This window comes from Sediminihabitans luteus (genome assembly GCF_002797595.1).
Taxonomy (GTDB): Bacteria; Actinomycetota; Actinomycetes; order Actinomycetales; family Cellulomonadaceae; genus Paraoerskovia; species Paraoerskovia lutea.
The window spans coordinates 514223-570720 of the sequence record NZ_PGFE01000002.1 but is presented as its reverse complement, the minus strand read 5'-3'; the positions used below and the strand labels follow the sequence as shown (position 1 = coordinate 570720).

The 56498-nt window shown below is 73.8% G+C and carries 57 protein-coding genes and 1 riboswitch (2 of these 58 running past the window's edge); of the genes, 9 read left to right on the top strand and 48 right to left on the bottom strand.

Going from position 1 to position 56498, the window contains the following annotated elements; translation table 11 throughout:
* The 7 genes from CLV28_RS08620 to clsA form a co-directional block, all read right to left on the bottom strand.
* On the bottom strand, positions 1-280 hold the 5' portion of the coding sequence (locus CLV28_RS08620) for a bifunctional nuclease family protein (protein WP_239073202.1). 203 nt of this gene lie to the left of the window's left edge; the window shows 280 of its 483 coding nt (coding positions 1-280); its start codon is at positions 278-280; the stop codon falls past the left edge of the window.
* Between the two features lie 56 nt (positions 281-336).
* A complete protein-coding gene (gene ftsR / locus CLV28_RS08615; protein WP_239073201.1) occupies positions 337-1092 on the bottom strand; it encodes a transcriptional regulator FtsR in 756 nt (251 codons plus the stop codon).
* Positions 1089-1562, bottom strand: coding sequence for an FHA domain-containing protein (locus tag CLV28_RS08610; protein ID WP_100422867.1), 474 nt, complete (start codon positions 1560-1562; stop codon positions 1089-1091). The genes ftsR and CLV28_RS08610 overlap by 4 nt, the downstream gene beginning before the upstream one ends.
* 136 nt (positions 1563-1698) lie before the next feature.
* Complete coding sequence (locus CLV28_RS08605) at positions 1699-3069, bottom strand: DUF881 domain-containing protein (protein ID WP_100422866.1); 1371 nt, start codon at positions 3067-3069, stop codon at positions 1699-1701.
* A gap of 10 nt (positions 3070-3079) precedes the next feature.
* Positions 3080-3412 (bottom strand): small basic family protein, encoded by a 333-nt coding sequence (locus CLV28_RS08600; protein ID WP_100422865.1) that lies wholly within the window; start codon positions 3410-3412, stop codon positions 3080-3082.
* Complete coding sequence (locus tag CLV28_RS08595; RefSeq protein ID WP_100422864.1) at positions 3409-4332, bottom strand: DUF881 domain-containing protein; 924 nt, start codon at positions 4330-4332, stop codon at positions 3409-3411. The genes CLV28_RS08600 and CLV28_RS08595 overlap by 4 nt, the downstream gene beginning before the upstream one ends.
* Positions 4329-4907 (bottom strand): cardiolipin synthase ClsA, encoded by a 579-nt coding sequence (clsA, locus tag CLV28_RS08590; protein ID WP_100422863.1) that lies wholly within the window; start codon positions 4905-4907, stop codon positions 4329-4331. Before clsA ends, CLV28_RS08595 begins: the two co-directional genes overlap by 4 nt.
* 387 nt (positions 4908-5294) lie before the next feature.
* Here clsA and CLV28_RS08585 point away from each other — a divergent pair, with 387 nt between their 5' ends.
* Positions 5295-7241: a DEAD/DEAH box helicase gene (locus CLV28_RS08585; protein WP_239073200.1), complete on the top strand. Its 1947-nt coding sequence runs from the start codon at positions 5295-5297 to the stop codon at positions 7239-7241.
* 145 nt (positions 7242-7386) lie between these two features.
* On the opposite strand, the gene CLV28_RS08580 is transcribed toward CLV28_RS08585, so the two are convergent.
* The 29 genes from CLV28_RS08580 to CLV28_RS08440 form a co-directional block, all read right to left on the bottom strand.
* Positions 7387-7878: a PH domain-containing protein gene (locus tag CLV28_RS08580; protein ID WP_239073199.1), complete on the bottom strand. Its 492-nt coding sequence runs from the start codon at positions 7876-7878 to the stop codon at positions 7387-7389.
* Complete coding sequence (hisG, locus tag CLV28_RS08575) at positions 7866-8726, bottom strand: ATP phosphoribosyltransferase (RefSeq protein WP_100422861.1); 861 nt, start codon at positions 8724-8726, stop codon at positions 7866-7868. The genes CLV28_RS08580 and hisG overlap by 13 nt, the downstream gene beginning before the upstream one ends.
* 58 nt (positions 8727-8784) lie before the next feature.
* Entirely contained in the window at positions 8785-9048 is a 264-nt protein-coding gene (locus CLV28_RS08570; protein ID WP_100423114.1) for a phosphoribosyl-ATP diphosphatase, read from the bottom strand.
* 62 nt (positions 9049-9110) lie between these two features.
* A complete protein-coding gene (gene ribH, locus CLV28_RS08565; RefSeq protein ID WP_100422860.1) occupies positions 9111-9578 on the bottom strand; it encodes a 6,7-dimethyl-8-ribityllumazine synthase in 468 nt (155 codons plus the stop codon).
* Positions 9575-10891 (bottom strand): 3,4-dihydroxy-2-butanone-4-phosphate synthase, encoded by a 1317-nt coding sequence (ribB, locus tag CLV28_RS08560; RefSeq protein ID WP_100423113.1) that lies wholly within the window; start codon positions 10889-10891, stop codon positions 9575-9577. The genes ribH and ribB overlap by 4 nt, the downstream gene beginning before the upstream one ends.
* Positions 10891-11526: a riboflavin synthase gene (locus CLV28_RS08555; RefSeq protein WP_100422859.1), complete on the bottom strand. Its 636-nt coding sequence runs from the start codon at positions 11524-11526 to the stop codon at positions 10891-10893. Before CLV28_RS08555 ends, ribB begins: the two co-directional genes overlap by 1 nt.
* Entirely contained in the window at positions 11526-12569 is a 1044-nt protein-coding gene (gene ribD, locus CLV28_RS08550; RefSeq protein WP_100423112.1) for a bifunctional diaminohydroxyphosphoribosylaminopyrimidine deaminase/5-amino-6-(5-phosphoribosylamino)uracil reductase RibD, read from the bottom strand. The genes CLV28_RS08555 and ribD overlap by 1 nt, the downstream gene beginning before the upstream one ends.
* A gap of 159 nt (positions 12570-12728) precedes the next feature.
* Positions 12729-12852, bottom strand: a riboswitch (FMN riboswitch).
* 204 nt (positions 12853-13056) lie between these two features.
* Positions 13057-13725, bottom strand: a complete 669-nt coding sequence (gene rpe / locus CLV28_RS08545) for a ribulose-phosphate 3-epimerase (RefSeq protein WP_100422858.1) — start codon at positions 13723-13725, stop codon at positions 13057-13059.
* Between the two features lie 62 nt (positions 13726-13787).
* On the bottom strand, positions 13788-15287 hold the full coding sequence (locus CLV28_RS08540) for an RsmB/NOP family class I SAM-dependent RNA methyltransferase (protein ID WP_239073198.1): 1500 nt from the start codon (positions 15285-15287) through the stop codon (positions 13788-13790).
* A complete protein-coding gene (gene fmt, locus CLV28_RS08535) occupies positions 15284-16225 on the bottom strand; it encodes a methionyl-tRNA formyltransferase (protein WP_100422857.1) in 942 nt (313 codons plus the stop codon). Before fmt ends, CLV28_RS08540 begins: the two co-directional genes overlap by 4 nt.
* A gap of 37 nt (positions 16226-16262) precedes the next feature.
* Positions 16263-16973, bottom strand: a complete 711-nt coding sequence (locus CLV28_RS08530; RefSeq protein ID WP_100422856.1) for an HAD family hydrolase — start codon at positions 16971-16973, stop codon at positions 16263-16265.
* 138 nt (positions 16974-17111) lie between these two features.
* Positions 17112-19400: a primosomal protein N' gene (locus CLV28_RS08525; protein WP_100422855.1), complete on the bottom strand. Its 2289-nt coding sequence runs from the start codon at positions 19398-19400 to the stop codon at positions 17112-17114.
* Positions 19401-19470: 70 nt separating this feature from the next.
* The gene (gene metK / locus CLV28_RS08520; protein ID WP_100422854.1) at positions 19471-20670 is read right to left on the bottom strand and encodes a methionine adenosyltransferase; all 1200 of its coding nucleotides are present in this window, start codon (positions 20668-20670) and stop codon (positions 19471-19473) included.
* 74 nt (positions 20671-20744) lie between these two features.
* Positions 20745-21971 carry a bifunctional phosphopantothenoylcysteine decarboxylase/phosphopantothenate--cysteine ligase CoaBC gene (gene coaBC, locus CLV28_RS08515; protein WP_100422853.1) on the bottom strand — a complete coding sequence of 409 codons (1227 nt, stop codon included), beginning with the start codon at positions 21969-21971 and terminating at the stop codon, positions 20745-20747.
* A gap of 8 nt (positions 21972-21979) precedes the next feature.
* On the bottom strand, positions 21980-22261 hold the full coding sequence (gene rpoZ, locus CLV28_RS08510) for a DNA-directed RNA polymerase subunit omega (protein ID WP_100422852.1): 282 nt from the start codon (positions 22259-22261) through the stop codon (positions 21980-21982).
* A gap of 112 nt (positions 22262-22373) precedes the next feature.
* A complete protein-coding gene (gmk, locus tag CLV28_RS08505; protein ID WP_239073197.1) occupies positions 22374-22985 on the bottom strand; it encodes a guanylate kinase in 612 nt (203 codons plus the stop codon).
* 19 nt (positions 22986-23004) lie between these two features.
* The gene (mihF, locus tag CLV28_RS08500) at positions 23005-23316 is read right to left on the bottom strand and encodes an integration host factor, actinobacterial type (RefSeq protein ID WP_100422850.1); all 312 of its coding nucleotides are present in this window, start codon (positions 23314-23316) and stop codon (positions 23005-23007) included.
* Positions 23317-23518: 202 nt separating this feature from the next.
* Positions 23519-24394, bottom strand: coding sequence for an orotidine-5'-phosphate decarboxylase (gene pyrF, locus CLV28_RS08495; protein WP_100422849.1), 876 nt, complete (start codon positions 24392-24394; stop codon positions 23519-23521).
* Complete coding sequence (gene carB / locus CLV28_RS08490; RefSeq protein ID WP_100422848.1) at positions 24391-27708, bottom strand: carbamoyl-phosphate synthase large subunit; 3318 nt, start codon at positions 27706-27708, stop codon at positions 24391-24393. The genes pyrF and carB overlap by 4 nt, the downstream gene beginning before the upstream one ends.
* Positions 27692-28927, bottom strand: a complete 1236-nt coding sequence (gene carA / locus CLV28_RS08485) for a glutamine-hydrolyzing carbamoyl-phosphate synthase small subunit (protein WP_239073196.1) — start codon at positions 28925-28927, stop codon at positions 27692-27694. Before carA ends, carB begins: the two co-directional genes overlap by 17 nt.
* Entirely contained in the window at positions 28924-29472 is a 549-nt protein-coding gene (locus tag CLV28_RS08480; RefSeq protein ID WP_239073195.1) for a PH-like domain-containing protein, read from the bottom strand. Before CLV28_RS08480 ends, carA begins: the two co-directional genes overlap by 4 nt.
* Complete coding sequence (locus CLV28_RS08475; RefSeq protein ID WP_100422847.1) at positions 29469-30812, bottom strand: dihydroorotase; 1344 nt, start codon at positions 30810-30812, stop codon at positions 29469-29471. Before CLV28_RS08475 ends, CLV28_RS08480 begins: the two co-directional genes overlap by 4 nt.
* Positions 30809-31828 carry an aspartate carbamoyltransferase catalytic subunit gene (locus tag CLV28_RS08470; RefSeq protein WP_100422846.1) on the bottom strand — a complete coding sequence of 340 codons (1020 nt, stop codon included), beginning with the start codon at positions 31826-31828 and terminating at the stop codon, positions 30809-30811. The genes CLV28_RS08475 and CLV28_RS08470 overlap by 4 nt, the downstream gene beginning before the upstream one ends.
* Positions 31825-32472, bottom strand: coding sequence for a bifunctional pyr operon transcriptional regulator/uracil phosphoribosyltransferase PyrR (gene pyrR / locus CLV28_RS08465; protein WP_100422845.1), 648 nt, complete (start codon positions 32470-32472; stop codon positions 31825-31827). The genes CLV28_RS08470 and pyrR overlap by 4 nt, the downstream gene beginning before the upstream one ends.
* 211 nt (positions 32473-32683) lie before the next feature.
* Entirely contained in the window at positions 32684-33100 is a 417-nt protein-coding gene (gene nusB / locus CLV28_RS08460) for a transcription antitermination factor NusB (protein ID WP_100422844.1), read from the bottom strand.
* 1 nt (position 33101) lies between these two features.
* Complete coding sequence (efp, locus tag CLV28_RS08455; RefSeq protein WP_100422843.1) at positions 33102-33665, bottom strand: elongation factor P; 564 nt, start codon at positions 33663-33665, stop codon at positions 33102-33104.
* A 192-nt stretch (positions 33666-33857) separates the two neighbouring features.
* The gene (locus CLV28_RS08450) at positions 33858-34286 is read right to left on the bottom strand and encodes a hypothetical protein (RefSeq protein ID WP_100422842.1); all 429 of its coding nucleotides are present in this window, start codon (positions 34284-34286) and stop codon (positions 33858-33860) included.
* A complete protein-coding gene (locus CLV28_RS08445; protein WP_100422841.1) occupies positions 34283-34882 on the bottom strand; it encodes a SatD family protein in 600 nt (199 codons plus the stop codon). The genes CLV28_RS08450 and CLV28_RS08445 overlap by 4 nt, the downstream gene beginning before the upstream one ends.
* 49 nt (positions 34883-34931) lie before the next feature.
* Positions 34932-35375 (bottom strand): type II 3-dehydroquinate dehydratase, encoded by a 444-nt coding sequence (locus tag CLV28_RS08440; protein WP_100422840.1) that lies wholly within the window; start codon positions 35373-35375, stop codon positions 34932-34934.
* A gap of 80 nt (positions 35376-35455) precedes the next feature.
* Here CLV28_RS08440 and CLV28_RS08435 point away from each other — a divergent pair, with 80 nt between their 5' ends.
* Together CLV28_RS08435 and CLV28_RS08430 are read left to right on the top strand one after the other, a co-directional pair.
* Positions 35456-36898, top strand: coding sequence for an MFS transporter (locus CLV28_RS08435; RefSeq protein ID WP_239073194.1), 1443 nt, complete (start codon positions 35456-35458; stop codon positions 36896-36898).
* Positions 36895-37311: a hypothetical protein gene (locus tag CLV28_RS08430; protein WP_100422838.1), complete on the top strand. Its 417-nt coding sequence runs from the start codon at positions 36895-36897 to the stop codon at positions 37309-37311. The genes CLV28_RS08435 and CLV28_RS08430 overlap by 4 nt, the downstream gene beginning before the upstream one ends.
* Here the strand turns inward: CLV28_RS08430 and CLV28_RS08425 are convergent.
* Positions 37271-38356 (bottom strand): glycosyltransferase family protein, encoded by a 1086-nt coding sequence (locus CLV28_RS08425; protein ID WP_100422837.1) that lies wholly within the window; start codon positions 38354-38356, stop codon positions 37271-37273. The genes CLV28_RS08430 and CLV28_RS08425 overlap by 41 nt on opposite strands.
* Complete coding sequence (locus CLV28_RS08420) at positions 38353-40719, bottom strand: glycosyltransferase family 29 protein (protein ID WP_100422836.1); 2367 nt, start codon at positions 40717-40719, stop codon at positions 38353-38355. Before CLV28_RS08420 ends, CLV28_RS08425 begins: the two co-directional genes overlap by 4 nt.
* Positions 40720-41027: 308 nt before the next feature.
* Between CLV28_RS08420 and CLV28_RS08415 the strand changes: the two genes are divergently transcribed.
* Complete coding sequence (locus CLV28_RS08415; protein WP_100422835.1) at positions 41028-42200, top strand: N(5)-(carboxyethyl)ornithine synthase; 1173 nt, start codon at positions 41028-41030, stop codon at positions 42198-42200.
* Between the two features lie 48 nt (positions 42201-42248).
* Positions 42249-42791 (top strand): hypothetical protein, encoded by a 543-nt coding sequence (locus CLV28_RS08410; RefSeq protein ID WP_100422834.1) that lies wholly within the window; start codon positions 42249-42251, stop codon positions 42789-42791.
* A 60-nt stretch (positions 42792-42851) separates the two neighbouring features.
* Here CLV28_RS08410 and CLV28_RS08405 read toward each other — a convergent pair whose 3' ends face one another.
* On the bottom strand, positions 42852-43673 hold the full coding sequence (locus CLV28_RS08405; RefSeq protein ID WP_100422833.1) for an alpha/beta fold hydrolase: 822 nt from the start codon (positions 43671-43673) through the stop codon (positions 42852-42854).
* A 35-nt stretch (positions 43674-43708) separates the two neighbouring features.
* The gene (locus CLV28_RS08400) at positions 43709-44473 is read right to left on the bottom strand and encodes an alpha/beta fold hydrolase (protein ID WP_100422832.1); all 765 of its coding nucleotides are present in this window, start codon (positions 44471-44473) and stop codon (positions 43709-43711) included.
* 130 nt (positions 44474-44603) lie between these two features.
* Between CLV28_RS08400 and CLV28_RS08395 the strand changes: the two genes are divergently transcribed.
* Positions 44604-46838, top strand: coding sequence for an ATP-binding protein (locus CLV28_RS08395; RefSeq protein ID WP_100422831.1), 2235 nt, complete (start codon positions 44604-44606; stop codon positions 46836-46838).
* A gap of 152 nt (positions 46839-46990) precedes the next feature.
* On the opposite strand, the gene CLV28_RS15505 is transcribed toward CLV28_RS08395, so the two are convergent.
* Entirely contained in the window at positions 46991-47599 is a 609-nt protein-coding gene (locus CLV28_RS15505) for a hypothetical protein (RefSeq protein WP_157802569.1), read from the bottom strand.
* A complete protein-coding gene (locus CLV28_RS16315; RefSeq protein ID WP_100422829.1) occupies positions 47590-47865 on the bottom strand; it encodes a helix-turn-helix transcriptional regulator in 276 nt (91 codons plus the stop codon). Before CLV28_RS16315 ends, CLV28_RS15505 begins: the two co-directional genes overlap by 10 nt.
* 270 nt (positions 47866-48135) lie before the next feature.
* Here CLV28_RS16315 and CLV28_RS08380 point away from each other — a divergent pair, with 270 nt between their 5' ends.
* Together CLV28_RS08380 and CLV28_RS08375 are read left to right on the top strand one after the other, a co-directional pair.
* Complete coding sequence (locus tag CLV28_RS08380) at positions 48136-49293, top strand: alpha/beta fold hydrolase (protein ID WP_239073193.1); 1158 nt, start codon at positions 48136-48138, stop codon at positions 49291-49293.
* Positions 49260-50084 (top strand): glycerophosphodiester phosphodiesterase family protein, encoded by an 825-nt coding sequence (locus CLV28_RS08375; protein ID WP_100422827.1) that lies wholly within the window; start codon positions 49260-49262, stop codon positions 50082-50084. Before CLV28_RS08380 ends, CLV28_RS08375 begins: the two co-directional genes overlap by 34 nt.
* A 1-nt stretch (position 50085) precedes the next feature.
* Here the strand turns inward: CLV28_RS08375 and aroB are convergent, their stop codons facing one another.
* From aroB to aroC, 3 genes are read right to left on the bottom strand one after another with little or no spacing between them, the layout of a single operon-like run.
* The gene (gene aroB, locus CLV28_RS08370) at positions 50086-51243 is read right to left on the bottom strand and encodes a 3-dehydroquinate synthase (protein WP_170062646.1); all 1158 of its coding nucleotides are present in this window, start codon (positions 51241-51243) and stop codon (positions 50086-50088) included.
* Positions 51240-51812 (bottom strand): shikimate kinase, encoded by a 573-nt coding sequence (locus CLV28_RS08365; protein ID WP_100422826.1) that lies wholly within the window; start codon positions 51810-51812, stop codon positions 51240-51242. Before CLV28_RS08365 ends, aroB begins: the two co-directional genes overlap by 4 nt.
* A 1-nt stretch (position 51813) precedes the next feature.
* Positions 51814-53028 (bottom strand): chorismate synthase, encoded by a 1215-nt coding sequence (gene aroC / locus CLV28_RS08360; RefSeq protein WP_100422825.1) that lies wholly within the window; start codon positions 53026-53028, stop codon positions 51814-51816.
* A 145-nt stretch (positions 53029-53173) separates the two neighbouring features.
* Here aroC and CLV28_RS08355 point away from each other — a divergent pair, with 145 nt between their 5' ends.
* Complete coding sequence (locus tag CLV28_RS08355; protein ID WP_239073191.1) at positions 53174-53860, top strand: prepilin peptidase; 687 nt, start codon at positions 53174-53176, stop codon at positions 53858-53860.
* A 4-nt stretch (positions 53861-53864) separates the two neighbouring features.
* Here CLV28_RS08355 and CLV28_RS08350 read toward each other — a convergent pair whose 3' ends face one another.
* The 3 genes from CLV28_RS08350 to mltG (CLV28_RS08340) all read right to left on the bottom strand — a co-directional run.
* The gene (locus tag CLV28_RS08350) at positions 53865-54770 is read right to left on the bottom strand and encodes a shikimate dehydrogenase (protein WP_100422823.1); all 906 of its coding nucleotides are present in this window, start codon (positions 54768-54770) and stop codon (positions 53865-53867) included.
* Positions 54770-55918: an endolytic transglycosylase MltG gene (mltG, locus tag CLV28_RS08345; protein WP_239073190.1), complete on the bottom strand. Its 1149-nt coding sequence runs from the start codon at positions 55916-55918 to the stop codon at positions 54770-54772. The genes CLV28_RS08350 and mltG (CLV28_RS08345) overlap by 1 nt, the downstream gene beginning before the upstream one ends.
* 182 nt (positions 55919-56100) lie before the next feature.
* Positions 56101-56498, bottom strand: partial view of an endolytic transglycosylase MltG gene (gene mltG / locus CLV28_RS08340; protein WP_239073189.1) — the 3' portion only. 763 nt of this gene lie beyond the right edge of the window; only the last 398 of its 1161 coding nucleotides appear in the window; the start codon falls outside the window, past its right edge — the gene reads right to left on this strand; it ends in the stop codon at positions 56101-56103.

Here is a 56498-nt window from a genome sequence, read left to right as displayed (position 1 = left end):
CGGCGTAGAAGATCCCGTCGTCGAGGGCCACGATCTCGGCCTGGCACAGGTCGACCTGTGCCGCCTCGAGCACGTCGCACAGCAGGTCGTGCGTCAGGGGGCGGGGCGGCACCTGGCCGCCCTGCGCGGCGGCGATCGCGGCGGCCTCGCGCGGGCCTATCACGATGGGCACGACGAGCTCGGACACGGCGTCCAGGAGCAGCACGACGATCTCGTGCTCGGTGGGGCGCTGGCGCACACCGAGCACGTCCACGGGAACCATGGGGACGTCGTCGCTCACCGCTCCACGGTACGACGCCGCAGGCGGGCCGTCAGGTGGAAGCGTGACGGTGCAGGTCAGCCTGACGTGGCGTCCGCGACGCCCTGGCGCACCCACACCGTGTGCAGGCGTGCGCACATCTCGCCGATCTCGGCGGCGACCGTCCCGGCGTGCGCGCGGGCCGACGGCGTCTGCTGACGCTGCCACGGTGCGACGACCTGCTCGACGAGGCTCACGTGCCGTTGCGAGGCGGTGCGCAGGGACCGCAGGTGGCGGGGCTCGATGCCGTGCTCGGCGAGGGACGCGGCGATCCGCACGACCTCGAGGCACGCGGCGTCGAGCTGGCCCCCTGCGGACTTGTGCAGCACCCCGGCGTCGACGAGCGCGTCCACGAACGCGGTCTCGACGCCCGCGGTGCCGGCGAGGGACTCGACGGTGAAGCGCAGGGGCAGCGCGTCGACGTCCTCGCCCGGCTCGGCGGGCGCGGCCAGTCGGGGGGCGGGGCCGGCGACCGCGGTCCCGGCGTCGAGCTCGGCGAGGCGCTCCTTGATGACCTTCAGCGGCAGGTAGCTGTCACGCTGCTCGGTCAGGACGAACCGCAGCCGCTCGACGTCGGCCGGGCTGTACTGCCGGTACCCGGACGCGGTGCGCACGGGGTCGATGAGTCCCTGCTCCTCGAGGAACCGGAGCTTGGAGTGGCTCACACCCGGGAAGTCGGCGCGCAGACCGGCCAGGACGTCCGAGATGCGCATGGACGCGCGGCGCGAGATGCCCTGCGGCCACGGCTCGGGAGCGGGCTCGGGCGAGCTCGCGCGGGAGGCGAAGGCGCTCACACCCCTCCTGCCCCGGGTGCGGCCGCGGCACGCTGCCCGGCGTAGAACGTGAGGCGGAACTTGCCGATCTGGACCTCGTCGCCCGTGGTCAGGCTCATCAGGTCGATGCGTGCACGGTTGAGGTAGGTGCCGTTGAGCGAGCCGATGTCGCGCACCACGAAGCGGCCGCCCTCACGCACGAACTCGGCGTGCTTGCGCGAGACGGTCACGTCGTCGAGGAAGATGTCGGCTCGCTCGCTGCGGCCCGCGACGGTCCGTTCGGCGTCGAGCAGGAACCGTGCGCCCGCCCCGGGCCCGTGCCGCACGATGAGCAGCGCCGACGTCTCCGGCAGGGCCGCGACCGCCGCGTTCTCCTCGGCCGTGAGCCCCCCGGGCTGGGGTGCCTCCTCGACCGCCGCAGGGTCCAGGCGTCCGAAGCTGATGGTCGTGTCGCTGCTGGCCTGGGGGTCGAACTCACCCGGGGTCGTCATGTCGCCTCCTCGGCAGGTACCGGCGCGTTCAGCACCGCTGTCTGACGCCGCAAACTACTACACCTTAGGGTCGCGCGCGGCTCCGACGCACCCCCGGCCAGGGTTCGCCGCGAACCGGACCCGGCACGTCCCGCGCTCAGCCCTTCGCCGGCTCGGGCACGGGCGTGGCGAACTGCGCCTCCTGCGGGTCGGCGACGTCGTCGATCGTGAGGTCGTCGAGCTGGCGGATCGTCTCGTCGGCGCCCTTGGTGCGTACCGACGCCATCGCCCCGCCGGGGATCTCGAGCGCGGTCTCCATGGTCGGCGGGTCCCCGATCGCGCTCCACCGGTAGGGGGACGTGATGACCTGACCGTCGACGACCAGCCCGTCGTCGGTGCGCTCGAAGTAGGACGACGCGACCAGCCGGACGCCGTTGACCGCGACCGCCTCGGCGCCCGCGTTGCGCAGCTCCTCGAGGATGTTGAACATCGACGCGGCGGGCAGGGCGTCGCCGGTCTCCATGACGGTGATCTCGATGCCTGGCCCGTGCACCGCGAGGCGGCCCGCGAGGATCCCCTCGGTCACCGCCTGCTGCTGGGCGAGCTCGAGCGCCGCCTCCTTGCCGTCGGCGCCCGACTGCAGCTCGTCACGCGTGGACTCGAGGTCGTCGACCTGGTCCTCGAGCGTGTGCGTGCGCTGGGTGACCTCGTCCAGCAGGCGCACCAGGTCGCTCTGCCGCAACGACGAGAGGTCCTGGTCGCGGTTCGAGCTGACCTGCACGACGAGCGCGAACCCCAGCAGCCCGCACAGCACCGCGGCGAGCATCTGCCCGCGCGAGCGACGCAGGCTCAGCATGGACACGAGCGCGGCCCGGCCCGTGAGCGGTGCGTCCGCACCCGACGAATCGGCGTCAGTGCTCCCAGGGTCAGTGCTCCCGGGCTTCGTGCTCTCGACTTCAGTGCTCCCGGCGTCGGACGGCGTACTGCTGTCGTCGGCCCACTCGTCCGTGCTCTCGTCCGCGTCGGACGGCGCGTGGTCGGGCTGGTCCTGCGCGTCACCCGCGCCGAGGTCGAGGACGTCGTCCTGCCCGTGACGGGGTCGCACGGGCCGGGCGACCCCGACCTCAGGAGTGGGCTGCGGGTCGAGGGTGGGCTCCGCCTCGGGCCCGACCTGCGCGTCCGGCGCTCCCGCGTCGCCGAGCCCGTCGGCGAGACTGTCGCCAGGAGCGCCGACGGACTCGCCCTGGCGCTCGCGGTCGTCGTCGGTCGGGCCCTCGTGCTGCGGCTCCTCCGTCTGCGGATCCTCGTCCCGCACGGCGTCGTCCCGCTCGGCGAAGTCGTGCACGGCGTCGTCCTGGGTCGCGTCGGGCTCGCGGGAGCTCGTGCCGCCGCTGGTCGTGCCACCGGCCGTCTCGCCGTGGCCCACGTCGCGGTGGCCCGTGTCCCCATGGCCCGCGTCGCCGGGGTTCTGGCTGTCGCGGTCCAGGTCGTCGCTGCTCATGCCGCCGCTGGTCTCGTCGGTGCTCATGCCGTGCAGCTCACGCCTTGAACAGGTGCCGGCGGATCGCGGCCGCGTTGGAGAAGATCCGGATGCCGAGCACCACGACGACACCCGTCGACATCTGCGCGCCGACACCGAGCTGGTCGCCGAGGAACACGATGAGCGCGGCCACGACGACGTTCGACGCGAACGACACGAGGAACACCTTCTCGTCGAACAGGCCGTCGAGCTTGGCCCGCAGCGCACCGAAGAGCGCGTCGAGCGCGGCGACGACCGCGATCGGCAGGTAGGGCTGCAGGTAGACGGGGACCTCGGGCTGCAGGACGAACCCCGCCACGACACCCACGATCAGCCCGATGACGGCGATCACCGACCACTCCCCTGTTCTTCGTCGTTGCGTGCGGACGGGGTCGTCGACGACTCCTCCGGTGCGGCCGTCGGCGAGTCTACGGGCACCGCGTGGTAGAGACGAAGCGACGCGTCGGCGGGGACCTCGAGGCTCGACTGCCCCACGACCGAGCTCTGGATGCCGTAGTTCGTCAGGGTCACCAGGTAGCCGCCGGCGACCGACCGGGTGAAGTCCGCCTTGAGGCTGCCCGGGTCGCCGATCGCGACGACCCGGTACGGGCTGGACAGCGGCTGCAGGTCCACGAGGATCGCGTCGCCCGCGGTACGGATCGCGCTCAGCGCCGTCAGCCGTCGCCCGTTGACGGCGACCGCCTCGGCGCCCGAGGCCCACAACGAGTTCACGACGATCTGCAGGTCGTCGTCCTGCACGCGCGAGTCGGACGACATCTGCGCGTCGTCGAACCCCGACGCGTCGCGCAGCGTGACGACCAGGCCCGGGCCGCTGACCGCGACCGACCCGGACAGCACGCCGTCAGCCTCGAGCGAGGCCAGCAGCGCCGGCTCCTCCTCGCTCAGCGCCTGCGCGCCGAGCGCGTCCACCTCGTCGTCGAGCGCGTCGACCCGGGCGGTGAGCGCGTCGGCCTCCGCCTGCCGGCTCGCGATCTCGTCCTCCAGCAGGGTGCGCGCGGCCAGCGCCGACGGCTCCGGCGCGTTCAGGGCGCGCGCGGCGACGGCCGTGCCGAACCCGAGGACGACCGCCAGGAGCGCGACCCACACGCTCGTGACCGCGCGCCGCGGCCCGCGGGTGCCGGCGGCACGCTCGCGCGCGGCCTGCGCGTACCCGGGGTCCAGGGGTCGTTCCATGGTCTCGACCAGGAGCGTCATCGACTCGTCGGGGCGGCGCTCGCGGGCGGGGGCGGACGGCGGGGGGTGGGGTGTCATGGGACGTCCTGGGTGAGGATCTGGCGGGTCTGTCGCACGTACTGCACGCCCGCGACCCAGTAGAGGCCGACGCCCCACCAGGCGAACGCCCACCCGAGCGCGGCGGCGACGTCGCCGACGGGCCCGGGGGCGGTGGCGAGCAGCAGCAGCGGGAACGCGTACAGCAGGGCGAACGTGCCGGCCTTGCCGGCGAACGTGACGGCGAGGGGACCGTGGCCGTGGCGGGCCAGGGCGGGCAGCAGGCACAGCATGAGCACGTCGCGGGCGACGACCACGACGAGGAGCCACAGCGGGATGATGTCGCGCCAGGCGAGGCCGACGAGCGTGACGAGGATGAACAGCCGGTCGGCGGCCGGGTCGAGCATCTGGCCCAGGCGGGAGGTCTGGTGCAGGCGGCGTGCGAGGTACCCGTCGAGCCAGTCGGAGGCGCCCGAGACGGCAAGGACGACGAGCGCGGCGGCGTCGCGCTCCTGCGCGATCAGCACCCCGAAGACGGGCACGAGGGCGAGGCGGGCGATCGAGATGAGGTTCGGGACGGTCAGCACGCGGGTGCTCACGGCGTCGTCGTCCCCCATGGTCCGCGTCCCTCCTGGTTGTGCCCGCCTGCCGACCGTCTGCCGACCGTGCCGGCTGCGCTCGTGCGCCCGCACCACGACCGCGCACGGTGCGTGCCGCGGGCGTGGGCGCCCCGCGCAGCACATCCTACGGATCGCGGACGCCGCCGGGTGCAGGGCGCACGCGGGCGACCTGTGGTGGACCTCACCGGGGGCGCCCCTGTGCCCCGGGGCGTGCGGCGCGTAGGATGGAGTCATCCCCTTGGAGTTCTGTCGCTGTTCCCGCGTGTTCGTGTGAGCGTGGCCCTAGATGGCCCACGCATGTGTGTTCGGGAGTGCGACCTGCGGAGAGCCGTCCCGGTGACCGCATTCGGCTCCGACCCCCCTTTCACGAACGGGTCCAGATCCTTGACGACTGACGTCCGCGCGCCCGAGCGCGCCTCCGACATCTCCACCACGGCCACCGACTCCCCGACCGCCACGACCGCGCCCGCGGAGCCGACCGGCCCCACGTTCGCCGACCTGGGTCTGCCCGCCGAGCTGCAGCGTGCGGTCGCGGACCTCGGGTTCGTGACGCCGTCCGCCATCCAGGCCCAGGCCATCCCGACGCTCCTGTCGGGCCGTGACATCACCGGCATCGCGCAGACCGGCACGGGCAAGACCGCCGCGTTCGGCCTGCCGATGCTCGCCGCGATCGACCCCCACCTGGACGCCACGCAGGCCCTCGTGCTGGCCCCCACCCGCGAGCTCGCGATGCAGGTCGCCGAGGCGATCTCGACGTTCGCCTCCGCGCTGCCGGGCGTGCGCGTCGAGGCCGTGTACGGCGGCTCGCCGTTCGGCCCTCAGGCTCGTGCGTTGCGCGACGGCGCCCAGATCGTCGTCGGCACCCCCGGGCGCGTCATCGACCACCTCGAGCGCGGCACCCTCACGCTCGACGCGATCCGGTTCCTCGCGCTCGACGAGGCCGACGAGATGCTGCGCATGGGCTTCGCGGAGGACGTCGACACGATCTTCTCCCAGGCGCCGCGCGAGCGTCAGGTCGCCCTGTTCTCCGCGACCATGCCCCCGCAGATCCGTCGCGTCGCCGCCCAGCACCTCAACGACCCCGTCGAGATCGCCGTGACCCGCCAGGCCACGACCGTCACGTCCGTGCGTCAGACGTACGCCGTCGTGCCGTTCCGCCACAAGGCCGGCTCGCTCGCCCGCGTCATCGAGACGTCCGACGCCGACGCGACGATCGTGTTCGTGCGCACCCGCTCCGCGGCCGACGAGGTCGGCGCCGCGCTCGTCGAGCGCGGCATCTCCGCCGCGACCATCTCGGGCGACGTCGCGCAGAAGGACCGCGAGAAGATCGTCGAGCGCCTGCGCGCCGGCCAGGTCGACGTGCTCGTCGCGACCGACGTCGCCGCCCGCGGCCTCGACGTCGACCGGATCGGGCTCGTCGTGAACTTCGACCTGCCCAAGGAGCCCGAGTCGTACGTGCACCGCATCGGCCGCACGGGGCGCGCCGGGCGCACCGGCACCGCGCTGTCGTTCGTCAACCCGCACGAGCGCGGCCGCCTCAAGGCGATCGAGCGCACCATCCGCGTGCAGCTCGAGGAGGTCGAGATCCCCTCGCCCGCCGACGTGTCCGCGCACAAGACCCGCACGCTGCTCGCCCGCCTGCCCGAGCGCATCGCCGCCGGCCGGCTCGGCATGTACCGCGAGCTCGTCGCCGCGCACCTCGCCGAGACCGGCACCGACCCCCTCGACCTCGCGGCCGCCCTCGCGGCGCTCGCGGTCGGGGACGACGGTCCGCAGGCCCGTGAGGAGCAGGAGCGGTTCGAGGCCGAGCGTGCCGAGGCGCGTGCGGCACGCGGTGCGCGCAGCAGCGACCGGGACCGTGAGGACCACCGTGCCCCGCGCCGTGGCCCGCGTGACGACGAGCGTCGCGAGCGCACCGAGCGTCGCACGAGCCGCGAGTCGTCGGGCACCCGCTACCGGGTGGCCGTGGGTCACACGCACGGCGCGGAGCCGCGCGGCATCGTCGGTGCGCTGACGAACGAGGGCGGCCTGACGGGCAAGGACCTCGGCAAGATCGACATCTTCGGCACGTTCTCGCTCGTGGACATCCTCACGCCGATGAACGCCGACACGATGGACCGCATCTCGCGGGCCCGCGTGGCCGGTCGCCCGCTGCGCATCAGCGAGGACCGCGGCGCCCCGGCGCGCGCGCCGCGCGAGGGCGGGCGCGAGTCGTACCGCGACGCGCGTGACGGCGGTCGTCGTGAGCACGGGCACGGCCCCTCGGGTCGACCGGACTCGCGTGGCGGCGAGCGGTACGACCGCAAGCCGCGCCACACCTCGGCCCGCTGACCCAGCACCGTACGACGAAGGCCCCCGAGCAGATGCTCGGGGGCCTTCGTCGTTGGGCCTTCGTCGTGTCGTCGTGCCGTGGTGCAGCTGTCACGCAGTTCTCGTCGACCGCTGACGACGCGCCGAGCTCAGTCCCGCGCCGAGCTCAGTCCCGCTCGGGGGCCTCGCCGTGCGCCTGCGCGAGGGACGCCATGCGCCGCGCCTCGGCCTCCGCGCGGGCACCGTCGGCCCGCTGCACCGCGAGCACCGAGACCGTCTGCCCGTCCGAGACGTCCAGGCGCAACCACGGCTGGTCCGGGCCGAACCGCACCGAGACGACCTGCGTCCACGCGAACCGCTGCGTGTGCACGAGGTTGCGCACCACCACGCCGTCCGCGTCCACGACCGCCCGCACGCTGCCCAGCCGCCACAGCAGCACCACCACGAGCAGCGCGAACACGACCATCGATGCCCGGTTGCCCGGCGTGTCCATGGTGCCGGTCGCCGTCAGCGCGACGAACCCGAACGACACCGCGACCACGACCGCCATCCCGTACGCCACCCAGCGACCCAGGAACGGACGGAACGTCGCGTACGGGTCACGCCGGCCCCCGGCCGACGACCCCGCCGAGCCGGCGCCCACGCTCAGAGCCGGCACGCGTGGATCGACGTCACGAGGATCGCGCGCGCCCCCACGTCGTACAGCGCGTCCATGACCTGGTTCGTCTGCCGGCGCGGCACCATCGCCCGCACCGCGGCCCACTCCGAGTCGTGCAACGGCGACACCGTCGGCGACTCCAGGCCAGGCGTCAGCGCGACCGCCGCGTCCACGAGCGCGACCGGCACGTCGTAGTCCATCAGCACGTACTGCCGTGCCGTCAGCACACCCTGCAGGCGCCGCGTCAGCACGTCCAGACCCGCCGGGTCACCGCCGCCGTCCACCCCGCCACGACGCTTGATCAGCACCGCCTCCGAGTGCAGGATCGGCTCGCCGAACACCTCCAGGCCCGCCGCACGCAACGTCGTGCCCGTCTCCACGACGTCAGCGATCACGTCCGCCACCCCCAGGCGCACCGACGACTCGACCGCACCGTCCAGGTGCACGATCCCCGCCGGCTCGATGCCCAACGACGCCAGGTGCTCCGCGACCAGCACGTTGTACGACGACGCGACCCGCAGGCCCGCGATCTGCTCGACCGACGTCACCGTGCCCGCCGGTGCCGCGAACCGGAACGTCGACCCCGCGAAACCCAGCGCCAGGTGCTCGTCCGCGTGCGCCCCCGAGTCCAGCAGCAGGTCACGGCCCGTGATGCCCGCGTCCACCGTCCCCGCACCCACGTACACCGCGACGTCCCGCGGACGCAGGAAGAAGAACTCCACGTCGTTGTCCGGGTCCGCGAGCACTAGTTCGCGCGAGTCACGACGTTGACGGTAGCCCGCCTCCCGCAACATCTGGGCAGCAGGCTCGGACAGGGACCCCTTGTTGGGGACGGCGATGCGCAGCACGGTTCCTCGGTTCGATCGGTAGGACGGACGGTCAGGAGGGTTCAGCACGGACGACCGCTCACAGGAAGCGGTAGACGTCCTGCAACGACAGACCCTTCGAGATCATGAGCACCTGCACGTGGTACAGCAGCTGCGAGATCTCCTCCGCCGCCTCCGCGTCGCTCTGGAACTCGGCCGCCATCCACACCTCGGCAGCCTCCTCGACGATCTTCTTGCCGATGGCATGCACCCCCGCGTCCAGCTCCGCGACCGTCCCCGACCCCTCAGGACGGGTGACAGCCTTCTCCGACAGCTCAGCGAACAGCGACTCGAACGTCTTCACCCCGCCAGCGTAGTCGGACACCACGCCGCTCGCGGTCGCGTCCGCCGATCGGTCGACGCGCGTCACAGGTCGCGCAGCGCGACGACCGTCGCGATCGCCGCCTCGACCGCCTCCGCACCCTTGTCCTCGCGCGAGCCCGGCAACCCCGCACGGTCCAGCGCCTGCTGCTCGTCGTCGCACGTGAGCACGCCGAACCCGACCGGGACGCCCGTGCGCACCGACACGTCCGTCAGACCGTTCGTCGCCGCCGCGCACACGTACTCGAAGTGCGGCGTCCCACCACGGATCACCACACCCAGCGCCACCACCGCATCCGCACCGTGCTCCGCCGCGCGCGCCGCCGCGACCGGCAGCTCGAACGACCCCGGCACCCGCACCACCCGCACGTTCGCCACGCCCGCCCGCTCGAGCGCACCCCGCGCCCCCGCGAGCAGACCGTCCATGACCTGCGTGTGCCAGCTCGCCGCCACCACCGTGACGCGCAGCCCCGCGCCGTCGACCTCGATCCGAGGTGCACCTGCCCCGCTCATCGCCCAACCTCCTCGTCATCGCCCGCGGACTCCCCGCCGGCGCTCGCCACGACCACCGTGTCCAGCAGGTGGCCCATCTCCGTCTTCTTCGTCACCAGGTACGCATGGTTGTGCACCCCGTGACCCACCTCCAGGCGCGCCGCGTCGACCACGTCGATCCCCGACGCCGCCAACCCCGTCACCTTCGCCGGGTTGTTCGTCAGCAACGTCACCCGCTCCAGCCCCAGGTCCGCCAGGATCGCGGCCGCCGCACCGTACTCACGACGATCCACCGGCCACCCCAGCTCCAGGTTCGCCTGCACCGTGTCCAGACCCGCGTCCTGCAACGCGTACGCCTCGACCTTCGCCAACAACCCGATCCCACGACCCTCGTGCCCCCGCAGGTACACCACCGCACCCCCCTGCGCCGCGACCCGCGCCATCGCCGCCTGCAGCTGCGGACCGCAGTCGCACCGCAACGACCCGAACGCGTCACCCGTCAAGCACTCCGAGTGCACCCGCACCAACGGAGCACCCCCCGGCCCGCCACCAGGACCACCCACCGGCACGTCCCGCGGCACCAACGCCACGTGCTCAGCCCCCGTCCGCAGGTCCCGGTACCCGTGCACCCGGAACGCCCCGTGCGCCGTCGGCAGCTCCGCGACCGACGTCGCCTGCACCCGCGCACCCCGCGGACGCACCTCCGGCTCCACCACCACAGGGTCGTGCACCCGCCGCCACGCGATCAGGTCCTCGATCGTGATCAGCACCAGACCGTCCCGCTGCGCCAGCGCCGCCGCATCACCCAGACGCATCATCGACCCGTCGTCACGCACCAGCTCCGCGATGCCCCCGACCTCGCCGACCCCCGCCAACCGCACCAGGTCCACCGCAGCCTCCGTGTGCCCCGCACGATGCAGCACACCCCCCGGCACCGCCCGCAACGGCAGCACGTGCCCCGGACGGATCAGGTCCACCGACCCCGACGCAGGATCCGCCAGCACCCGCAACGTCCGCGCACGGTCCGACGCCGAGATCCCCGTCGTCACCCCCGTCGCCGCGTCCACCGTCACCGTGTACGCCGTGCGCCGCGGATCCTGACTGTTCGGCACCATCAACGGCAGGTCCAACGCGTCCGCCCGCACCCCCGGCATCGGCGCGCACAGATACCCCGACGAGTGCCGGATCGTCCACGCCACCCACTCCACCGACACGTTCGACGCCGCGAACACCACGTCCGCCTCGTTCTCCCGGTCAGGAGAGTCCGCCACCAGCACCGGACGACCCGCCCGGATCGCCTCCAACGCCTCCTCGACCGACCCCAGCGCCACCATCACGCCACCCCCGAACCGTCGGCGCTCGCGGGCACGACGCCACGCACGAGCAGCCGCTCGACGTACTTGGCGATCACGTCGACCTCGAGGTTCACGCGGTCCCCGGGCACGAGCCCGCCGAGCGTGGTCGCCTCCAGGGTGGTCGGGATGAGGGAGACGCCGAACGCGTCGTCCGCGACGTGCGTGACCGTCAGGGACACGCCGCTGACCGTGATCGAGCCCTTCTCGGCCACGTAGCGCGTGATGTCCTGCGGGGCCGAGAGCACGAGGTCGTCCCAGCGCGCGCCGGGCGTGCGCGAGACGAGCCGTCCGACGCCGTCGACGTGCCCCTGCACGACGTGACCGCCGAGGCGCGTGTGCGCCTGCACGGCCCGCTCCAGGTTGACCGCGCGCCCGACCACGAGGTCGCCGAGCGCCGTCCGCCGCAAGGACTCGGGCATGACGTCGGCCGTGAAGGCACCGTCCACGACGCTCGTCACGGTGAGGCACACCCCGTCGACGGCGATCGAGTCCCCGAGCTGGGCGTCCGAGGTCACGAGGGGGCCCTCGACGGTCAGCACCGCGTCGGCGTCCGGCCCGTCGGGGAAGTCGATGCCCCGGACCAGCCCCTTCTCCTCGACGATTCCCGTGAACATCAGCTCTCCTCCTCCTGCGGGCGCTCGGCCCGCGCGACGACGAGCACGTCGTCTCCGAGACGTCGCACGTGCGACGTCGTGAACCTGTGGGCGTCGGCGATCGTGGCGACCCCGAGGTCGCCGACCGCGCCGGCACCTGCGCCGAGCAGCACCGGCGCGACGTACGCGTGGACCTCGTCGACGAGGCCCGCCGCGAGGAACGCGGTCGCGAGCGTCGGCCCGCCCTCGACGAGGACGTGCCGCACCTCGCGCGCGGCGAGCGCGGCGAGCACCTCGGCGGGGTCGTGGGTGCGCAGCGGCACGAGCTCCCCGCCGTCGTGGGCCCGCAGACGGGCCCCCGCGGGCACGTCCCGGTGCCCGACGACGACGCGGAGCGGCTGGTCCGTCGCGAGGCCGTGGTCCGTGCGGGCCGTGAGCGACGGGTCGTCGGTCAGGGCCGTGCCCGTGCCGACGACGATCGCGTCGACCCCGGCGCGCACGCCGTGCGCGTGCGCACGCGCGTCGGGGCCGGTGATCCAGCGGCTCGTCCCGTCGGGCGCGGCCACGCGCCCGTCGAGCGACGTCGCGGTCTTGAGCGTCACGTACGGACGCCCCGCACGGATCGCGTGCCACCACGCCCCGAGCAGCTCCTCGCCCTCACGGCGTCGGACGCCGCCCACGACCGTGACGCCGCGACCGCGCAGGTACGCCGCGCCGCCCGCCGCGACGTCGTGGGGGTCGGCGACGGAATGGACGACCTCGGCGACGCCCGCGTCGGCGAGCGCGACCGAGCAGGGCGGCGTCCGACCGGTGTGGTTGCACGGTTCGAGCGACACGACGGCGGTCGCGCCCCGGACGTCGATCCCACGCCGGGCGGCGTCGGCGAGGGCGACGGCCTCGGCGTGCGGACCGAGGCCCGCGTTGCGCCCTTCGGCGAGGACGGCGCGGGGTGCGTCCGGTCCGGTGCCGGCCGCTGCGGATACGGGGGCGAGGATCACGCAGCCGACACGGGGGTTCGGGCCGAGGACGGGCCGCTCGGCGGCGAGCTCGAAGGCGCGTCGCATCGCCGCGTCGATCGTGAGGGAGCCGCGCGTCCCTGTCGTGGGGCTGGTCGCCACCTGCCGTGCCCTTCCGTCCTCGGTCCGAGGCGCTCCGGGGCGACGGCACGCCGACGGGCGGCGCGACGAACGACACCTGCGGTCGGCTCGCCGACGCAGGCGTCGCCACGTGTTCTCCCATCCGGACTCTCACCGTCGGTCCTGGAGTTCCACCAGGTCAACCACGCCGAGGCGTGGGTCGCGGACTGTCACCGCCGGCTCGGAATTTCACCGACCCCGAAGCACGTGTACGTACTGCTCCCCCATCATCCCACACGGCGCGCACCGCCCCGCGGGTGCGCCGACGCGATGTCAGCGCCGGCGTTCGTGCCCCCTGTTCTTCCTGGCTCGGGAAGGTCAGCTGTCGGGCGTGGTGGTACTGCGGTCGTCATGACCGCTTGGCACACTATTTATTCTGGTGATGACGCGAACGAAGACCCCGTGGGCGTCGGCGTCAGTGGGTGTGGGCGGCGCCGTCCGCGAGGGCGCGCAGCGTCGCGATCTCCTGCGGGACGTCCTCGGCCCCGTAGACCGCGGACCCCGCCACGAACACGTTCGCGCCCGCGTCGGCCGCCCGCTCGATCGTCTCGCGGGACACTCCCCCGTCGACCTGGATCCAGACGTCGAGCCCCGCGGCCGAGACCGCCTGCCGGGCGCGGCGGATCTTCGGGAGCGTGCCCTCGATGAACGACTGCCCCCCGAAGCCGGGCTCGACCGTCATGATCAGCAGCATATCGAGCTCGGCGAGCAGGTCGACGTACGGCTCGACCGGCGTCGCGGGCCGCAGCGCCATCGACGCGCGCGCCCCCAGGCGGCGCAGCTCGCGCGCGAGGCGCACGGGCGCCGCCGCAGCCTCCGCGTGGAACGTGACCGACGCCGCGCCGGCCTCCGCGTAGGCGGGCGCCCAGCGGTCCGGGTCGGCGATCATCAGGTGGGCGTCGAGAGGCACCGGCGAGACCTGCGCGAGCCGCTCGAACACGGGCAGACCGAGCGTGAGGTTCGGCACGAAGTGGTTGTCCATCACGTCGACGTGCGCGTAGTCGGCGGTCCCGATCGCGTGCAGCTCGCTCTCGAGGTTGGCGAAGTCGGCGGACAGGATGCTGGGCGTGATCAGCGAGCTCATGCACCCAGCCTAGGCCGCACCACCCCGCGCGCGCCGCGCAGCGGCGGCACGCGCGGGCGTGCTCACCGCCGGCGCAGCAGCGTCAGGTGCATCGCGTCGGTGCCGTGCACGTGCGGCCACAGCTGCACGTCGTCACGGTCCCCGAGCGGGACGTCGGCCCCCGCGACCTCCCGGACCGCGGCGGCGGCGTCGATCCGCTCGACGTCGTCGCGCGCCTTGAGCACGTCGGCGACCACGACCTGCGTCTCGGCGACGTGCGGCGAGCAGGTCACGTACCCGACGACGCCTCCCGGGCGCACCGCGTCGATCGCGGAGTCGAGCAGCTCGCGCTGGAGCACCGTGAGCGCCGCGAGGTCCTGCGGCGTGCGACGCCAGCGCGACTCGGGGCGACGGCGCAGCGCGCCCAGGCCCGTGCAGGGTGCGTCGAGCAGCACGCGGTCGTAGGCCGCGGGCTCGTCGCGCCCGACGTCCCGGCCGTCGCCCGTGCGCACGTCCTCGACCGCGTCGGCGAGCACCGCACCGAGCGACCGGTGCACGAGCTCGGTCCGGTGCGGCTGGACCTCGTTCGCGACGATCCGGGCGCCCCGCTCCCCCGCGACCGCGGCCAGGAGCGCAGCCTTGCCTCCCGGTCCCGCGCACAGGTCGAGCCAGCGCTCGTCCGTGCCCTCGACGCTCGCCGCGAGGAACGCGAGCGTCACGAGCTGGCTGCCCTCGTCCTGGACGCCCACCCGCCCGTCGCGCACCGCGGGAATGGCCCCCGGGTCGCTGCCCGGCAGCACGTAGGCCGTCGGCGCCCAGCGGCCGCGGGACGCGTCGGGCTCGCTCCGCCCGGGCCGGGTGATGTCGCGCTCGTCGGCGAGCCCGGGACGCACCACGAGCGTGACCCGGGGGGCCGCGTTGTCGGCCGCCAGGAGGTCCTCGAGCTCGGACGCGTCGCGCCCGGAGGCGACGAGCGACTCGCGCAGCGCGCGCACGACCCACGCGGGGTGGCTCTGCGTCACCGCGAGGCGCGCGACGTCGTCGCCAGCCTCCACCGACGGGGCCGAGACGCGCGACGTCCACTCGTCGGCCGGCGTGCGCGTGATGCCGCGCAGGACGGCGTTGACGAACTGGGCCGCGCCCGCGCCCACGCGCTCGCGCGCGAGGCCGACGGTCTCGGAGACCGCGGCGTGCTGCGGCACCCGCATGCCGAGCAGCTGGTGGGCGCCCATCCGCAGGAGGTCGAGCACGGGCGGGTCGATCCGGTCGAGGTCGCGGTCCACGCACTGCGCGAGCACCGCGTCGTAGTACCCGCGCATGCGCAGCGTCCCGTACGCGAGTTCGGTCGCGAACGCCGCGTCGCGCCCCGTGACGCGACGGTCGCGCAGCATCGGCGGCAGGACGAGGTTCGCGTAGGCGTCGGAGGCGTCGACCTGACGGAGCACGTCGAACGCGGCGGTCCGGGCCGGGTCGCTGCCGCGGCGACGCTGCGACGGCGCCGCCGTGCTGCGGTGACCGTCGCCGTGGGCCCGTGCCGCACCACGCTGGCGTCCGCGGGCGTCGCGACGTCCGTCGGCGCTCACGCGTCGACCCCCGCACCGAGCACGACGTCGTCGCCGAGGCGCGCCCCGCGCGCCCAGTCGGCCGCAGCCATGTGCTTCTTGCCCACGGGCGCGACCTCGCCGAGCTGGACCGCGTGCGTGCCGGTGCCCACGAGCACCTCCTTCTTGAGCGCGCGGACCTCGCCGCGCCCGAGGTCCGTGACGTCCGGCCGCGGCAGGACCGGTCCCAGCCCGAGCCGGGCGCCGTCCGGCAGCGTGGTCCACGCGCCCGGGGCCGGCGTGCAGCCCCGCACGTGGCGGTCGACGGCGAACGCCGGGTCGGCCCAGCGCACGAGCGCGTCGTCGGTGGCGAGCTTGGCGGCCACGGACACGCCCTCCTCGCTCTGCGGGACGGGTGACATCGCGCCGTCCTCGAGCGCGTCCAGCGTCGCGACGAGCAGCCCGGCGCCCGACGTCGCGAGCCGGCCCAGCAGGTCGCCCGCGGTGTCGCGCGGGCGGATCGTCTCGGTCATGGTGCCGAGGACCGGCCCCGTGTCGAGTCCCTCCTCGATGAGGAACGTCGACGCCCCGGTCACCTCGTCGCCCGCGATGATCGCGCGCTGCACGGGCGCGGCGCCGCGCCAGGCGGGCAGCACCGAGAAGTGCAGGTTGACCCACCCCAGGCGCGGGACGTCGAGCACGTCGCGGCGCAGGATCTCGCCGTAGGCGACGACGGGCGCGCAGTCGACCTCGAGCTCGGCGAGCCGCTCGGCGAAGCCCTCGCTCCGCGGGCGGTCGGTGATCACGGGGATGCCCGCCGCCTCGGCACGCTCGCGCACGGGGCTCGGGGCGAGCCGCCGTCCGCGGCCCGCGGGGGCGTCGGCGCGCGTGAGCACGGCGACCACCTCGTGGCGCGAGTCGATCAGGGCGTCGAGCGAGGGGACGGCAACCTCGGGGGTTCCGGCGAAGAGGACACGCATCCGACGAGTCTACGGGCGGGCGAGGTCGCGGACGTGCTCACGCGGGGGCGACGTCCACCCCGAGATCGCGCAGCCGACGGCGGAGCTCCGAGGTCCCCGTGAACAGGAGAGCGACGAACCCGAGACCGACCGCCGTCGCGACGTTCGAGGGGCTGTCGTCGACGAACACGGTGCGCGCCGGGTCGAGGCCGAACCGGGCGATCGCGAGCTCGAAGATCGCCGGGTCGGGCTTGGCGAGGCCCTCCCGGCCCGAGACGACGACGTCCCGCATGCGTCCGATCGCCGGGGCCGCGGGCTCGGCGCCGTGGAACAGCTCGGCCGACCAGTTCGTGAGCCCGTAGAGGGCCAGGCCGAGCGCGTCGAGCTCCGCCACGAGCTCGGCCGAGCCCTCGACCGGTCCCGTGAGCGACGACGGGAAGTGCGCGAGATACGCCTCGACCGCGGGGACGTGGTGGGGGTGCGTGCGGGCGAGCTCCGCGAGCGCGTCGGCCCACGAGCGGCCCGCGTCCTGCGCGTGGTTGAACGCACCGAAGTCGAAGTCGTCGGCACGCAGGAACCGCTCGGTCTCGTGCGCCGACATGCCCTCGCGGATCGCTCCCGCCGGGTCCCAGCCGACGAGGACGTTCCCGAAGTCGTAGAGCACGGCGTCGACGGGCACGCGGTCGGTCGGTGCAGCCTCGGTGGTTACAGCATCGATCGGTACGGCGTCGTCGGGCGTGCCGGTGGTCGAGGTGGTCGCGCGTTCCATCGGCCCATCCTCCCCTGGTCCGGGCCTGGTGGTCACGTGCGGACGAGCCGTGGTGACGGGCGCCAGTCCGCTTGGCACACTATTTCCAACGGAACGCACTCACTCGCCCGGCACGCGTCGTCGGCGCCGGAGCGGACGTCAGAGCATCTCGGCAGGGTCGAGCTGCACCCGCACGGACCCACCCTCACGGCGTGCGCTGCGGATCGCCATCGACTCCCCCAGCTCCCGGGCGAGCGCCCGCCCCTGCGCCACGGGCACGCGCACCACGGTGCGCACCGGCGGTGCGGTGGTCTCGCGCGCACGACGCGCGTCGTCCTCGACCTCGACCGGCCCGAGCACGGTCTCGTCCGTCGCGAGCCGCACGCGGGCCACGACCGCACGCACCGCGTCCCGGTCCCCCGTGACCGCGGCGACCCGCACGGCAGGCGGCAGCCCGAGCTCGGCCCGTTCGGTGAGCTCCCGGTCGGCGAAGCCCGCCGCGTCCCAACGCACGAGGGCGTTGGTCGGTGCGGGTGCGGCGTCGCCCACGAGCAGCACCTGCCCGCCGTCGGCCGGCGTGCGGGCCAGGCTCGCCGCGACCTGCCACCGGTGCAGGGCCTCCTGCGCGACGGCGAGCCGCACGGCGGCGGTGCTCGAGGCGGCGTCGAGCAGGAGCACCGCGGCGTAGCCGCCGACGGCGACGGGCTCCGCGCCGGGCGTCGCGACGACGAGCGCGGGCCGCGCGTCGACCGTCGCGAGCACCCCGCCCGGGGCGCTCGCACCCGACTGGCGCACCGGCACGCCGGGGAACGCCCGTCCAAGCTCCTCCGCGGTCCGCTCGGCGCCCACACGCACGGACCGCAGACCGGTCGCGTGGCACTCCTCGCACCGCCACGCCCCGGCGAGCGTGCCGCACCACGTGCACTGGGGCGTCTCGCGCGCGCCCCGCAGCCCGAGCGGCCCGTGACAGGTCGTGCACCGCGCGGGCGTACGACACCGCACGCACGCCACGACGGGCAGGTAGCCCGCACGCGGCACCTGCACGAGCACGGGTCCTTTGCCCAGGGCGGTGCGCGCCACCCGCCACGCAGGCTCGGGCAGTCGCGCCCCCGCGGCAGCCCCCTCGGAGGCGAGCTCGACGGACGTCAGCGCCCGCACGCGGGGCGCGCTGCGACGCACGACCTCGCGCGGCGCGACGATCTCGCGCGCCCAGCCCGACGTCACGAGCGCGTGCGCCTGCACCGTGCGCGAGAGCGAGCCGAGGAGGAACGCCGCTCCCTCGGCGGCGCTGCGCAGCGCGAGCACCTCGCGCACGTGCGGGTACGGCGCACGCGGCTCGGCGAGCGTCGACTCGCCGTCGTCCCAGACCGCGACGAGGCCGAGGTCCGCCACGGGCGCGAACGCGGCGGCGCGCGTGCCGATCACGACGCGGACGTCGCCCCGCAGCGCCGCGAGGAACGCCCGGTAGCGCGGCGACGGCCCTGCGTCCGCCTCCAGCCGGACGTACTGGCCCGGCGTCCGCGCCGACCAGCACGACCACCCGGTCGCGTCGAGGGCCCGGGCGAGGTGCGCGACGTCGCGCGCGTCGGGCAGGACGACGATCACGCCGCGGTCCGCGACGGCGGCAGCCCGGACGGCCCCGGCGAGGGCCAGCGCCCAGTCCTCGATCGCGTCGTCGCCCGAACGCCCCGGCAGAGCCGTCCACACGGCCCGTGGCGCGTCGCCCGCGGCGACGCGCGACAGGAACGCCGCCCCGCTCGGGTAGGGCTGCCAGAGGGTCGCGGCACGGTCTGCCGCCGCCCCGCCGGCGTCGGGCGGAGAAGTCCCGCTCGTGTCGGACGCGCTCGTGCCGGACGCGTTCGTGTCGGACGCCGCGTGCTCACCCGCGGCAGCACCTGCCGTACCTGCGTCGGTTGACTCAGCCGCCGCAGTGCCCCCCGCCGCAGCGCCCCCCGCGGCTGCGGCCGCCACGTGCGCCTTCTCGGCCTGCGCGTGCCGGCGCGGCACCGCGAGGCGCAGCACGTCGGCGAGCGTGCCCGCGTAGTGGTCGGCGACGGTGCGGCACAGCCGCGCGACGGCGGGCGTGAGCACCTGCTCGGGCGAGACGACCCGGCGCAGCGGCAGCAGGGTCCCGTCGTGGTCGGTCGTCGCGGCCCTTTCGAGCACGTACCCGTCGACGTCCTGCCCGCCGAACCGCACCTTGACCCGCACGCCCGGGCGCGCGTCGTCCGCCATCGAGGCCGGGACGAGGTAGTCGAACGTCCGGTCCAGGTGCGCGGGGACGAGCTGGAGGGCGACGCGCGCGACCGGCTGGTCGGCCGCGACGGGGACGCCACCCGCGGCGTCACGCGGGGCGGGCGCCGTCGGGGCGGGCAGGTCGAGCAGCGTGAGCTGCTCGCCGGCGTCCGCGGGTTCGGCGCCGGGCTCGCCGGAGGGCTGGGTGGTCACCGGGACATCTCAGCACGGGCCACCCACGCCGCGCGGACCGCGCGGCGTGGCCCGGGAGACCCGGCCACGGTCAGACCGCGGCGCGCAGCGCGTCCGCGCGGTCGGTGCGCTCCCAGGTGAAGTCGTCGTGCTCGCGCCCGAAGTGGCCGTAGGCCGCGGTGCGCGCGTAGATGGGGCGCAGCAGGTCGAGGTCACGCACGATCGCGGCGGGGCGCAGGTCGAAGACCTCGCGGATCGCGGCCGTGATGCGCTCGACGGGCACGGTCTCGGTGCCGAACGTCTCGACGTACAGCCCCACGGGGTGCGCCTTGCCGATCGCGTACGCGACCTGGACCTCGCAGCGGCGCGCGAGGCCCGCGGCGACGACGTTCTTGGCGACCCAGCGCATCGCGTACGCGGCCGAGCGGTCGACCTTCGACGGGTCCTTGCCCGAGAACGCGCCGCCCCCGTGACGGGCCATGCCGCCGTAGGTGTCGACGATGATCTTGCGTCCCGTGAGGCCGGCGTCGCCCTGCGGGCCGCCGATGACGAACGTGCCGGTCGGGTTGACCAGCAGGCGGTGGTCGTCGGTGCGCAGCTCGACGCCGAGGCCCTCGATCACGGGCGCGACGACGTGCGCGGCGATCGCGTCGCGCAGCTCGTCCTGGCGCACGTCGGGGTCGTGCTGGGTCGAGAGCACGACGGTGTCGAGGCGGACGGCGCGGTCGCCGTCGTACTCGATCGTGACCTGGGTCTTGCCGTCGGGACGCAGCCCGGGCACCGTGCCGTCGCGGCGCACCTGCGCGAGGCGCTCGGCCAGGCGGTGCGCCATCCAGATCGGCAGCGGCAGCAGGGACGGCGTCTCGTCGCACGCGTACCCGAACATCAGGCCCTGGTCGCCCGCGCCCTGCGCGTCGAGCGGGTCGAGGTCGCCCGTGTCGTCGCGCTGCTCGAGCGCCTTGTCGACGCCCTGCGCGATGTCGGGCGACTGCTGCCCGATCGACACCGACACGCCGCACGAGTCGCCGTCGAACCCGATCGCGGACGACGTGTAGCCGATGCGGCGCACGACGTCACGCACGATCTGCGGGATCTCGACGTACGCGTCCTCGGTCGTGACCTCGCCCGCGACGTGCACGAGCCCCGTGGTCACCATGGTCTCGACGGCGACGCGCGCGCGCGGGTCCTGCTCGAGGAGGGCGTCGAGGATCGCGTCGGAGATCTGGTCGCAGACCTTGTCCGGGTGTCCCTCGGTCACGGACTCGGACGTGAACAGGCGCAGATCGGTCATGCGCCCCAGCCTACTGTCCCGAAGGGTGGGCAGCGGCATCCGCACTGCGAGATGAGACGGGATTCACCCCGGCGTCAGGCGTCGGCGGCACCCAGGAGCGGCACGACCGCGTCCCACAGCCCGTCGGCCACCGCCCGCTTGGTCCCGCCGACCTCGTGCACCGTGCGCCCCTCGGCGTCGACCAGCGTCACGTGGTTGTCCGCCACGCCGAAGCCGACGCCGTCGCCGACCTCGTTGACCGCGAGCAGGTCCGCGCCCTTGCGGCGTGCCTTGGCCCGACCGTGCGCGAGCACGTCGCCCGTCGCGTCACCGGTCTCGGCCGCGAAGCCGACCACGACCTGACCGGCACGCAGCCGGTCCCGGGCCAGCTCGGCCAGCACGTCCGGGTTCTCGACGAGCTCGATCGCCGCAGGGGCGCCCGCGGTCTTCTTGATCTTGGTCCCGGCGACCGCGGCGGGCCGGAAGTCCGCGACCGCGGCCGCCATGACCACGACGTCGGCCGTGCGGGCGGCGTCGCGCACCGCGTCGCGCAGCTCCGCGGTGGTCTCGACCGCGACGACGTCCGCGACCGCGGGGTCGACGGGCACGCTCACGTTGGCGGCGACGAGAGTCACGTGCGCGCCCCGCGCGGCGGCCGCCGCGGCGATCTCGGCACCCTGGCGGCCCGACGACCGGTTGCCCAGGAACCGGACCGGGTCGAGCGGCTCGCGCGTCCCGCCGGCGGAGACCACGACGCGCCGTCCGGCGAGGTCCTGCTCCCGGTCCTGGCCGCGGACGCCGCGGGCGACCTCGAGCGCGGTCGCCGCGATCTCCTCGGGCTCAGGAAGGCGCCCGGGCCCGGTGTCGGAGCCGGTCAGCCGGCCAGAGGCCGGCTCGATCACGTGGACGCCACGCGAGCGCAGCGTCGCCACGTTGGCGACGGTCGCGGGGTGCTCCCACATCTCGGTGTGCATCGCCGGGGCCATGACCACGGGGCAGCGCGCCGTCAGCAGCGCCGACGTCAGCAGGTCGTCGGCACGACCGGACGCCGCGCGGGCCAGCAGGTCCGCGGTCGCCGGCGCGACCACCACCAGGTCGGCCTCCTGGCCGAGCGCGACGTGCGGCACGTGCGGGACGTCCTCGAACACCTCGGCGGTCGCGGGCTCGCCCGAGAGCGCCTCCCAGGTGGGTGCGCCCACGAACCGCAGCGCGGACGCCGTGGGCAGCACACGCACCCGATGACCCTGCTCGCGCAGGAGACGCAGCAGGAGCACGGCCTTGTAGGCGGCGACTCCCCCGCTGACGCCGAGCAGGATCCTCATGCGGGAGCTCAGGCCTCGGCGGAGTCCGCGTCGGCGCTGGCGGAGATCGTCAGCAGGCCCTTGTCGATCTCGCGCATCGCGATCGACAGCGGCTTCTCCTGGTTGCGGGTCTCGACGAGCGGGCCCACGTTCTCCAGGAGGCCCTCGTTGAGCTGCGAGTAGTAGGCGTTGATCTGGCGCGCACGCTTGGACGCGTAGACGACGAGGGCGTACTTCGAGTCGACGCGCTCGAGGAGCTGGTCGATGGGCGGGTCGGTGATGCCCTCGGGTGCTGCGATGGTTCCGGACACAGGTTCGCTCCGTCGTTCGGGATCTGATGGGCTGCGGGCGCCGTCGCGGGCGCCCGGGGTGCGCGGGTCGCCCCGCGGCCGCGTGGCACGCACGAGCGCGCCACGGACAATTCTAGTCGTGCGTGTCCAATCCGGCGGGGACGCGCTCGATCCCCATGACGGAGACGAGCTCGTCGGCCGCGCGGTGGACCTCGTCGTTGACGATGACGTGGTCGAACTCGCTCGCCGCCGCCATCTCGACGCGCGCGGTCGCGAGGCGACGCTCGCGCTCCTCGGCGTCCTCGGTGCCACGGCCCACGAGCCGGCGCACGAGCTCGTCCCAGCTCGGCGGGGCGAGGAACACGAACCGCGCCTCGGGCATCGCCTCGCGGACCTGACGCGCACCCTGGAGGTCGATCTCGAGCAGCGCCGGGACGCCCGCGGCGAGCTTCTCCTCGACCGGGCCGCGCGGCGTGCCGTACCGGTTCATCCCGTGCACCACCGCCGACTCGAGCATCTCGCCGTCCGCGACCATGCGGTCGAACTCGTGCGTCGGGACGAAGTGGTAGTGCACGCCGTCGACCTCCCCGGGCCGCGCGGACCGCGTGGTCGCGGAGACCGAGAGCCACACGTCCGGGTACCGGGCCCGGATGTCGGCCGACACCGTGCCCTTCCCGACGGCGGTCGGTCCGGCGAGGACCGTCAGGCGGGCAGGACCGTTGTCGGCGGCAGCGGGCTGCGGCACGGCGGGTGAAGCAGAAATGTCAGCCAAACCTCTCGATGAGCGCAGCGGACTGGTGCGGACCCAGCCCGCGGACGCGGCGTGTCTCGGCGATCCCGATCTCCTCCATGATCGCACGCGCCTTGACCTTGCCGACGCCCGGCAGCGACTCGAGCAGCGCCGAGACCTTGAGCTTGCCGATGACCTCGTCGGAGTGCCCCTGCTCGATGACCTCGGCCAACGATCCCTGCGAGTACTTCAGTCGGTTCTTGACCTCCGCGCGCGCACGTCGCGCCTCGGCGGCCTTCTCGAGCGCTGCGGCGCGTTGTTCCGGGGTCAGCTGGGGAAGTGCCACGCAAGTCACCTTCTCGTCTGGTCAGATGTGCACGCACCCGACGGGCAGCGGCCCGCCGTCGTCCCTCGAACCTAGCGAGCACCCGGGAGGTCGGCAACGACAACGGCGGCGCGCCGCGCGTGTCGGTCCTGGTCAGACGTGCACGACGGCCCCCCGACCGGGTGGTCGGGGGGCCGTCGTGGTGGTGCCGGGACTCGCGCGCTCAGCCGCGCAGTGCCGCCCGCACGTCGGACGACGCCGCCGCGGCCGCGGCACGCAGCGCACCCGCGTCGGGGCCGGCGGCGAGCACGCCGCGCGACGAGGAAGCGAGCACCTGGCGTCGCGCAGCACCGAAGACCTGCGCGAGCTCGGCCGCACCGGCGCCCTGCGCACCCACGCCGGGCGCGAGCAGCGGCCCGTTGACGGCCGTCAGGTCGGTGCCGGTCGACGCCGCGGCGCCACCGATGGTCGCGCCGACGACGAGACCGACCGAGCCGAGCGGGTCGACGCCGTGGTTGAGCAGCGCGGCCTCCGACGCGATGCGGGCGGCGACCGAGACGCCGTCCTCGTCGCGCGCGTGCTGCACCTGCTCGCCCTCCGTGTTGGAGGTCAGGCACAGCACGAACACTCCGCGGCCCGAGGCGAGCGCGGCCTCGATCGCCGGCCGGAGCGACCCGAAGCCCAGGTACGGCGACACCGTGAGGGCGTCGCCCGCGAGCGGCGAGCCGTCGCGCAGGAACGCGTCGGCATAGCCCTCCATCGTCGAGCCGATGTCACCGCGCTTGGCGTCGACGATCACGGGCGTGCCCGCCGCGCGGCCCGCGGCGATCACGTCCTCGAGCACCGCGAGGCCTCGCGACCCGTGCCGCTCGAACAGCGCGGCCTGCGGCTTGAGCGCCGCGACGCGTCCCCCGACCGCGTCGACGACCCGCAGCGCGAACTCGCGCAGCCCGGTCGCGTCGTCCGCCAGGCCCCAGGCCGAGAGCAGGCCGGGGTGCGGGTCGATGCCCACGCACAACGGGCCGTGCTCGTCCATGGCCGCGGCGAGCCGCTCCCCGAAGGGCGCCCGGGCCCCGCCGGTCGTCGGGTCCACGCTCATCGGGCCGCCGCCCGCGCGTCGTGCTCCTGGAGCGAACCGACCGTGAACGGACCCTCGAGGACCGCCTCGATGCCCTGGACCGCGGCCGCGAGCTGCTGCACGGTCGTCACGATCGTCTTGTCGGCCGCGGTCGTAGCCGCCCGGATCTCGTAGCCGTCGGCGCGCGCGCCCTGGCCCGAGGGGCTGTTGACCACGAGGTCGACCTTGCCGTCGGTGATCAGGTCGACGATCGTCGGCTCGCCCTCGGGGCCGCGGCCCTGCGAGTGCTTGCGCACGACCGTGACGTCGATCCCGTTGCGGCGCAGCACCGACGCGGTGCCCTCGGTCGCGAGGATCTCGAAGCCGAGGTCCTTGAGGCGCTTGATCGGGAATACGAGCTGACGCTTGTCGCGGTCGGCGACCGAGACGAACACCGCGCCCGACGTCGGCAGGCCGCCGAACGCCGCGGCCTGCGACTTCGCGAACGCGCGCGGGAAGTCGCTGTCGTAGCCCATGACCTCGCCGGTCGAGCGCATCTCGGGGCCGAGCAGCGAGTCGACGATCGCGCCCTCGGCGGTGCGGAACCGCTTGAACGGCAGCACGGCCTCCTTGACCGCGATCGGCGCGTCGAGGTCGAGCATGCCGCCGTCGCCCTCGGCCTTGAGCACGCCCTGCGCGCGCAGCTCGGCGATCGAGGTGCCCGTCATGAGCAGCGCCGCCGCCTTGGCGAGCGGCGTGCCGGTCGCCTTGGACACGAACGGCACGGTGCGCGACGCGCGCGGGTTGGCCTCGAGCACGTAGAGCACGTCGGAGACGAGCGCGAACTGGATGTTGAGCAGGCCCCGCACCCCGACGCCGCGCGCGATCGCCTCGGTCGAGCGACGGATGCGCTCGATCTCGGCGGTGCTGAGCGACACGGGCGGCAGCACGCACGCCGAGTCGCCCGAGTGGATCCCGGCCTCCTCGATGTGCTCCATGACGCCGCCGAGGTAGAGCTCGGTGCCGTCGTAGAGCGCGTCGACGTCGATCTCCATCGCGTCGTCGAGGAACCGGTCGATCAGCAGCGGGGCGGGCAGGCCGCCGTTGGTGCTGGCCTCCTCGCCCGCGGCCTCGAGCGCACGCTCGACGTAGCCCGTGAGCTGCTCGACCGAGTAGACGATCTCCATGCCGCGGCCGCCGAGCACGTACGACGGGCGCACGAGCACCGGGTAGCCGATGCCCGCGGCGACGTCCTGCGCCTCCGCGAGCGACAGCGCCGTGCCGAACGCCGGCGCCGGGAGCCCGGCCTCGGCGAGCACGCGGCCGAACGCGCCGCGGTCCTCCGCGAGGTCGATCGCCTCGGGGCTCGTGCCGAGGATCGGCAGGCCCGCGTCGGCGAGGCGCTGGGCCAGGCCGAGCGGCGTCTGCCCGCCGAGCTGGACGATGATGCCCTCGACCGGGCCGGCCGCGAGCTCGGACTCGTACACCTCGAGCACGTCCTCGAACGTGAGCGGCTCGAAGTAGAGGCGGTCCGAGGTGTCGTAGTCGGTCGAGACCGTCTCGGGGTTGCAGTTGACCATGACGGTCTCGAACCGGTCGCGCAGGGCGAGCGTCGCGTGCACGCACGAGTAGTCGAACTCGATGCCCTGACCGATCCGGTTCGGGCCCGAGCCGAGGATGATCACGGCCGGGCGTTCGCGCGGCGCGACCTCGGTCTCGTCGTCGTACGTCGAGTAGTGGTACGGCGTCTTGGCCGCGAACTCGGCCGCGCAGGTGTCGACCGTCTTGTAGACCGGGCGCACGTCGAGCGCGCGACGCACCTCGCGGACCGTCGCCTCGCTCACGCCGCGCAGGCGCGCGACCTGCACGTCCGAGAGGCCGTGCCGCTTGGCGCGGCGCAGCACGTCGGCCGTGAGCGCCGGGGCCGCCGCGACCTCGGCCGCGACCTCGTTGACGAGCTGGATCTGGTCCAGGTACCACGGGTCGATCTTGGTCGACTCGAAGACCTGCTCGATCGTCGCCCCGGCGCGCAGCGCCTGCTGGACGCCGATGATCCGGTTCTCGGTCGGGCGCGCGATCGACGCGAGGAGCTCGTCGAGCTCCGCGCCCGCGACCGGCTCGCCGTCCCAGTGGAACGTCGAGCCCGACTTGTCGATCGAGCGCAGCGCCTTGCCGAGCGCCTCGGTGAAGTTGCGCCCGAGCGACATCGCCTCGCCGACCGACTTCATGGTCGTCGAGAGCGTCGTGTCGGCCGCCGGGAACTTCTCGAACGCGAAGCGCGGGACCTTGACGACGACGTAGTCGAGCGTGGGCTCGAACGACGCGGGCGTGACCTGCGTGATGTCGTTGGGGATCTCGTCGAGCGTGTAGCCCACCGCGAGCTTCGCCGCGATCTTCGCGATCGGGAACCCGGTGGCCTTCGAGGCGAGCGCGGACGAGCGCGACACGCGCGGGTTCATCTCGATCACGATCACGCGGCCCGTGGCCGGGTCGACCGCGTACTGGATGTTGCAGCCGCCCGTGTCGACGCCGACCTCGCGGATGACCGCGATGCCGATGTCGCGCAGCTTCTGGTACTCGCGGTCCGTGAGCGTGAGCGCCGGGGCGACCGTGATCGAGTCACCCGTGTGCACGCCGACCGGGTCGACGTTCTCGATCGAGCACACGACCACGACGTTGTCCGCCTTGTCGCGCATGAGCTCGAGCTCGTACTCCTTCCAGCCGAGGATCGACTCCTCGAGGAGCACCTCGGTCGTGGGCGAGTAGAACAGCCCCGCGCCGACGATGCGGTGCAGGTCGGTCTCGTCGTAGGCGATGCCCGAGCCGAGGCCGCCCATGGTGAACGACGGGCGCACGACCATCGGGTAGCCGAGGTCGTCGGCCGCGGCGAGGGCCTCGTCGATCGTGTGGATGATCGCCGAGCGCGCGGACTCGCCGCCGCACTTGGCGACGACGTCCTTGAACTGCTGGCGGTCCTCGCCCTTCTCGATCGCGGGGATGTTCGCCCCGATCAGCTCGACGCCGTACTCGGCGAGCACGCCCGCCTTGTCGAGGTCGATCGCCGCGTTGAGCGCCGTCTGGCCGCCGAGGGTCGGCAGGAGCGCGTCGGGGCGCTCCTTGGCGATGATCGTGGTGAGCACCTCGGTCGTGATGGGCTCGACGTAGGTCGCGTCCGCGAACTCGGGGTCGGTCATGATCGTGGCCGGGTTCGAGTTCACGAGGATGACCCGCAGGCCCTCCTCCTTGAGCACGCGGCACGCCTGGGTCCCGGAGTAGTCGAACTCGCAGGCCTGGCCGATGACGATCGGGCCGGACCCGATGACGAGGACGCTCTTGAGGTCAGTTCTGCGAGGCACCGAGGGTCTCCTTCTGGCTCGTCATGAGCTCGATGAAGCGGTCGAAGAGGTAGGAGGCGTCGTGCGGGCCGGCCGCGGCCTCCGGGTGGTACTGGACGGAGAACGCCGGGAGGTCGAGGCACTCGAGCCCCTCGACGACCTGGTCGTTGAGCCCGACGTGCGAGACCACGACGCGGCCGTACCGGCCGCCGTCGTGCGGGGCCGTCGACTCGCCGTCGAGGGGCGCGTCCACGGCGAACCCGTGGTTGTGCGCCGTGACCTCGACCTTGCGCGTGCGCCGGTCCATGACGGGCTGGTTGATCCCGCGGTGGCCGTAGCCGAGCTTGTACGTGCCGTAGCCCAGCGCGCGCCCGAGGATCTGGTTGCCGAAGCAGATGCCGAAGTACGGGATGCGGCGGTCGAGGACCTCGCGCAGCAGCTCGACCTCGACGGTCGCGGCGCCCGGGTCGCCCGGGCCGTTGGAGAAGAACACCCCGTCGGGCGCGAGCGCGACGATCTCGTCGATCGTCGCTGTGCTCGGCACGACGTGCACGCGCAGGCCGCGCTCGGCGAGCCGCTGCGGCGTCATGGACTTGATGCCCAGGTCGACCGCCACGACCGTCCCGACGAGCGCCGGGGCGTCGCCGCCGTCGACGCCCACGGGCTCGACCGTGTACGCCTCGGTCGTGCTGACCTCCTTGGCGAGGTCGGCGCCGGCCATCTGCGGGGCCGCGGCGACCTCCGCGCGCAGCTCCTCGACCGAGCGGCGGCGGCCGTCGGCCCAGAGCGCGTCGCCCGAGAAGATCCCGCCGCGCATGGTGCCGAGCTCGCGCAGGTGCCGCGTCAGGGCGCGCGTGTCGATGTCGCTGATGCCCACGACGCCCTGCGCGACGAGCTCGTCGTCGAGCGAGCGCTCCGAGCGCCAGTTCGACGCACGGCGGGCGGGGTCGCGCACCACGTAGCCGCTGACCCAGATGCGGGTCGACTCCGGGTCCTCGTCGTTGACGCCCGTGTTGCCGATGTGCGGCGCGGTCATCACGACGATCTGGCGGTGGTACGACGGGTCGGTGAGCGTCTCCTGGTAGCCGGTCATGCCGGTGTTGAAGACGATCTCGCCGACCGTGGTGCCGCGGGCGCCGTACGCGCGGCCGGTCGCGGTGCGACCGTCCTCGAGCACCAGCACGGCGGTGTCGTCGGCGGCCTGCTCAGCGGGCCGGTCCAGGGTCTGGTCGGTGGTCACGCGGGTTCCTCCCCGTGGTCGGTCGGTCGGACGAGCGCGCGGATCGCGTCCAGCAGCGCGGTGCGGTCCGCGGAGCGTCGGGTCCGCAGCCCGGTGTCGAGCAGGGTCGCGGGACGGCCGTCGGCCTCCCCCGCTCCCTCGGCCCAGGTCATGACGGCGATGCCCTCGCCGCCGACGTACTTGCCGGCCATACCGGCGGTCGTCCCCGCGTCCTGCAGCCGCTCGGCCGGGACGAACAGCGTCGGGGCGCCGGTGCGCTCGACGAGCACCCCCTCGGGGTGCACGCTCACGCTCGCGCCCGCCCGGTCGCCCAGGCCGTGCGCGCCGACGCGGGCGAGCCAGTCCCCGTGCAGCGTCGTGGAGACGTACGTCGCCTCGACCGGGCCGAACGTCGCGGCCCCGAGGGGCTCGGGCACGGCGGGCAGCGCGGGCACGACGTCGGCGCCGCGCCCGCGCAACGAGCGCAGGCCGCGCCAGATCACGAGCAGGAGCAGGAGGCCGAGCACGATCCAGATCCCGACGGCCACGGGCATGGGCAGGTTCACGCGGTCACCTCCGCGGCGGTCTCGACGGTCGCGCCGTCGAGCACGGTCGCGCGACCGCGCAGGAACGTCGCGACCACGCGCCCGGGCAGCTCGCGCCCCCGGAACGGCGTGTTGCCGCTCGCGGTCGCCTGCTGGGCGCCGTCGACGACGCGTGTCGCGGCCGGGTCGACCAGCACGAGGTTGGCAGGCTCGCCCTCGGCGATCGGGCGTCCCTGCGCCTGCGGGCCGACGTCGACGCGACCGATGCGCGCGGGCGCGCTCGACATGACCCGGGCGACGTCGGCCCAGGACATGCGGCCCGTGTCGACCATGGTCTGCTGGACGACGCTCAGCGCGGTCTCGAGGCCCGTCATGCCGAACGCGGCCGCAGCCCACTCGCAGTCCTTGTCCTCGCGCGTGTGCGGCGCGTGGTCGGTCGCGACGATGTCGATCGTGCCGTCCGCGAGCCCCGCGCGCACGGCCTCGACGTCGGCGGCGGTCCGCAGCGGCGGGTTGACCTTGAACGTCGGGTCGTAGTCGCGCGCGAGCTCGTCCGTGAGGATCAGGTGGTGCGGGGTGACCTCGGCGGTCACGTCGATGCCGCGCCCCTTGGCCCAGCGCACGATCTCGACCGACCCGGCGGTCGACAGGTGGCACACGTGCAGGCGCGAGCCGACGTGCTCGGCGAGCAGCACGTCGCGCGCGATGATCGCCTCCTCGGCGACCGCGGGCCAGCCCGCCAGGCCGATCTCGGCCGAGACGACGCCCTCGTTCATCTGCGCGCCCTCGGTCAGGCGGGGCTCCTGCGCGTGCTGCGCGACCACGCCGTCGAACGCCTTGACGTACTCGAGCGCGCGGCGCATGAGGATCGGGTCGTGCACGCACTTGCCGTCGTCCGAGAAGACGCGCACCTGCGCGGCCGAGTCGGCCATGGCCCCGAGCTCGGCGAGCTGCTCGCCCGCGAGCCCGACGCTCACCGCGCCGACGGGGTGGACGTCGACCCAGCCCGCGTCACGCCCGAGACGCCAGACCTGCTCGACGACGCCCGCGGTGTCCGCGACCGGCGTGGTGTTCGCCATCGCGTGGACCGCGGTGAACCCGCCGACGGCGGCAGCACGGGTGCCCGACGCGATCGTCTCGGCGTCCTCGCGGCCCGGCTCGCGCAGGTGCGTGTGCAGGTCCACGAGGCCCGGCAGCGCCACGAGCCCTGCCGCGTCGATCGTCACGACGTCGGTGACGTCGTCGGGCGCCGTGAGGGTGCCCGCGGGGGCGACCTGCGCGATCACGCCGTCCTGCAGCAGCAGGTCGACCTGCTCGCCGCCGAGCGGCGCGACGCCGGTCACCAGGTAGGTCGTGCTCATGAGATGGGTGCCCTTTCGGTGGAGTCGTCCCCTGCGAGCAGGAGGTACAGCACGGCCATGCGGATCGCGACCCCGTTCGCGACCTGCTCGACGATCACCGCGCGCGGCGAGTCGGCGGCCTCGGCGGAGATCTCGAGGCCGCGGTTCATCGGGCCGGGGTGCATCACGATCGAGTGCGGCGGCAGCAGCGCGAGGCGGCGGGCGTCGAGCCCGTACTTGCGCGTGTACTCGAGCGGGTTCGGGAAGAACGCTCCCCCGCCGGTGCCCGAGCCGCTCATGCGCTCCCGCTGCACGCGCAGCATCATCACGACGTCGGGAGCGACGTCGCGCAGCGTCTCGTCCAGGTGGTACGACACGTCGCACGGCCACGTGCCGACCCCGACGGGTAGGAGCGTGGGCGGCGCGACGAGCGTCACGTGCGCGCCCAGGGTGTGCAGCAGGTGCACGTTCGAGCGGGCGACGCGCGAGTGCAGCACGTCGCCGACGATCGCGACCCGCAGCCCCGCGAGGTCGGCGCCGCGCACGAGCGCGTCGTCGGGGCCCACGCGGCCGTCGGTGCGGTCGCCGCCCAGGTGCCGGCGCATCGTGAACGCGTCGAGCAGGGCCTGCGTCGGGTGCTGGTGCATGCCGTCGCCCGCGTTGACCACCGCGGAGTCGAGCCAGCCCGCGTGCGCGAGCAGGTGCGGCGCGCCCGAGGCCTGGTGCCGGCACACGACCGCGTCGGCGCCCATCGCCGCGAGGGTCAGCGCGGTGTCCTTGAGCGACTCGCCCTTGGACACGCTCGAGCCCTTGGCCGAGAAGTTGATGACGTCGGCGCTCAGCCGCTTGGCCGCGGTCTCGAACGAGATGCGGGTGCGCGTGGAGTCCTCGTAGAACAGGTTGACGACGGTCCGCCCGCGCAGCGTCGGGAGCTTCTTGATCTCGCGCGACTGCGTCGCGGCCATCTGCGCGGCCGTGTCGAGGATCGTGATCGCGTCCTCGCGCGCGAGGTCGGCCGTCGAGAGCAGGTGCTTCATCGGGCGGCCTCCGTCGTCGCGCCGGACGCGGACTGGCTGATCGTCACGGCGTCGGTCACCGGCGCGCCGTCCGCCGAGTCGACCTCCGCGAGGCGCACGCGCACGCGCTCGGACGCCGACGTGGGCAGGTTCTTGCCCACGTAGTCGGGGCGGATCGGCAGCTCGCGGTGGCCGCGGTCGACGAGCGTCGCGAGCTGCACGGCGCGCGGGCGGCCGAGGTCGTTGATCGCGTCGAGCGCGGCCCGGATCGTGCGGCCCGAGTACAGGACGTCGTCGACCAGCACCACGACCTTGCCGTCGATGCCGGACGCCGGGAGCGTCGTCGTCCCGATCGCCCGGGTCGGGTGCTTGTGGAGGTCGTCGCGGTACATCGTCACGTCGAGCTCGCCCACGAGGGACTCGACGTCGAGACCGGGCTCGACGTGCGCGAGGCGGTCGGCGAGCCGCAGGGCGAGCGGGACCCCGCGCGTCGGGATGCCGAGCAGGACGACGTCCTGGGCTCCCTTGTTGCGCTCGAGGATCTCGTGCGCGATGCGGGTCAGTGCCCGCGCGACGTCGGCCTCACCGAGGACGACCGTCTCGGTCGCGTCGCTCGGGGCAGGACTCGTGGGGGACTTCTTGGGCACAGCAGCGCCAGCGTTCATCTGGCGACCTCCTTCCCCGCCTCACCGGACGGGCCTTAAAGGATGTCTGACGGTCCCACCCTAACCCCGCGGGGTCGCGGGGCCCGGCGGTGTCCCGGCATCCGGGCGGCGAGATCGGTCACACCCGTCGGCGACCCGGCGCGGGACGCGGACGGCCCGGACGACGCACCCAGTGGGGCGACGTCGTCCGGGCCGGCGGCACGGGCGGGACTCAGCCGAGCAGCGTCGGCTTGAGGTCCAGGATCCGGCCCAGGAGGCCGTTGACGAAGTCCGGCGAGTCGTCCGTCGAGAGCGCACGGGCCAGGTCGACGGCCTCGTCGATCGCGACCGCGTCGGGCACGTCGTCGTTGTAGAGGACCTCCCACGTGCCGATGCGCAGCAGCGCCCGGTCGACCGACGGCATGCGGTCGATCGTCCAGCCGTGCGAGTACGTCTCGAGCAGCTCGTCGATGCGCTCGCGGCGCTCGAGCACGCCCTCGACGAGCTCGACCGCGTACTGGGGCAGCGACGCCTCGGTGCCGGGCTCGACCAGGCGGTCGGCCAGCAGCGTGCCGGCGTCGACCTTGCGCTGGTCGGCCTCGAAGAGGACGTCGAGGGCGCGCTTGCGCGCCTTGGTGCGAGCGCCCACGTCAGTCGTTCACACGGCCGAGGTACGAGCCGTCACGCGTGTCGACCTTGACCTTGACGCCCTGCTCGAGGAACAGCGGGACCTGGATCTCGGCACCGGTCTCGAGCGTCGCGGGCTTGGTGCCGCCGGTCGAGCGGTCGCCCTGCAGGCCCGGCTCGGTGTAGGTGATCTCGAGCACGACCGACGCGGGGAGCTCGGTGTACAGCGGCGTGCCGTCGTTCGAGGCGACCGTGACCATGACGCCCTCGAGCATGTACTTCTCGTTCTCGCCCACGACCGCGGCCGGGAGGTTGATCTGGTCGTACGTCGAGGTGTCCATGACGACGAAGTCGTCGCCGTCCTTGTAGAGGAACTGCATGTCGCGGCGGTCGACGTTCGCGGTCTCGATCTTGAGGCCCGCGTTGAAGGTCTTGTCGACCTGCTTGCCCGAGATCACGTTCTTCATCTTGGTGCGCACGAACGCACCGCCCTTGCCCGGCTTGACGTGCTGGAACTCGATGATCGTCCAGAGCTGACCGTCGATGCGCAGGACGGTGCCGTTCTTGATGTCGTTGGTCGTTGCCACGTCGATCTTCCTGTCGTGTCCGTGATGGTGACGAGCACACGCTCGCCCGGGCTGTCGCCTGTGCGGCGCCCGCGCGGGTCGACCGCTCGCGCGTGGACGCTCGTGCGTGCGGCTGCACGCGAGGGCCCCACGCACGGGCACGACGGGTCCCGGGGCGCGCAAAACTCCGTCCAGTCTAGCCGACGAGCCTGGTCACAGGACCACGATCAGCGCGAGCGCGCCGAAGCCCACGAGCCCGGACCACACGACCGAGGCGAGCGTGCCGACCACGAACCGCTCCGAGGCGCCCGGGTTGTCGCGCAGCTCGGGGTAGCGCCCGAGCCCCTTGATCGCGACGACGACCGCGATCCCGGCCGGGAACCCCGCCAGGACGCTGCCGGTGATGGCGAAGCGTTCGAGCAGCCCGACCCACATGCCGCCGCGCAGCGCCTGCACCGCGACGGCCCCCGTGGGGCCCTCCTCGGCGGCCTCCGACTCCGCGTAGGTCGTGCGCTGCGGGGCCTCGTCGGCGGACGCCCGGGCGGCGGCGCGCAGGACGGCGGGCGTGAGCCACGCTCCCCCGGCGACGCTCACCGCGAGGGCGATCACGGTCACGATCGTCGAGGTCCAGGTGATGGTCATCGGTCGGCGTCCTCCAGCAGGCGGGTGGCGAGGGGTCTGACGGCGCGCTCCTCGGCCCGCAGCGCGGCGCGCAGGCGTTGGCTGACCGCCTGGTCGCTGATCCCGAGGTGGGTCGCGACCTGCGTCTGGCTGCCGAGGCGGTCGAGCGCGTCGACAGCCTCCCACCCCGCGGGCGTGCGACGGGTGATCACCGCGCCGAGCAGGCGCAGCAGCGCCTCGATCTCGTCGGCGGCGCGCTCGTCGGGTCCGGTCACCGCGAGCGGAACGGTCGGGGCACGGGTCTTGGCGCGTTCGACGGCCTCGCGTGCGTGCAGGTACGCCGGCCCCGTCGCTGCACGCGTGCTCGCGGGCAGCGGGGTCGCGACCGCACCGATGCCGAGGCCGAGGCTCCACGCGGCGTCGCGCAGCACCGCGGCGACGACGTCGAGCACGACGGCCGCGTCGTCGAGCAGGCCCTGGAGCTCGTCGCCCACCGTGCGCTCGAACGGCAGGACGACGCCCCGGCCGCCCGTCGCACGCTCGATCGTCGCGAGGAGCGCCGGCACGCGGTCGGGCGCCCGGGTGCTGCCGCGCTGGTCGATCGTCAGGACGAACATGGATCAACCCTAGACCCTTGATCAGCGCCGATCAAGGACTGGGGCTTGATCAGGCGAGCGCGTCCGCGAGCGCCTGGACCGCGAGCCGGTACGACCCGAGGCCGAACCCGGCGATGGTGCCGGTCGCGACCCCGGAGATCACGGAGGTGTGCCGGAACGTCTCGCGGGCGTGGGGGTTGGAGATGTGGACCTCGACCAGGAGCAGGCCGGACTTGGTGACCTGCGCGGCGGCGTCGCGCATCGCGTAGGAGTAGTGGGTGAACGCGGCGGGGTTGATGATCACGTGGGCGCGGGTGTCGACGGCCTCGTGGAGCCAGTGCACGATCTCGGACTCGTCGTCGGTCTGGCGCACGTCGACGGCGAGGTCGTGCTCGTCGCCCCAGCGGGCGGCGAGGCGGACGAGCTCGGCGTAGGAGGTCGAGCCGTAGACGTCGGGCTCGCGCACGCCGAGGCGTCCGAGGTTGGGTCCGTTGAGCAGGAGCACGCTGGTCATGCGTGCAGCCTAGGGCCATCGGTCGCGTCGGGGGCCGTGATGGACACCGCGCGGACGTCTGCAGGGGCTAGCATGCGCGGGTGCCTGACCACGCTGATGTGACGCCGACCACTGCCGGACCCCTCGTGGGTCGTCGTACCGCCCGGGGGCGGGTGATCGCGTGGGCGGCGTGGGACTGGGGGTCGGCGGCGTTCAACGCGGTGGTCACGACGTTCGTGTTCACGGTGTGGTTGACGTCCGACGCGTTCGTCGAGGCGGGTGCGGACGCGGACGCCGTCACGGCGCAGCACACGCAGTGGTTGGGCTGGGGGCTGACGGCGGCGGGTGCGCTGATCGCGGTGCTCGCGCCGGCCCTGGGGGCGCTGGCGGACGCGCAGGGTCGGCGCAAGGTGTGGCTGGGCGTCAACACGGCGGCGACGGTCGCGGCGATGCTGGCGATGTTCGCGGTGTCCCCCACGCCGGGGTCGCGGGCGGACGCGGTGATCCTGGGCGTGGTGCTGCTGTCGGTGGGCAACGTGTTCTTCGAGCTCGCGTCGGTCGCGTACAACGCGCTGCTGCTGGAGATCTCGACGCCGCGCACGATCGGTCGGGTCTCGGGGATCGGGTGGGGCGCGGGGTACGTGGGCGGGATCGTGCTGCTGCTGATCCTGTTCGTGGGGTTCATCGACCCCGACGTCGGGTGGTTCGGCGTCACGGGCGAGGACGGCATGGATATCCGGGTGTCGGTCGTGCTGTCGGCGGTGTGGTTCGCGGTGTTCGCGGTGCCGGTCATGCTCGCGGTGCCCGAGCGCGTGAGCTCCCCCGCGCCGGGCACGCCCGCCGCCTCGGGGTCCCGCCCGGGGGTGCTCGACGCGTACCGGCGCCTGGGTCGGGACGTGGCCCGGCTGTGGCGCACACGCCGCTCGACGCTGTGGTTCCTCGTCGCGAGCGCCGTGTACCGCGACGGCCTGGCCGGGGTGTTCACGTTCGGGGCGGTGATCGCGGCGGGCACGTTCGGGTTCGACGCGGGCGAGGTGATCGTGTTCGCGATCGCGGCGAACCTGGTCGCGGGGGCGTCGACGATCGCGGCGGGCTGGCTCGACGACCGGATCGGTCCGCGCCGGGTCGTGGTCGTGGCCCTGGTGGGCCTCGTGGTCGCGGGGGTCGCGGTGTTCGTGCTGCACGACGGCGGGGCGGGCGCGTTCTGGGTGTGGGGGCTGCTGCTGACGGCGTTCGTGGGGCCCGCGCAGTCGGCGAGCCGTGCGCTGCTGGCACGGTTGAGCGACCCGGGCGCCGAGGCCGAGGCGTTCGGCCTGTACGCGACGACGGGACGCGCGGCGAGCTTCCTGGCGCCGCTGGCGTTCTCGACCGCGATCGCGCTCGGCGGGGCCCAGTACTGGGGGATCCTCGGCATCGTGGCCGTGATCGCCGTCGGCCTGGTGCTGCTGCTCGGCGTGCGCTTTCCGGCGGGCCGGGGCGTGGGCGGACGGCGGGACGTCGCCGTGCCGACGGCCGACGCCCCGCCGGCGCCCGAGGCACCGTGAGCGCGCGGCGCGTCGTGACGCGGTCGCCCGGGGCGGTCGTCGCGCTCGGGGCGGGTCACACGTCGTACACCGACCCGGCCCACGGCCGGGAGGTCGCGCGCGTGCTCGCCGCCTGCCCCGACGTCCGCCTCGTGCTGCCGTGCCAGGACCGGGACGCCGCGTACGCGGTGCTGCGGCGCCGGTGCCTGGAGACCAAGGGCACCACCTGGACGGCGGATGGGCACGACTTCCTCGCCAGGTGGCTCGACGAGCCCCTGACGCGCCAGGTCGCGACCGGGGTCGTGCTCACCGCGGGCAGCACGCCGCAGCACACCGCCCGCGCCGTGGCCGCGTCCCTCGCGCCGTCCGCCGCAGCGCCGACCGTTCAAGGGCTCAGGCGAGAGCGTCCGCGAACCCCGCGGCCTGGCGCGTGAGCTGCTGCCACAGCTCCTCGCGCCGCTCGGCGATCTGCTTGGTCAGCGTGTCCTCGTGGTCGATGAAGTACGTGAGCTTCTCGATCATGGCGTCGGCCATCGTCTCGAGCTGCTGACGCGACATGCCGGTGCGCCGCGGGACCGCGCACAGGAACTCGTCCGAGCCGAAGTAGTCGCGGGGCATCCCCCGCCGCGCCGCCATGCCGACGAACGCCGCAGGCTTGTCGAACGCCAGGAACGGCAGCCACCCGTGCAGGCGCTTGCCGAAGGCGAACCGGCAGTCGGTGTAGCGCGCCCCGAACGAGGGGTGGTCCGCGAGCGCCGCGTTGTAGGTCTGGTGGAACGCCTTGCCGTCGAGGGTGTCGTCGAGCGCGTCGGCGAAGGGGCGGGCGTCGATCTCGATCGGGGGTGCGATGTCGAGCTGGTATCGGTTGAAGTCGCCGGCGGCGTTGACCATGGACCGCACGTCGAGCCCGTGCGCGCGGGCGTGGTCGACGAACCGGCGCAGGGGGTGGTCGGCGGCGTTGTCCGGCGTGAACAGGAACGAGTCGAGGTTGAGCACGACGACGTCGCGGGTGCGGTCGGGCACGTCGAGGAGCCGGTCGGTGAACAGCGAGGCGCAGGGCGCCCACTCGGGTGAGGTGACGGGTCCGATCGAGCGGACGAGCTCGGCCTCCTTGGTGGCGCGCACGACGATGCGGGGTGCGCGTGCGGTCACGCGCCGCACGGCGGGGAGCTCGGCGTCGGACGGCTGCTCGAGCACGCCGGTCGACCACAGGAAGAACTTCTTGGACTCGAAGCGGTCCCACTGCTTGGCGAGCTTGGCGTGCAGGTGCCGTGAGGAGTTGGTCTGGACGAAGAGCCCGCCGGGGCCGATCACGACGTTGTCGGTGGGGGTGTCGCCGCGGCGCAGGTAGGCGGGTTCGCTCACGGCACGGAAGTCGAGGTCGACGAGTCCGTCGAAGAGCCGGGGGGTGACCTCGTGCAGCAGGGCGTCGCCGGCGTTGCCGCGGGTCCCGCACGTGATCCACAGTGCGCGCTTCACGAGGCGACCGCCGCGAGCGGCTCGCTCGTCGCGGGTTCGAGCGCGCGGAGGTTCTCCTCGATCATCACCCGGTAGCTGTCGGCGAACCGGCCGAGGCTGAAGTGTTCGTCGAACACCTGGCGGTTGCGCTCGCCCCAGGCGACCGGGTCGCGGGTCTCGAGCACCCGGCAGGCGTCGTCGAGCGTCTCGTCGGTCACGAACAGCACGTTGGAGTCCTTGTCGACCTCGCGGTTGCCGCCCACGGGCGAGAGCACGAGCGCCTTGCCGGCGCGCATCGCCTCGAGCGTCGCGAGGTCGAAGATCGCGTTGCGGTGCAGCATCACGTAGTGGTCGGCGAGGTCGAGCAGAGCCAGGAGCTTGTCGTGCGTCATGCGCTCCCCCACGAGGCGTGCGTCGAAGCGCCACTTCTTCTGCTTGGCCCGCAGCCGCCCGAAGAGCGCCGGGTCGGACGCGCCGCCGACCGCGACCCACAGCACCTTGCGCCCGGTGAGCCGCACGTAGCGGTCGAGGAGGTCCGGGACCCGGTCGAGGCCCTTGTCGTGGTTGAAGTCGCCGACGCTGACGAACACCTGCACGTCGTCGTCGTCGGGGATGTCGAGCTCACGGCGGATCGCGGCGCGCTGGGCGGCGCGGTCCTGACCCTCGGCGTGGTCGACGGCGGACACGGTGTTGTGCAGCGCCCGGTCGGCGAACGCGATCGCGCCGGGGTCCACGATCCGGGCGGTCGAGCGGTAGGTCTCGAGCGCGCCGAGGCTCGGGAAGTACACCTGCTGCGCGTTCTCGAGCACGACGCGTTCGAGGCGCTGCGCGACGTGCTCCTCGTGCGCGGTGGGGCGTCGCCCGTTGGACCGCATCTCCTGCACGGTGCTGCCCTGCTGGTGGTAGACGAGCACGTAGGGCACGCCGAGCAGGTGGGCGCCGTAGGCCGTCCCGAGGTCGTGGCACACGAACAGCAGGGTGCGCCCCTGGGCGCGCCACCGGGCGACGTCCGGGTCACACTGGACCACCTCGGCGCCCAGGACGATGTCGGCGACCTTGCTGCTCAGGCCCGTGAGCTGGACCTCGAGCCGTGCGGCGAGCTCAGCCTTGCCGCCGTCGTCGAACCGGTACTCGAGCCGGCGACCGTCGAGGTCGTCCCCGAGCGCGAGGCGCTGGGTCGCGAGCACGCCGGCCGGCCCACCAGTCTTGCCGTTCGCGGGGTCGTACTGGCGGTACGCCCACCCAACCACGACGGTGCCGTCGGCATCGTGGTCGGTGGCATCGCGGTCGGTGGCGTCAGGGTCGGTGGCGGACGTCGCGCCGGGCCCGGCCGCGGACGACGCCGGGCCGGGCAGGTCGACGCCGGCGAGCAGCCCGCGCAGGAACTCCCCCTCGCCCGAGACGTCGTGCCGGGTGCCCATGTCCCCGAGCGCGTCGAAGTAGTGCCCGACCTCGTCGGTGCCGTCGACCGTCGAGAACCCGTACACGTCGACGTCGCGCAACGACCCACGGCTCTCGTGCAGCATCCACAGCAGCTGCGCGCCGCTCGTGGGCAGCAGCAGACCCGACCGCGAGCGCAGCGCGGCCTTGGTGCGGGTGTCCACGTGCGCGATCTTCTCGGGCGCGAACTGCGTGTCCCGGTACAGCACCTCGCCGTGCGCGGGCCGCTCGAGCACGTTGCGGAACACGTCCATCTCCCACAGCACGAGCGAGAAGTCCTCGATGCCGGCGCGGTCGCGCACGTCCGGGTGCGCCCCACGAACCCACACGTCGGTGCGGGAGCCGTAGTCCGCCTCGTACCCGCGCGGGAAGTTGTTGAACCGCACCACGAGGTCGTGCGCGTCGATCTCCTCGCCGCGTCCCGAGCCGAGGTTGCCGGGGCCGTTGCCGACGACAGCGACGGAGCCGTGGCGCACGAGCGCACCGACGACGTCGGCATCGCTGTTCGCGGCGAGCACGTCGGCCGCGGCGGCCGCGCGCGCGACCGGGCGCGCGCCGATGCCGAGGTCGCGGGCGAACTGCGCGACGGGCAGGCACAGCGCGAGCGTGTCGGCGTCGTCGCGGCGGCGCATCCACGTGCGCACGATCCGCTCCGCGTGCTCGTGCTCGCCCGCCTCGACGAGCGCGCCCGCGAACACGAGCCACAGCCGGGCCGGGAGCACCGACCACGCGACCGAGTTCTGGCTCATCGACCGGGCCCGCTCGACCAGCGCGGGCGTGGGGCCCTGGTCGCGCCACTCGGCGCGCGTGAGCGCGAGGTCGTCCGACGACCCGCCGGGGCGGCGTGCGGGCCGGCGGCGCTCGCCCGAGAGCCGCTCGGCCAGGACCCGCAGCCGCCACGCAGCCGCGCGCGTCACGGAGATGTCTCTCAGGTTTCGCTTCATCACACCGGTCTTCGTCGTCGTGGACACCCAACCCGTGGAGTAGACCCCACCCGCACGGCCGGGCGATGAACCGCCGGTGAACGGTGTCCTGACCGACGACGAACCCCTGGGCCGTGCCGGACGTCGAGCACGACGGGCGGTGCCGACGGGGGTGCGGACGGGAGCTGCGGCGTCGTGCGGTGGTCGGTGGTCGGTGGTCGGTGGCGCCACCGCACTCGCGTACCGTGGCGCGCAGAGCCTCCCTCGCGGGCCCGGTGGCTGCTGTCGCGATCCGTCTCGGAACCGCCAGGGCCTCGGAGGCACACCTCATGACCCCGCTCACCCTCGGCGTCGTCGCGCACTCGCGCAAGGAGAACGAGCTGCGGCTCGCGCTGCACCCCCGCCACCTCGCCCAGATCCCGGACGACCTGCGGGCCCGCGTGTTCCTCGAGCACGGGTACGGCGAGCGGTTCGGGCTGCGGGACGCGCAGGTCGCGCCGTGGGTCGGCGGGCTGCGCACGCGCGAGCAGCTCCTCGCCGGGTGCGACGTGATCCTGGCACCCAAGCCCCTGGCCGCCGACGTCGCCGAGCTGCGCGAGGGTCAGACGCTGTGGGGGTGGCCGCACTGCGTGCAGGACCCGCAGATCACGCAGCTCGCGATCGACCGCCGGCTCACCCTGATCGCGTTCGAGGCCATGAACCACTGGAGCCGCGACGGGGCGTTCAACCTGCACGTGTTCCACAAGAACAACGAGCTCGCCGGGTACAGCTCGGTGCTGCACGCCATGCAGCTCGCGGGGATCGCCGGGGACTACGGGCCGCGACTGCGCGCCGTCGTGATCGGGTTCGGCGCGACGGCGCGCGGTGCGGTGACCGCGCTGGACGCGCTCGGCGTGCACGACGTCGACGTCCTGACGCACCGGCACGTCGCCGCCGTGGCCGCGCCGATCCACTCGGCCCGGATCGTGCACCTCGACGACGACCACACGGGCGAGCGCGTGAGCCACGCCGTGACGGCCGAGGGTCGGGTGCCGCTGCCCGCGTTCCTCGGCGAGCACGACGTCGTCGTCAACTGCGTGCTGCAGGACGTCGCGGCCCCGCTGACGTTCATGACCGACGACGACCTGGGCGAGCTCTCCCCCGGCACGGTCGTCGTCGACGTGTCGTGCGACGAGGGCATGGGCTTCACGTGGGCGCGACCCACGACGTTCGACGAGCCCACCTTCACCGTCGGCGACGGGGTGCTGTACTACGGCGTCGACCACAGCCCGTCGTACCTGTGGAACTCCGCGACCTGGGAGATCAGCGCGGCGCTGTTGCCGTTCCTCGGCACCGTGATGGGCGGGCGCGAGGCGTGGGAGTCGAACGAGACCATCTCCCGGGCGATCGAGATCCACGACGGCGTCGTGCGCAACCCGGCCGTGCTGGCCTTCCAGGGCCGCGACGCCGCCTACCCGCACACCCCACGGGTGCGCGACGGTGGCGGTGCCCGACCGGCGTAGGCCAGGATGTCGCTGTGACGAGGGCGACGAGACGAGGGCGACGAGACGATGAGCGGCACCGACGTCCCGTGGGGCGACCTCGTGCGCGAGGCGACCTCGTGGCGCACACGCCTGGCGCACGTCTCGTCATCGTGGCCTTTGACCATCCCCCGCATCGGTGCTGACGACGCGGCGATCGCCGCCGCGCAGGCGCGGATCGGGTTCGAGCTCGACGCCCAGCACGAGGCGCTGCTGCGCGAGATCAACGGGTGGCCTGACGCGTTTCTCGAGGGGACCGTGCTGGGCACCGACGAGATCGGCGCCGGCGAACTGTGGGAACGAGCATGGGTGCATCTCGACACCGCGAGCGACTACTTCGACGAGCTCCCCCCGCTCGAAGAACTCGTCCCGATCTGCGTATCCGACGTCGTGTTGGACACCAGCGCGGTCTGGATGAACGGACCCGTCACCGACGGCGGTTTCCCGGTCATCCGCATGACGTCGACCGACAGCGACGAGTTCGAGAACGTGCACGCCTGGTGGCGCGAGTGCGTGCAGACCACCCGGGACCTCGTGGCGCTCGACGTCGAGAAGAACGGCATCACGGAGTGAGCCGCTCGCGATCACGTCGGGGGATCCCCGGGCGCCGCACGGTGCGGCGCCCGGGACCGGTCACGCCTCGAGGAACTCCAGCAGATCGGCCACGAGCGCCTTCTGGTAGTCGCCGACGACGCCGTGGGGTGCGCCCGGGTAGACCTTCAGCGTGCCGAGCCTGACGAGGTCGATGGCTCGGTGCGCGGCCGCCTCGATCGGCACGATCTGGTCGTCGTCGCCGTGCGCGATGAGCACCGGCACGTCGAGCGCGCGCAGGTCGTCCGAGAAGTCGGTCTCGGAGAACGCCTTGACGCAGTCGTACGCGGCCTGCAGCCCGGCGAGCATGCCCTGGCGCCAGAAGTCGTCGCGCTGCCCCTGGGAGATCGCCGCACCCGGGCGGTTCGCCCCGAAGAAGGTCTCCGTGAGGTCCTGGAAGAACTGCGAGCGGTCGGCGAGCACCCCGGCGCGGATGCCGTCGAACACCTCGATCGGGGTGCCCTGGGGGTTCGTGTCGGACCGCACCATGACGGGCGGCACGGCGCCGGCGGTGACGACCTTGCTGACGCGCCCCGCCCCGTGCCGCGCCGCGTACCGCACGACCTCCCCGCCACCGGTCGAGTGCCCGACAACCGTCAGGTCGCGCAGGTCGAGGATCTCGACGAGGTCCGCGAGGTCCGCCGCGTAGGTGTTCATGTCGTTGCCGTGGTGCGTCCGCGCGGAGCGGCCGTGGCCGCGGCGGTCGTGCGCGATCGCCCGGTACCCGTGGTCGGCGAGCACCTTGAGCTCGTACGACCAGGCGTCCGAGCTCAGGGGCCAGCCGTGGCTCATGACGACGGGACGGCCCGTCCCGTAGTCCTGGTAGAAGATCTCGGTCCCGTCCTGGGTGGTGATGTACGGCATCTCGTCAGCTCCTTCGTCGGTGCGCACCGGTGGGGTCACCGGGCGGGGTGGGTCAGGTGGTGCGACCGCGTCGCCCAGGACCTGTCGAGGTCGCCGAGGGCGGCGCGGAGAACCTCGACGACGTCGAGGGGGTGCGTGTGCATCACGAGGTGCGGGCCGTCGAGCTCGACGACGGCGCGCGCCCCGGCCCGTGCGTAGACGTGGCGCTGCAGGGCGGGGCTCACGACCTGGTCGTCGCGCGCGACGACACCCCAGGTCGGGGTCGTCCGCCAGGCGGCCCGGTCGCTGCGCTCGTCGAGGGCCTGCGCCGCGACGGGTCGCTGCGAGACGGCAAGGATCCGGGCGATCTCGAGCTGGAGACCGTCGGCGACGACGTCGGGGAACCGGTCGACGCTCACCGTGAGCGACGTCTGCGTGCCGTGCACGGAGCCGGCCCGCTCCTCGCGCACGAGGTGGTCTCCCAGGCCCGCGTCGTCGAACGTCCCCTCGAGCGAGGTGATGCTCTCGCCCACGTCGAGGGCGTGCCCCGCGACGTAGACCAGGCCGACGACGGCGGCGTGCGTCCCGGCGACCGTGGCCACCGCGCCGCCGTAGCAGTGCCCCACCAGCAGCACGGGCCCGCCGACCCCGTCGATGCACGAGCGGACGGTCGCGGCGTCGGCGGCGAGGCTGCGGTACTCAAGCGCGGGGACGACGACGCGCAACGCCTCGGCCAGGAGCAGCTCGACCACCGGTGCCCACCCGCCGGCGTCGACGAACGCGCCGGGGACGAGCACGATCGTGGGAGCGCTGGGGGCCATAGTCTTCTCCTCGGGCACCGCGGCCCGGCGCCGCGTTCGTAGCCATCCCATCGCGCGGCGAACCTGGGCACCAGGAACTTCGCAGGAGGAGTTCGGTCGCTGCCAGGCCTTCCTGCTGATCGGAGACGTCGTGACGGACACGAGCCTGGGAGCGCTCCTGCGAGCCCACCGCACCGCGCTGGACATGACCCTCGAGTCGCTCGCCGAACGCTCCGGCGTCAGCGACCGGGCGATCGGGGACATCGAGCGCGGCGCCAGCCGGGGCCCGCAGCGCCGGACCGTGGACCTGCTCGCGGACGCGCTCGGCGTCGGCGCCGACGAGCGCGCCGAGCTGCTGCGTCTGGCCCGTGAGGGCCGACGACGCGCGACCGCTCCCCCGTCGCCCGCGCTGCCGCTGCCCCGCGTCGTCACCGACTTCACGGGTCGCGCCGGCGAGCGGAACGCGGTCGCGGCGCTGCTGCGCGGCCCCGCCCCGCGCGCCGTGCTCCTGAGCGGCCCGCCCGGGTTCGGCAAGACGACCCTCGCCGTCCGGGTCGCCGACGACGTCCGCGGCGACTTCGACGAGGTCGCGTTCGTCGACCTGCGCGGGCTGGACGACGAGCCCGTGCACCGGGACGACGTCGCCCGGCGGCTCGTCGAGGCGCTGAGCCCGAGCCCCGTCCCACTGACCTCCCTCGACGCGCTCGAACGGCTCCGGCGGATCCTCGCCTCGCAGAAGGTCCTCGTGGTGCTCGACAACGCCGGTGCCGAGGAGCAGGTACGCGACGTCGTCAGCAGCGACGGGCCCGGGGCCGTGCTCGTGACGAGCCGACGCCGGCTCTCCGGGCTCGAGGGCGTGGACCGCGTCACGATCGACCGGATGACGACGCCCGACGCCGCCGCGCTCCTCGCCCGCCTCGTGGGAACCGCGGACGACGACGCGCTGGCCCGTGTCGTCGAGCTCTGCGGCGCGGTGCCCCTCGCGCTGCGCATCCTCGGGAACCGGCTCGGCACCCGACCGGGGACGACGATCGCGACGCTCACGGCCCGCCTCGCGGTCGAGGACCGGCGGCTCGACTCCCTCGCGGTCGGCGACCTCAGCGTGCGGGCCGCGTTCGGCTCGTCCTTCGAGCAGCTCGGCCCCGACGCGCAACGACTGCTTCGTCGCCTGTCCCTCGTCGCCGCCCCGACCGTCGGCCCCGGCCTCGCCGCCGCGCTGGCCCAGGAGGACCTCTGGCGTACCGAGGAGATCCTCGACGAGCTCGTCGAGCTCGGGCTCCTGCAGCACGTCGCGGGCGACCGGTACCAGCTCCACGACCTGCTCCGGCTGTACGCGTCGCACCGGATGCGGACGCAGGAAGGGCCAGAGGCACGCGCCCGGCTCGAGCACGACGCGGACCGTTGGCTCCTGAGCACGACCATGGCTGCCGGGCGCTGGTTCGAGCCCGACGGGGACGCGTCCGAGCGCGACCCGATGCTGCGGTCCACGACCGAGGCCATGGCCTGGTTGCGGCACGAGTCCGACAGCTGGCTCGCCGCGTTCCGGCGCGCCGCAGAACGCGGCGACCACCGAACCGTGGTCGACGTCGCCGACTCGCTGCACTGGTTCTCGGACCTGTGGTCCGTGTGGCGGGCCTGGCCCGAGATCTACCGCACCTCGGCCGACGCCGCGGCCGCCCTCGCGGACGACGTGCTCGTCGCGACGCACCAGGGATACCTGGCATGGGCGCGGATGGAGTGCCTCGACGACGCGGCGGGCGCGCGCGAGGCCTGCGACGTCGGCCTCGCGGCCGCCCGGCGCTGCGGCGACGCCCGCCAGGAGGGCTGGGCGCTGCTCTACCGCGCCTGGATCGGCAAGCGACGGCGCGAGTCGCTCGACGACTCCGTCGCGGACGGGCTCCGCGCGGCCGAGATCTTCCGCGCGGTCGGCGAACGCGAGGGACTCCCGCAGGCGCTCCTCCTCGTCGCGGACTGCCAGGCCCAGCTCGGCAGCCCGGACGCCGCGGTCGAGGTCGTGCGCTCCGTCATCGACGCGCTCGCCGACCCGCTGACCCGGCCACGCGCCGAGGTCGCCAGGTTCACCGAGGCGAACGCGCAGGTCTACCTCGCCAAGAACCTGCTCGCCACGGGCCGGTGGACCGAGGTCGAGGACGCTGCGACGCTCGCGGTCGACCTGACCGTCCCGCTCGGCGTACCCCGACTCACGGCCAACGCGTACCTGCTGCGCGGGCGGGCCCGAGCGCAGCTCGGTCGACACGTAGAAGGTGTCGCCGACCTCAGGGCGGCTCTCGGGCTGCGCGAGGAGATGGACGACGAGCCCGGGGCCCTCAACGTCCGCCAGGCGATCGACCGTGCCACCGCGGCGCTCGACGCCACATCACACTGAGACGACGGTCCGTCGGCCGCCACGGGCCTGCCCACGTGGGCCGCACGAACTCGCTGCCGGCGTCGTCCGCGTCGATCGCCATCGTTCAGGCAGGCGACGACGACTTCCGAGTCCACACCATGTTTGAGGACGCCAACAACCCGACCCAGGGGCTAGGTCTTCTCAATCGCTCGCTGCCTCGTCAGTGCCACGACCACGGCGACGACGAAAGCGACTCCACTGACGAGGAGCACGAGAAGCGCGGCCCCCTGCCACTGAGCACCGGCAGGGAGTTCTGCACCCGCGTCATCCGCATCGATCGCGACGCCCCATGCCCACCACAGATAGCCAGCTGAAACGCCGCCGGCGATCGCGGACGAGACCACGAGCCAGTGGCTGCTCACCGATGCGGAACCCGACCGCGCAAACACCGTGACCATCACGGCAAGAACGCCGATGAATGCGACGAACAGCAGCTGCCCGAGCAGAAGGCCCGCCACGCCGAGAATACTCACGAGCAACCAGGCGACCAGCGCCCTAGGAGCCCCTTGCTCCCCGGTGAACGTGCCTTGGACTGATCGCCCACGAAGTCGGACGCTCGCACGAACAGCGCTGCGTGCGACCTCACGCGAGTCGAGTCCTTCGCGTTCCGCATGCTGTGCGTTGAAGTACCACTCAGGCACGTAGCGATCCCTCGCCTGCGGCGGTGCAACCCGCTCCGCGCGGCGCAGAAGGCGTTCCACCTGTGCGGGGAGGCTCGTCGTTCCCTGGTTCATCGGCATCCATCCGTCGTCTTCTTGCGAGCCCACTCGTGGCCCGTCGCTGTCAGTTGGTACAGGCGTCGCGGCGGGCCGGGCCTGTCTCCGTCGAGGTCCCATCGGGACTCCACTAGACGCTCACGCTCCAGTCGTTCGAGCAAGGGGTAGACAGTGCCAGTCGGTCGGCCGGTCAGAACGGAGATTCGCAGCCCCCACAAGCCATCGGTTGACTCAAGCAACGCCTTGAGCACGTCGCACAATGCAGGTGTGCTCCGAAGGTAAGTGCCCATGCTCGAACTCTATATATCTCGCTCACGTTTCCCAACGCCGACCGCGCCGTGCGCAGTCCCGAACAACGCTGTTCTGGGTGAGCGCCTGATCGCCGCGTTCAACGACGCACCTGACGCGGCGCACGGCCCTGGCCGAACACGGCCTGATCGCCGCTCGGACCTCGACCTGGGTCGCCCCGGCGCGTGTGCGAGCGTGTTTGTCTTGGCCGTTGCCTCCCTCTGCCCCATCGCCGAGGGAGAACGTCCTGAGCGCGATGGCAATGCTGGCGAATGAGCGCACTTGTCGTGCGTCAGACCTCGTGCGGTGAGGTCACCGTCGCCGAGGCCGCCCGCCGGGCGAAGGTGTCCGAGCAGTCGGTCGGGAACTGGAAGCGGGCGTTCCTCGAGGCCGGCAATACGGGTCTGGCTGCTGGCGAGTCGGGCCCGTCGACCCGGCGCTGCGCGCTCCAGGGCACACCCCGGGCTAGGTTGTTCATCGTGACTGCACCGATGAACGGCTGGGCCGTGGACCCCTGCCTCGGCGCCCCGTTCGAGGCCCGCCCACTCGGCGACGCGACCCTCGTGCGCTCGACGGCGTCGCCCCCGGCGCCCCGCGGCGTCGTCCTGCACCTGCACGGCTACAACGACTACTTCTTCCAGGACCACCTGGCCCGCGCGGTCGAGGCGGCGGGGTTCGCGTTCTTCGCGGTCGACCTGCGACGCTGCGGCCGGTCGCTGCGCGAGGGCGACGTCCCGCACTACATGACCGACCTGCTCGACCAGGCGGGCGACCTGTCGCGCGCGGCCCGCGCGGTGCGCACCGCGCACCCGGGGCTGCCGCTCGTGCTGCACGCCCACTCGACGGGCGGCCTGCTCGCGGCGCTGTGGGCCCACGCGCACCGCAACCACGGCACGATCGACGCCCTGGTCCTCAACAGCCCGTTCCTCGACCTGCGCTCGTCGTGGCTCAACCGCACGGTCGGGACGCGGATCCTCGACGTCGTCGGCCCGTGGTCCCCGCTCGCCGTGGTCGGCAGCGGCCCCTCGGTCTACGCCACGCACCAGCTCGCGGCCAACGGCGGCCGCTGGGAGTTCGACACGCACCTCAAGCGGCCCGAGGGCGTGCCGATCCGGGCGGGCTGGCTGCGCGCCGTCCGACGCGGTCAGGCGCGCGTCGCGCGGGGACTCGAGATCGGCGTCCCCGTGCTCGTCGCGCACTCGGACAGCTCAGGGTCGGACGTCGAGACGAACCCGCACCTGGACGCGCAGGACACCGTGCTCGACGTCGCCCAGATCGCCCGGCTCGCACCCCGGCTCGGCGCCGACGTGAGCACCGCGGTGATCGACGGCGGCGTGCACGACCTCGTGCTGTCGGCCGACGGCCCGCGCGCCGCGTACCTCGACGGCACCGTCGCATGGCTCGACCGCGCGCTCGGCGGTCGCGCGTGAACGGGCCGACGCACCCCTACTTCCGGACGCCGGGCGGTGTGGTCGCGCTCGCGCACCGCGGGTTCTCCCGCGACGGCCTGGAGAACTCGATGGCCGCGTTCGCTGCGGCCGTCGAGCTCGGGTTCACGCACGTCGAGACCGACGCGCACGGGACGGCGGACGGCGTCGCGGTCGCGCTGCACGACGCCGCGCTGGACCGCACGACCGACGCGACCGGACTCGTCGCCGACCTCCCCTGGGCGCAGGTGCGCACCGCGCGCATCGGCGGCGTCGAGCCCGTCCCGCTGCTCGAGGACGTGCTCGGTACGTGGCCGCACGTGCGGGTCAACGTCGACGTCAAGGCGACCAGCGGGATCCGCCCGGTCGCCGACGCGATCGAGCGCACGCGCGCGCACGAGCGCGCGTGCGTGACGTCGTTCTCCCCGGCCCGCCGACGCGCGACGCTCGCGCTGCTGACCAGGCCCGTCGCGACGTCGTCCGGCACCTCGGAGGTCGCGGCGTTCCTGCTCGCCGCACGGGCCGGCGCCCCGCACGCCCCCTTCGGGGCCCTCGCGCGGCACGCGCTGCGCCGCGTGGACGCGCTGCAGGTGCCCGAACGTCACGGGCGGGTGCGGGTCGTGGACGCGCGGACCGTCGCCGCGGCGCACGCGGCCGGCCGCGCGGTGCACGTGTGGACCGTCAACGACCCGGCCGACATGCACCGGCTGCTCGACCTCGGGGTCGACGGGATCGTCACGGACCGCGCCGACCTGCTGCGCGACGTGCTCGTCGCGCGCGGCCGGTGGACCTGAGTCAGAGCGAGATCGGCGCCCGACCGGTCGGGGCGTCGGCGGCGATCTCCGCGTAGGCGGCCGCGAGCAGCGTCGGGTCCGGTCCCTCGAGACGCGTCGGCGCACCGACGCGGTCGAGCACCACGAACCGCAGCATGTCGCCGCGCGACTTCTTGTCGCGCCGCATCGCGCTCATGAGCTGCTCCCAGCGGTCCCCGCGGTACGTCACGGGCAGGCCGAGCGACGTGAGGATCTCCCGGTGCCGGTCGACCACCGCGTCGTCGAGCTTGCCCGCGAGCCGCGACAGCTCGGCCGCGAAGACCATCCCGACCGAGACCGCCGCGCCGTGCCGCCACGCGTAGCGCTCCGCGAGCTCGATCGCGTGCCCGAGGGTGTGCCCGTAGTTGAGGATCTCGCGCAGCCCGGCCTCCTTGAGGTCCTCCCCCACGACGCGCGCCTTGACCGCGACCGAGCGTTCGATCAGCTCCGCGAGCGCGTCCCACGTCTGCGGTGCGGCGTCGGCGCCCGCCCACTCGTGGAACGCGGGCGCGTGCTTCGTCACGAGGTCGAGGATCACGGGGTCGGCGATGAACCCGGTCTTGACGACCTCCGCCATGCCCGCGACGAGGTCCCAACGCGGCAGCGTCTCGAGCGCCGCGAGGTCGCACAGCACGCCCGCGGGCGGGTGGAACGCGCCCACCAGGTTCTTGCCCTCGGCGGTGTTGATCCCCGTCTTGCCGCCCACCGCGGCGTCGACCATCGCGAGCAGCGTCGTGGGCACGTGCACGACCTTGATGCCGCGCAGCCACGTCGCGGCCACGAACCCCGCGAGGTCCGTCGTCGCGCCGCCGCCGACCGCGACGATCGCGTCCGAGCGCGTGAAGTCGGCCTGCCCGAGCACGCCCCACAGGAAGCCCGCGACCTGCGCGGTCTTCGACTCCTCGGCGTCCGGCACCTCGGCCGCGAAGGCCGTGTAGCCGACGCTCTTGAGGTCCTCCTGGATCGCGTCGGCCGTCGCCGACAGCGACGCGGGGTGGATCACGAGCACGCGCCGCACGTCGCGGCCGAGCAGGCCCGGCAGCTCGCCGAGCAGGTGCCGGCCGATGACGACGTCGTACGGGGCCGCGCCCGCGACGGTGACCCGCACGGGGGCCGGGGTGTTCGTCGTCGTCTCGCTCACTGGTGCTCCGTCCGTCCGTGCTCGTGGGTGTCGTTCGTCTGCGCCTCGAGGCCGTGCGCGACCTGCTCGACGACCTGCGCGGGCGTGCACGCGTCGGTGAGCACCCGCAGCGTCGCGAGCCGCTCGTAGATCGGGCGCCGCGCCTGCATGAGGGCCTGCCACTGAGCGCGCGGGTTGCCGAGCAGCAGCGGCCGGGCCTGGTTGAACCCGACGCGCGGGCCCGCGTGCGCGAGCGTCACGTCGAGGAAGACCACGGCGCCGCCGTCGCGCGCGTAGGCCTCCAGGGCCGCCTGCGTGCTCTCGTCGAGCACCGCCCCGCCGCCGAGCGACAGCACGCCGTCGTGGTCCGCGAGCGCCGCGGCGACGGCGTCGCGCTCCATGGCCCGGAACGCGGGCTCGCCGTCGTCGACGAAGATCTCGGCGATGGGCTTGCCCGCCGTGGTCTCCACGTCGGTGTCGGTGTCGCGGTGCGCGAGGTCCCAATACCGGGCGAGGCCCTGGGCGACGGTCGTCTTGCCCGATCCGGGTGGGCCGACGAGGACGACGCGGGGGGCCGTACGTGCGTCCACGTCAGCGCTGCAGCTCGGGGATCGCGGCGAGGTAGGCCTCGGCGTTGCGCCGGACCTCGCCGACGGAGTCGCCGCCGAACTTCTCGACCGCGGCCTGCGCGATCACGAGGGCGACCATGGCCTCGGCGACGACGGCGGCAGGCGGCACGGCGCACACGTCGGAGCGCTGGTGCTGGGCCTTGGCCACGTCGCCCGAGGCGGTGTCGATGGTGCGCAGCGCACGCGGGACGGTCGAGATGGGCTTCATGGCGGCGCGCACGCGCAGCACCTCGCCGTTGGTCATGCCGCCCTCGACGCCGCCGGCGCGGTTGGACAGGCGGCGGATCGTGCCGTCCTCGCGGACCATCTCGTCGTGCGCCTGCGAGCCGCGGCGCCGGGCGGTGCGGAACCCGTCGCCGACCTCGACGCCCTTGATCGCCTGGATGCCCATGAGCTCGCCCGCGAGGCGTGCGTCGAGGCGGCGGTCGGCGTGCACGTAGGAGCCGAGGCCGGTGGGGACGCCGTAGGCGAGGACCTCGACGACGCCGCCGAGGGTGTCGCCGTCCTTGTGGCACTCGTCGATCTCGGCGACCATCGCCGCGGACGTCTCGGCGTGGAAGCAGCGCACGGGGTCGGCGTCGAGCGCGGCGACGTCGTCCGCGGTGGGCAGGTCGGCGTCCTCGGGCACCTCGACGGGGCCGATCGCCACGACGTGCGCGACGAGCCGGATCCCGAGGGCCTGCTCGAGGAACATCGCGGCGGCGGTCCCGAGCGCGACGCGCGTCGCGGTCTCGCGGGCCGAGGCCCGCTCGAGCACGGGGCGGGCGTCGTCGAACGCGTACTTGCGCATGCCGACGAGGTCGGCGTGGCCGGGGCGGGGGCGCGTCAGGGGCCGGTTGCGTGCGATCTCGCGGACGTCGCCCGTGCCGGCGTCGACCTGGAGCGCCTCGACGGGCACCGGGTCGGCCGACATGACGTCGACCCACTTGGGCCACTCGGTGTTGGCGATCTCGATCGCGAGCGGTCCGCCCTGGGTGAGCCCGTGGCGCAGGCCGCCGAGCACGCGCACCTCGTCCTTCTCGAACTTCATGCGTGCGCCGCGGCCGTAGCCGAGGCGGCGACGCGCGAGCGCGTCCTGGACGTCGGACGTCACGAGCTCGACGCCGGCGGGGAGACCCTCGAGGATCCCGACCAGCGACGGACCGTGCGACTCACCTGAGGTCAACCACCGAAGCATGGTCGTCATCCTCCCACGCCGGGCCCGGGCGGCGGTGCGCCGCCCGGAGTGCGGACGGGCGCGCGGCCGGCCCGCCGGCGCCCAGGACCGGCGGCCCTGTGGACGGCCGCGGACGCCGCCGGGTACGTCCCGCTACGGTCGCCGGGTGAGCGCCACCGCCGTCGTCCGCCGTACCCGCGCCCGTGCCCGCGCCGAGATCGCCCCGTACCGCGTCCCGGCGCTCACGCTCGGGGGTGTGCTCGCCCTGGCGTGCGGGCTGTGGTGCGCGGGCCAGGGCCGGTGGGCCGAGCTCCCCGCGCTCGTCACGGCGGCCGGCGCGCTGGGCGTGCTGGTGGTCGTCGACGCGCGCACGCACCGCCTGCCCGACGCGATCGTGCTGCCGGCGCTCGTGGCGACCGTGGTGCTGCTCGCGCTCGCGACGGTCGGGACCGCCCTGGTCATCGGCACGACGGTCGAGGGCACTGCGGTCGGGACGGGCACGGCGGTCGGGTCCGGCTCGGACCCGTGGCGCCCGTTCGTCCGCGCCCTGGCGGCCGGCGGGGTGCTGTTCTCGGCGTACCTGCTGCTCGCGCTCGCGGGGCCGCGCGGCGGGCTCGGGTTCGGTGACGTCAAGCTCGCCGCTCTGCTCGGCGTGGCGCTGGGCTGGCTCGGGTGGGGTCCGGTCGTGGTCGCGACGTTCGCGGCGTTCGCCGTCGGCGGCGTGTGGGCCGTGGCGCTGCTCGTGACCGGCCGCGCGACGCGCAGCAGCGCGATCCCGTTCGGCCCGTGCATGGTCGCCGGGGCGGTCCTCGGGGCCGCGTGCGCGGGCGTGCCGGTCGCCGCGCTCGTGTGACCCGTCAGCGGGCGGCGAGCGCCGTCTCGAGGGCGGTGTCCATCGCGGCGAGCGGCGCGGCGCGTCCCGTCATGAGGCGCACCTGCTCGGCCGCCTGGTGCAGCAGCATGCGTTCGCCGCCGACGACCGTCCCGCCGCACTCCTGCCAGGCCCGGCTCAGCGCCGTCGGCCGGGGGTCGTACACGACGTCGAGCAGGACGCCGAGGGCCAGCTCACGCCCCGCTGCGCGTGCCGCCAGAAGATCGTCCGCGAGCGGGTCCGCGGCGTGCTTGGGCATCGTGGAGACGACGACGTCGGCCGCCAGCATCCGTTCGAGCGCGTGGTCGAGCCGCTCGACCTGGGGCGCGGTGCCCATGCGGTGGGCCGCGGCGCGCAGCTCACCCGTGCGCGCGAGCGAGCGCACGAGCACGTGGGGCGCCGTGCAGCCGAGCTCGCCGAGCGCCGCGAGGGTCGACGCGGCGGTCGCCCCGGCCCCGAGCACCACGGCGGAGCCGACCTCGGGTCGCTCGGCGCCGGCCCCCGAGCGGCCCGGCCGCGCATCCGCGCCACGGTGCACCAAGCCTTCGCGCAGCGCGGCGACCAGCCCGTGCACGTCGGTGTTCGTGCCGACCTTCGTGCGGGCCGACGGCACGAGCGTGTTGACGGCACCGACGACCTGCGCGAGCGGGTCGACCGCGTCGAGCAACGGGATCACGGCCTGCTTGAGCGGCATCGTGAGGCTCAGCCCGGCCCACGAGTCGTCCATCGCGGCGACGAACGCGGGCAGCTCGTCCTCGGTCACGTCGATCGCGGTGTACGACCAGTCGTCGAGGCCGAGCGCCGCGTACGCGGCGCCGTGCAGCAGCGGCGAGAGCGAGTGCGCGACCGGGTGCCCGAGGACCGCGGCCCGCCGGGTCGGGGTGATGGGCATCAGCGGTTCTCGGCGAGCCACGCGTTGAGCTCGCGCTTGTACGCGCCGAACTCGTCGTAGTCGTCGGTGAACTTCGTCTCGCCGGTGTCGAGGTTCACGGTCACGTACCAGAGCCACGGCCCATCGGTCGGGTTGAGGGCGGCCGCGATGGCTTCCGCGCCGGGACTTCCGATCGGCGTCGGCGGCAGACCGGCGACCACGCGTGACGCGTACGGGAAGGACGTGTCGTTGAACTCGGACTTCGTGATCTGGTCAGCAGGCTTCTTGCGGCCGTACGAGTCGATCGCGTCGAGGCCCAGGGGTTCGCCGCGCTCGAGCCGGTTCTCGATGACGCGCGCGATCTTGCCGTACTGCTCCGGGTTCACGCCCTCGCGCTCGACGAGCGACGCCTTGGTGATGATCTCGTGGAACTCGGCCTCGGGGACGCCGACCTCCGCGAGCGCCGCCTTCGTCTGCTGGACCATCGGCGCGATCACCTCGGTCGCGGTGACGCCGGGCTCGAACGTGTAGGTCGCGGGGAACAGCCAGCCCTCGTACGACCCCTCGGCCTCGGCCGGGAGCCCCGTGGCCGCCGTGTCCTGCATGGCCGCGGCGAAGTCCTCCTGCGAGATCCCGGTGACCTTGACGGCGCGCGCCAGGACCTGGTCGACCGTGAAGCCCTCGGGCACGGCGATCGTCAGGTCGACGCGGTGCTCGTTGCCCGCGAGACGCGCGACCGCGTCCTTCGCCGACATCTCCGCGAGCATCTCGTGCGTGCCCGGCTGGATCTGCGCCGCCTGCGGGTTCGCGGTGAACGCCTCGACGAACGCCTCGCTGCTCGCGACCACGCCGGCGTCGACGAGCGTGGCGGCCATCGCGGAGCCCGTGGCGCCGCTCGCGATCTGCACCGCGACGGGGTCCCCGCCGGGGCCCGGGTAGTCGGCCGCGGCCGACGGGCGCAGCTCGTCGACGAGCCCCATGACCTTGTCCTTCGCGATCCAGCCGACGCCCGCGAGGAGCACCACGATCACGGTCATCGTCAGCAGGGTGCGGCGACGACGGCGCGCGCGGCGCCGCTTCGCGCGGCGCTCGCGCTGGGCCTGCGACCGCGACGGGGCCTGGACCGGCTCACGCTCGATCGTCGATGTGCCTGCGAACAGATCGCTCACGAGCGGGGTCCTCCTGCTGGTCGTCGCAACGTCGCGCGCCGGGGGCGCCGTCCACCGACCACGCTATCGCGCGGGCCGGCTACCACCGCACACCCGGGTGCGCGCGCCGAGGAGCGGGCGGACGACGGACAAGCGATTGCAGAATGATAACGGCTGGACGCGTGCGGGCCGACGGCCGACCGTCAGCCGTTCTCCTCGAGCCACTCGTCGAGCTGCGCCTCGGCGGCGTCCTGCCCCGCCTGCGTCGAGCTGAACACGGTCTCGCCGGTGTCGAGGTTCACGGTCAGCCAGAAGTAGTAATACGTGCCGTCGTCCGCGGGGTGCAGGACCGCGTCGATCGACGGCCGCCCGGGCGACGCGATGGGCCCGGGCGGGAACCCCGGGTGCTCGTACAGGTTGTACGGGTTGCTCGCGTCGTCGAGGTCCTTCTGCGTGAGCTCGGTCCCGGGCTTGCCCGCCCCGTACGCGACCGAGGCGTCGATGCGCAGGTAGTCCCCCGCGGCGAGTCGGTTGTCGATCGCGGCGGCCATCTTGGGCCGGTCCTCATCCCGCTTCGCCTCACGCTCGATGAGCGACGCCT

Coding starts and splice junctions, on each gene's coding strand:
- CLV28_RS08610 (WP_100422867.1), bottom strand. CDS start 1,562: ATGACGACCCCGGGTGAGTTCGACCCCCAGGCCAGCAGCGACACGACC.
- CLV28_RS08605 (WP_100422866.1), bottom strand. CDS start 3,069: ATGAGCACCGACGAGACCAGCGGCGGCATGAGCAGCGACGACCTGGAC.
- CLV28_RS08595 (WP_100422864.1), bottom strand. CDS start 4,332: ATGACACCCCACCCCCCGCCGTCCGCCCCCGCCCGCGAGCGCCGCCCC.
- clsA (WP_100422863.1), bottom strand. CDS start 4,907: ATGGGGGACGACGACGCCGTGAGCACCCGCGTGCTGACCGTCCCGAAC.
- ribH (WP_100422860.1), bottom strand. CDS start 9,578: ATGAGCGGGGCAGGTGCACCTCGGATCGAGGTCGACGGCGCGGGGCTG.
- ribB (WP_100423113.1), bottom strand. CDS start 10,891: ATGGTGGCGCTGGGGTCGGTCGAGGAGGCGTTGGAGGCGATCCGGGCG.
- CLV28_RS08555 (WP_100422859.1), bottom strand. CDS start 11,526: ATGTTCACGGGAATCGTCGAGGAGAAGGGGCTGGTCCGGGGCATCGAC.
- ribD (WP_100423112.1), bottom strand. CDS start 12,569: ATGCGACGCGCCTTCGAGCTCGCCGCCGAGCGGCCCGTCCTCGGCCCG.
- rpe (WP_100422858.1), bottom strand. CDS start 13,725: ATGAGCTCGCTGATCACGCCCAGCATCCTGTCCGCCGACTTCGCCAAC.
- fmt (WP_100422857.1), bottom strand. CDS start 16,225: ATGCGTGTCCTCTTCGCCGGAACCCCCGAGGTTGCCGTCCCCTCGCTC.
- CLV28_RS08530 (WP_100422856.1), bottom strand. CDS start 16,973: ATGGAACGCGCGACCACCTCGACCACCGGCACGCCCGACGACGCCGTA.
- metK (WP_100422854.1), bottom strand. CDS start 20,670: ATGACCGATCTGCGCCTGTTCACGTCCGAGTCCGTGACCGAGGGACAC.
- coaBC (WP_100422853.1), bottom strand. CDS start 21,971: ATGAGGATCCTGCTCGGCGTCAGCGGGGGAGTCGCCGCCTACAAGGCC.
- pyrF (WP_100422849.1), bottom strand. CDS start 24,394: ATGAGCGTGGACCCGACGACCGGCGGGGCCCGGGCGCCCTTCGGGGAG.
- CLV28_RS08475 (WP_100422847.1), bottom strand. CDS start 30,812: ATGAGCACGACCTACCTGGTGACCGGCGTCGCGCCGCTCGGCGGCGAG.
- CLV28_RS08470 (WP_100422846.1), bottom strand. CDS start 31,828: ATGAAGCACCTGCTCTCGACGGCCGACCTCGCGCGCGAGGACGCGATC.
- pyrR (WP_100422845.1), bottom strand. CDS start 32,472: ATGAACGCTGGCGCTGCTGTGCCCAAGAAGTCCCCCACGAGTCCTGCC.
- CLV28_RS08450 (WP_100422842.1), bottom strand. CDS start 34,286: ATGACCATCACCTGGACCTCGACGATCGTGACCGTGATCGCCCTCGCG.
- CLV28_RS08445 (WP_100422841.1), bottom strand. CDS start 34,882: ATGTTCGTCCTGACGATCGACCAGCGCGGCAGCACCCGGGCGCCCGAC.
- CLV28_RS08440 (WP_100422840.1), bottom strand. CDS start 35,375: ATGACCAGCGTGCTCCTGCTCAACGGACCCAACCTCGGACGCCTCGGC.
- CLV28_RS08420 (WP_100422836.1), bottom strand. CDS start 40,719: ATGAAGCGAAACCTGAGAGACATCTCCGTGACGCGCGCGGCTGCGTGG.
- CLV28_RS08415 (WP_100422835.1), top strand. CDS start 41,028: ATGACCCCGCTCACCCTCGGCGTCGTCGCGCACTCGCGCAAGGAGAAC.
- CLV28_RS08410 (WP_100422834.1), top strand. CDS start 42,249: ATGAGCGGCACCGACGTCCCGTGGGGCGACCTCGTGCGCGAGGCGACC.
- CLV28_RS08405 (WP_100422833.1), bottom strand. CDS start 43,673: ATGCCGTACATCACCACCCAGGACGGGACCGAGATCTTCTACCAGGAC.
- CLV28_RS08400 (WP_100422832.1), bottom strand. CDS start 44,473: ATGGCCCCCAGCGCTCCCACGATCGTGCTCGTCCCCGGCGCGTTCGTC.
- CLV28_RS15505 (WP_157802569.1), bottom strand. CDS start 47,599: ATGCCGATGAACCAGGGAACGACGAGCCTCCCCGCACAGGTGGAACGC.
- CLV28_RS16315 (WP_100422829.1), bottom strand. CDS start 47,865: ATGGGCACTTACCTTCGGAGCACACCTGCATTGTGCGACGTGCTCAAG.
- CLV28_RS08380 (WP_239073193.1), top strand. CDS start 48,136: ATGAGCGCACTTGTCGTGCGTCAGACCTCGTGCGGTGAGGTCACCGTC.
- CLV28_RS08375 (WP_100422827.1), top strand. CDS start 49,260: ATGGCTCGACCGCGCGCTCGGCGGTCGCGCGTGAACGGGCCGACGCAC.
- aroC (WP_100422825.1), bottom strand. CDS start 53,028: ATGCTTCGGTGGTTGACCTCAGGTGAGTCGCACGGTCCGTCGCTGGTC.
- CLV28_RS08350 (WP_100422823.1), bottom strand. CDS start 54,770: ATGCCCATCACCCCGACCCGGCGGGCCGCGGTCCTCGGGCACCCGGTC.